Source organism: Myxococcus xanthus, assembly GCF_013116825.1.
Classification (GTDB): Bacteria; Myxococcota; Myxococcia; order Myxococcales; family Myxococcaceae; genus Myxococcus; species Myxococcus xanthus_B.
The window spans coordinates 1-47219 of the sequence record NZ_JABFNS010000066.1 but is presented as its reverse complement, the minus strand read 5'-3'; the positions used below and the strand labels follow the sequence as shown (position 1 = coordinate 47219).

The window sequence follows — 47219 nt, the reverse complement described above, 5'->3', positions numbered from 1 at the left end:
GGGCAAGGGTCAGTTGACCGCGGGACTGTCTCCCGACGCCCAGCGGAGGTTGGAGAGCTTCACCACGCCCTGGCAGCGGCCGCACACACGGCCTTCACCGTCGTACACCCGGGCGGTGGCGAAGAGGAGCGACACCGTCTGGCTGTCGATTTCGGACTCCACGCGCAGGCTGTCGCCGGTGACGGCGCGCTCGAAGCTCATGGACAACTGCACGGTGGCGCAGCGCCGGCCCGGGTCCACCAGGGCGCCGGTGCAGCCCACGGCGTAGTCGAAGAGGGCGGCGAGGATGCCTCCGTTGACGGCGCTGGCGCTGCCGGCGCCGCCCCGGTGTTCGGGCCGAAGTTCAGGGATGGTGACGACCACCTTCCGGCCCTCCGGGAAGCTGAGCTGCGCGCCGAAGAGGCGCAGGGTGAGGCTCTGGGAGAACTGCTCGGCGTAACGGTCCAGGTCAGCCTGGGAAGGGCTCGAAGGGGCGCCGGACGTGGAGTCGGACATGGAGTCGCACCATTATATAAGCGCACCGCATGCCTTGGGGGCCGAGCGGCCGGGCGGGACCGCGGAAGGGCGCCCATTGGTGGGGGAAAGACGTTAGAAGCATGGGTTCCCTCCCGAATGTCTCCCGCGAACCCACACGAATCCGCCCTCCTCGAAGACCTCAATGCGCCACAGCGTGAGGCCGTGTTGCATGGTGACGGCCCTCTGCTCGTCCTGTCAGGGGCGGGCAGCGGCAAGACGCGCGTCATCACCCGGCGCGTGGCGTATCTGGTGAAGGTCCACAACGTCTACCCGTGGCGCATCCTGGCCGTCACCTTCACCAACAAGGCGGCGCGGGAGATGCGCGAGCGCCTGGTGCAGTTGCTGGGGGCCCAGGCGAACGAGCTGGTGGTGAGCACCTTCCACTCGGCGGCGGCGCAGATTCTCCGCCGAGAGGCGGAGCACGTGGGGCTCACCCGCTCCTTCGTCATCTACGACGACTCGGACCAGCTCAACGTGGTGAAGCGCGCCATGCGCGAGGCGGGCATCGAGTCCATGCAGCCGCGCGAAATCCTCCACCGCATCGACCAGGAGAAGAACGCGGCCCGGCTCCCGGAGCACATGCAGGTCGCGCCCGGCGACGAGCGGGGCCAACTGGTGCGCAAGGTGTACGCGGCCTACCAGGAGCGGCTGCGCGCGGCCAACGCGGTGGACTTCGGAGACCTGCTGCTCCTGCTGGTGACGCTGTTCCGCACCCGGCCGGACGTGCTGGAGAACTACCGGCGCCGCTTCCACCACGTGCTGGTGGATGAGTTCCAGGACACCAACCCGGTGCAGTACGCGCTGCTGAAGCAGTTGGCGCCGCCCCCTTCCGCCAACCTGGTGGTGGTGGGCGACGACGACCAGTCCATCTACCGGTGGCGTGGCGCGGACGTGGACAACATCCTCGGCTTTCCGCGGCAGTACCCCGGCGCGAAGGTGGTGAAGCTGGAGCAGAACTACCGCTCCGACCAGAACATCCTGGACGCGGCGCATGAGGTCATCCGGAAGAACACGCGGCGCATGGAGAAGAAGCTCTGGTCCGAGCGCCAGCGGGGCCAGACGCTCAACCTGATGCTCAACCGCGATGAGCGGGCCGAGGGGCAGGAGGTGGCGCGGCAGATTCTGGCGCTGCAGCGGGAGGGCTTCATCAAGCTCTCCAGCATGGCGGTGTTCTACCGGGCCAATGCGCAGAGCCGCGTACTGGAAGAGGCGCTGCGCCTGGCGCGCGTCCCGTACACCCTGGTGAGCGGACGCAGCTTCTATGACCGGGCGGAAGTGCGGGATGCCTCCGCGTATCTGCGGCTGATGGTGAACCCGCGCTCGGACGCGGACCTGCTGCGCATCATCAACATTCCGGCGCGTGGCATTGGCGACACCACGGTGGAGCGGGTGACGGACTTCGCCAACGCGCGCGGCGTGAGCCTCTACGAGGCCTTGTCCCAGCCGGAGCAGATTCCCGCGCTCAATGGTGCCGCGGTGAAGCGGCTCAAGGGCTTCCGCAACCTGCTGGAGTCCCTGACGGCCTTCGCCCAGACGAACGAGGAAGCAGCGGGCGCGGTGGACCAGATGCTGCGCGAGACGAAGCTGGTGGAGACGCTTCAGTCCGAGGGCAGCGACGAGTCTCAGACGCGCGCGGAGAACCTCCGCGAGTTCCTGGGCGCGGCGCAGGAGTTCGACCTGAACCGGGCGGCCGCGGCGGTGGCGGCCGCGGCGAATCCCCCCAGCGACGTTCCTCCCGAAGTGGACGCGGCCCCGCTGACGGCGGACGTGCCGGCGCTGCAGGCCTTCCTGGAGCAGATTTCGCTGGTGGGCGAGGCGGACGCGGAGGTGGGCGAGGGCCGGGTGGCGCTGATGACGCTGCACGCGGCCAAGGGCCTGGAGTTCGACGCCGTCTTCCTCACCGGCATGGAGGAGAACGTCTTCCCGCACTCGCGCGCGGTGAAGTCCGAGTCCACGTTCCTGAACGAGGTCGCCTCGGCGGAGGGGGAGCCCTCGGAGGAGATGGCCGAGGAGCGGCGCCTCTGCTACGTGGGGTTCACGCGCGCGCGAAAGCGGCTCTTCGTGAGTCTGGCGCAGTGTCGCTCGCTGTTCGGTGAGCTGCGCTACAACGCGCCCAGCCGCTTCCTGCGGGATGTGCCGCCGGCGCTGTTCGGCATCAGCGAGCAGGAGGTCCCCGAAGCGCCCAGGCCCATGGTGCCCTCGACGCAGCGCAAGCGGACCTGGGACGAGGACGACGGGCCGCGCATCGACCGCTCGTACTCGCAGGCGTCGGACATGGACGGCGTGGGCGGGGACGTGCGCGGCATGCGCGTGCGCCACGAGCAGTTCGGCGTGGGCCGCGTGGTGTCCGCGGACGGCAACGGCCCCAACGCGAAGGTGACGGTGGAGTTCGGCGGAGGCGTGGGCCTCAAACGCATCATCGCCCGTTTCCTGATACCGGGCTGAGAAGGGGCACCCGAGTGGTCGGGCCGGTTTGGAGACGTGTGGGAGCGACAAAAGAAGACCCGCGCGCCTGACAGGGCGAATGCGCTGGTGGCAGAGTCTGGCGCGTGAGACTCGCCTCGCTGACCTGGTGCCTCCTGCTGGTGTGGTGTGGCTTCGGCTGTTCGCGGAGCTTCTCCTCGCAGGACCTCGGTGTGCAGTACGAGCCGCCCTCGGGCATGGACCTGCGCTCCGTGGAGGCCGGGCCCCCGGCGCTGGCCCGCTTTGACGGAGGATTGGAGCTGCGCTCGGTGCGCGGCGCGGCGCCCGCCCTGGATGCAGGCCCGGAGGCCGTGCTGACGGCGGCGGGGTTGAAGGCGCCCGGAAAGCTGCTTCAGGACACGGAGGGTACGCTCCCGGTGGGTCCCGTGGCGCGCTACGAATTCTCACAGACGGGCGGCGCGCGCACGCTGGTGTACTTCGTGCCCAGAAAGGATGGCTTCGTCCTGGTGACCTTCTCCGCGCCCGAGCGGGACTACGGCACGCTGTCCGCCCGCGTGGAGCGCTCACTGTCGACGCTGCGAGCGTGGTGAAGCCCGCGGCGGCGTCCTGATTGAAGGCTCAAGGGTCGGTCTTGCGCAGCCGCCACGACAGCACGCGGCCATCCAGTCCCAGGACGATGACCTGGTCGCCGAGTACCACGGGGCGGGTGCGCAGCGGCGTGTCCGCGCGGACCGAGAAGGCCTGCGCCCAGGTCGTCGTGTTCAACGCGATGAGCCGTCCCTGACGCCCGCTGGTGGGTACCAGCAGCAGGTCCTCTCTCACCGGCGTCACCTCCGAGACGAGCGGGTCGGGCAGCGTGACGCGCGCCACCTCCTTTCCGTCCGAAGGGGACAGGCCGACGAGCGCGGAGGGCTTCCCAGCCGTGCCGACCCACACCGTTCCCAGCGCCAGCGAGGGGGGACTGCTCAGGGCCTCCGCGGGGGCCTGCTCCCACAGAGACGTGCCGTCCCCGAGCCGCAGCGCCAGGACGTGGCCCTGGCGGGTGCTCACGTAAAGCGTGTCCCGCCACAACGTCATCCCCAGCACGTCCCGGAGGTCTCGCTGCCAGCGCTTCGCCCCATCCTGGGTGGCCAGGGCCATCAGCCCCGCGTCACCCAGCGCCACCACCAGCAGGCCGTCCTGGAGGACCGGCACGGGAAAGCCACGGGGCGCGGCCGCCGGCTCGGCCTTTCCTTCGGGTGGGGGCCGCTCCCAGTCCGTCTTCCCCGTGTCCGTGAAGAGGGAGCGGACGGACCCATCCGGCGCGACCAGGAAGACGAATTTCCCCTCCGCGTCCGCCACGGGTGCGGTAAGGACAGGGGGCTCTCCGGTGAGGCGCCATTGCACCGCGCCATCCGCGAGGCTCAGCCGGACCAGGTCACCGCCCACTGTCCCGGCGATGACGCTGTCTCCCAGCAGGGCCGGGCGTGTCGCCACCTCTCTGTCCAGGGCGGCCCGCCAGGAGACCTGGCCGGTCCGCTCCAGGCGGACGACGGTGCCCGCCTCATTGGCGGTGAGGACGCCGTCCGGCAGGGCCACCAGCCCCGCTCGAGACGAGGCGTCCGTGGAATGGCGGAAGTCGCTCGTCGCGGGCTCCCGGCACCCCATGGCGGCCACCAATGTCAGCGCCAGGGCGGGTAGCAAGGGCGTGCATGGACAGGCGCGAGACGACATGGTTTGGAGGATGACGCAAGGAAGGAACTTGGACCATGCCTACCATTCGTGATGACGAGATTCCCAGCGCCACCGGCATTCCTTCGTCCGCCCGCCGGACGGACTTCGTGCCGCCGCCCACGCTGGCGGTGACGGAAGAGCTGTTGCGCGCGCTGCCCAAGACGGACCTCCACTGCCACCTGGACGGGTCCATGCGCCTGAAGACCATCCTGGAGTTGGCCGAGCAGCAGAAAATCAAGCTGCTCGCCGACACCGAGGATGGGCTGGCCAAGGCCATCCACATGGGCGAGGTGTGCGAGAGCCTGGAGGAGTACCTCGTCGCCTTCGACGTGACGCTCTCCGTGCTCCAGACGGCCGAGGCGCTCTACCGCGCCGCGTACGAGCTGGCCGTGGACGCCGCCGCGGAGAACGTGCGCTGGCTGGAGGTCCGCTATTCGCCCGCGCTGCACCTGCAGAAGGGGCTGAAGATGACCACGGTCATCGACTCCGTGCTGGAGGGCCTGCGCGCCGCGAAGCGGGAGACGGGCATCAAGTGCGGCGTCATCGTTTGCGGCATCCGCCACATCAACCCGCAGACGTCCATGCGGCTGGCGGAGCTGGCGGTGGCCTACAAGAACCGCGGCGTCATCGGCTTCGACCTGGCCGGCGCGGAGGCGAGCTTCCCGGCGAAGGACCACCGGGACGCCTTCCAGCTCATCCTCAAGAACAACGTCAACTGCACCGCGCACGCGGGCGAGGCATATGGCCCCGAGTCCATCTCCCAGGCCATCCACAACCTGGGCGCGCACCGCATCGGCCACGGCACGCGGCTGCGCGAGGACGGGGACCTGCTCAACTACGTCAACGACCACCGCATCCCGCTGGAGGTGTGCCCCACCTCCAACGTGCAGACGGGCGCCGTGACGAGCCTGTCGGCGCACCCGCTGAAGTTCTACTTCGACTACGGCCTGCGGGTGACCATCAACACGGACAACCGCCTCATCACCGACACCACGGTGACCAAGGAGCTGTGGACGGCGCACTCCGCGCTGGGCCTGTCGCTGGAGGACCTGACCACCATCCTCGTCTCCGGCTTCAAGAGCGCCTTCCTCCCGTTCCGGGAGAAGCAGGACATGCTGCGGGCGGTGAACGAGGAGATCGCCCAGACGCTGGCGGCCTTCGACCAGAAGCGGCACCTGGTGAAGCAGCCCGCTTGATGACGTGACGTCCGACGTCCCGGCCCCGTGCGAGGTGCAGTCGCCTCGCACGGCCCGGCGCTGGCCGCGAGGAGGTGGCACGTGGACCTGGAACTGGGTGGCAAGGTGGTACTGGTGACGGGTGGCTCGGAGGGGCTGGGCGCCGCGGTGGCCCGGCGGCTCGTCCGGGAGGGCGCGAAGGTGGCGCTCTGTGCCCGTGGGGCGGAGCGGCTGGAGGCCACCGCCGCGGCCCTGCGCGCCGAGGGTGGGGACGTGCTCACCGTCCAGGCTGACGTGTCGCGTGCGTGGGAGGTGGAGCACTTCGTGGATGCCGCCCACGCGCGCTTCGGGCGCATTGACGGGCTGGTGAACAACGCGGGCACCGCGGCGGGCCGGCCCTTCGCCTCGGTGAGTGACGCGGAGTGGGAGGCCGACCTCCAGCTCAAGGTCTTCGCGGCGATTCGTGCCTCGCGGCAGGCGCTGCCCTTCCTGAAGGAGTCGGGGAGCGGCGCCATCGTCAACGTGCTGGCCATCGCGGCGAAGACACCCGGCGCAAACTCCACGCCGTCGTCGGTGTCTCGCGCGGCGGGGCTCGCCTTGACGAAGGCGCTGTCCAAGGAGTTGGGCCCCCACGCCATCCGGGTGAACGCGGTGCTGGTGGGCATCATCGAAAGTGGCCAGTGGGCGCGTCGTGCCAAGGAGGTGGGCAAGCCCGTGGAGTCCTTCCAGCAGGAGATGGCGCGTCACGCCGGGATTCCGCTGGGCCGGGTGGGGAAGGCGGAGGAGTTCGCGGACACCGTGGCCTTCCTGCTGTCGCCCCGTGGTGGCTACATCAGCGGCGCGGCCATCAACGTGGATGGCGGCCTGTCCGCGGCCGTCTGATGTCCCTTCGTCAGGAACGGGCCGGGTGCCCGTGTGTGGATGATGAAGACGGCTTCGCGCCGTCTGGCGACCGCGGCTGCTGACCCCAGGTCCCTCATCTCTCCGTCACGTCCCCCTGGGCGCGCCCGTCTTCGGGCCCCGGGGCATTCCTGAGTTGGGTCATGCAGCCGAAACTGAACCGGCTTCTCCGGGCGCTCGCCCGCGAGGGGCTCGAGGTCGCCTATGACGGCCGCCTCTATTCCGTCCGCCTCCTGGGAGACGCTCACGCGCCGCCCGCCGAAGTCCTCCTTCCGCCGGACCTGCCCGTGGAGGGCAAGGCCTTCCAACAACTCGCCCAGCTCGCGGCCCTGAGACACCCCGGTGGTGGCGAAGTGCTGCGGGTGCGTGCCACGCCCGACTTCCACCCGGGAGACTCCGGGGTGGCCATTGGCTCGGTGCTCCACACGCGCGGGCTGGTGGTGCCCGGCGCCATTGGCACCGACATCAACTGCGGCATGCGGCTGCACGTCGCGGACATCTCCGTGGAGGACTTCCTGGCGAAGCGGTCGCTCTTCGTCGAGCGGATGAAGGGCCACTACTTCTTCGGTACTCGCGACGTCACCATGGCCTCGCGGGCCTCCGAGGCGCTGCTGCGCGACGGCGTGCAGGGCTGGCTCCTGGAGACGCTGGAGCAGCCGCTGGGGTGCGCGGGCCGGGCCGACCTGGCGCAGCTCGACGCGGAGGTGTCGCGCATCCACCTGGGCGGCGGGCTGAAGGGCCATCCGCGCTGGGCGCCCGAGTCCTTCACGCGCGAAGGGCTGGTGCGCGACGCGGGCCTGGCCACCATTGGCGGTGGCAACCACTTCGTGGAGGTGCAGCGCGTGGAGGCCGTGGAGGACCGGGCGCGGGCGTGGGACTGGGGCGTGCGCGAGGGACAGCTCGCGTTCATGATTCACTCTGGCAGCCGGGACGTGGGCAAGCACGTGGGCGTGGCCTGGCAGGACCGTGCGCGTCAGGCGTGGCCCGCGGGAACGCCGCTTCCGGCCAGCGGCATCCTCCCCCTGGGAGATGCGCGGCTCGTCACCGAATACCTGGAGGCGGAGGCGACGGCGGCCAACTACGCCTTCCTCAACCGCCTGCTGCTGGCGGAGCTGCTGCGCCAGACGCTCCGGGAGCTCTTCGGGGACGTGGAGGCGCCGCTCGTCTACGACGTGCCCCACAACCTGACGCTGCCCTACGAGGGCGGCTGGCTGGCGCGCAAGGGCGCATGCCCGGCGGGGGCGGAGCAACCCGTCATCATCCCCGGCTCCATGGGGGCCACGTCCTTCCTCATGGTGGGGTGTGGGGATGCACGGGCGCTGGAGTCCGCGTCGCACGGCGCTGGCCGCGCGCGCTCCCGCTTCTCCCTGTCGCGGGGCGGCGCGGACCAGAGCGAGGCCGCCCTGGGGCTGACCGGCGTGGACTGCATCACCCTTCGCGCGGAGCGCCGCGTCGAGGAGGCGCCCGCGGCGTACAAGCCCATCCGTCCGGTGGTGGATGCCCAGGTGGAGGCCGGCATCGTCCGGGAGGTGGCCCGGCTCTCCCCCCTGCTCACCTTCAAGGCCTGAGCAGGGAGGAGGGGGGCACGTCATTTCACTTGGCGTGCTCCCCCGTCTGCGAGTGGAATGGCCGCGCGGCGGGCCCACTGCCCGCCCGGCATCTCACGCGGCATCGAGGGGAACTGGGGACCATGGAGAACACCTACGGAACGATGAACTCTCCCGGCGGAGCGGGCGCGAAGGAGGCCGTGTCGCTGCCGGCCATCCTGCTGATGGTCCTGTCCGCCATCACCGTGCTGCTGGGGCTCATCAACGTGCTCCAGGCCTTCGGTGGGGCGGACCCCGCCGTCGAGGAGGCGCTCAACAACCCCGACCTGCCCGAGGGGGCCCGGCAACTGCTCGCGGGCATGACGACCACGGGCGGCAAGCTGATGCTCGCGCTGCCCACGCTGCTGCTCAACGGCCTCGTCTTCTTCGGCGCGCTGAAGATGAAGAACCTGCAGAACTACGGGCTGGCGATGACCGCCGCCATCATCTCCGTCATCCCTTGCTGCGGCCCCTGCGCCTGTCTGGGCATCCCCGTGGGCATCTGGGCCCTGGTGGTGCTGAACAAGCCCGAGGTGAAGGCGGCCTTCACCTAGCCGCGGCGCCAGGCCGGCCATCGCCCCGTGGCCGTGGCCGGCCGCCACTTCTGCATCCGCACGCACGCCAACTGGACGTCGACCGTGAGTGGGCGCCGGGAGGCGTGGACGGAGGCATAGCCGTGCCGCTGATAGAAGTGTTCGGCGTTCAGGCTGGCATCCAGCCCCAGCAGCGGCGCGCTGCCCCGCCAGACGGCGGACTCCAGGGCCGACAGCAGGGCGGGGCCCACGCCCTGGCCCGCTTCGTCTGGCACCACGTAGAGCGCTTCCAACTCACCCAGCGCCGCGTCCACCTGGCCGAAGCCCACCGCGCGCCGGCCGCGTTCCGCCACCAGCACCGTGCGCGGACGCTCTGGCCGCAGGTAGCCCTCCGGTTTCAAGAGCCGCACCCAGGTGCTCACCTCGTGCGGCGCGTACGCGCGAAGGCACAGGGCCTCAACGGCCAGGGTGTGGATGCGCCACAGGGTGCGGCGGTCGGACTCCTTCGCGGGCCTCAGGAGGAGTCCTTCCGCGCCCATGGCCGCCTCAGGTCACCTTCATGCCCTTGGGAATCACCACGACGCCCCCGGGCGTGACGTGGAAGCGCCGCCGGTCCTCCACCGGGTCGAAGCCGATGGTCATCCCCGGCGGAATCTCCACGTTCTTGTCGATGATGGCCCGGCGGATGCGGCAGCGCCGGCCGATGGTGACGTTCTCGAACAGGAGGGAGTCCTCCACCTCCGAGTACGAGTTGACGCGCACCTTCGGCGACAGCACCGAGCGCCGCACGCTGCCGCCGGAGATGATGCAGCCCTCCGCCACCAGCGTGTCCATGGCGTGGCCCACGCGGTGGTTCTGCTCGTCCGCGAAGACGAACTTCGCCGGCGGGTAGTTGTTGGGCTGGGTGTGGATGGGCCAGCGGTCGTTGTAGAGGTTGAACGTCGGGTCCACCTCCACCAGGTCCATGTTGGACTGGTAGTAGACGTCGATGTTCCCCACGTCCCGCCAGTAGCCGCGCTCCTTCGCCTCCTGGCCGGGGACCTCGTTCTGGGCGAAGTCGTACACGTACACCGGCGCGCGCTTGTACAGCTCGCTGATGATGGACTTGCCGAAGTCGTGCGCGCTCGCCTCGTTCGCCGCGTCCCGCACCACCTCCTGCACCAGCACGTCGGTGGAGAAGAGGTAGTTGCCCATGGAGGCCAGGCACATCTTCGGGTTGCCCGGCATGGGCGGCGGGTCCTTGGGCTTCTCCAGGAACTGCCGCATCCGCCCGTCCGGCCCCACGTCGATGATGCCGAACTCGCGGCCCTGCTCGATGGGGACGGGAATCGCGGCCACCGTGCACGCCGCCTTCTTCGCGCAGTGGAAGTCCAGCATCTGGCGCGTGTCCATCCGGTACACGTGGTCCGCGCCGAAGACGAAGATGTAGTCCGGCTCCTCGTCGGTGATGATGTTGAGGTTCTGGTAGATGGCGTCCGCGCTGCCCTTGTACCAGTCCAACCCCGTCCGCATCTGAGCGGGGACGGCTTCCACGTAGTGGCCCAGGAACGCCGTCATCCGCCACGCGCGGGACAGGTGGTTGTTGAGCGAGTCGCTCTTGTACTGCGTCAAGACCTTCATCCGGTACACACCGGAGTTGGCGAAGTTCGACAGAACGAAATCGATGATGCGGTAGCGGCCGCCGAAGGGGACAGCGGGCTTCGCGCGCTCGCGCGTCAGGGGCTCAAGGCGCGTGCCAGCGCCTCCAGCCAGAATCATCGCCAGGACTTTGGACATAGGTGTTCCGGACGTTAGCCGTCCCTGGAGGGCCGGCAAGGGCACGTGTGCCCGCCTGCCAGCCATCGTTGAATCCCGAACCGCCTGTTCAGGTGTCCTGACCGGCGCTGGACGTCCCGACGCCTCGGGTTGCCGGCCCTCGTCCGGCGGCCGCTCCCGGGTGGCATGTGGGAGAAGCGCCGCAAAGGGCCGAAGAACCGGCCCCCGCTGCGTTGCATGGCGTCTGCCGAGGCTATCGTGCTAGCCTCGTTTCCGATGGCCGGCGACGAAACCCGCGTCACCAAGATCTCAACGCTCAACGTGCATGCCCACCGCAGCACGGAGTGTTGTCTCGTGCAGATTCATGGCCCCGAGCTCGGCAAGAAGTACCTCATCGAGGATGCCGAACTCACCATCGGGCGGGATCAGCACAACCACATCGTCGTGGACCTGGACAACGTGTCCCGCCGCCACGCCCGGATTCTGGGGCGTGGGGGGAAGATGCTCGTTGAAGACCTGGGCTCCACCAACGGTACCTTCCTCAATGACCAGGAAGTGCTTCAGGCCTCTCCGCTGCGCAGCGGAGACCTGGTCAAGGTCGGAGGCTCCATCTTCAAGTTCCTCGATGGCGACAACATCGAGACCCAGTACCACGAGACCATCTACACGCTGACCATCGCGGACGGCCTCACCGGCATCAACAACAAGAGGTACTTCCTGGAGTACCTCGAGAAGGAGATGGGCCGGTCGACCCGCTATCAGCGCACCCTCACGCTGATGATGTTCGACATCGACCACTTCAAGCAGATCAACGACGTCCACGGCCACCTCGCCGGGGACTACGTGCTGCGGGAGTTGGCCCAGTCCATCAAGCGCCTGGTGCGCCGCGAGCAGTGCTTCGCCCGCTACGGCGGCGAGGAGTTCGCCGTCGTCCTCCCGGAGGACGGCCCGGACAAGGCGCGCCTGTTCGCGGAGAAGATTCGCCGGCTCATCGAGGGCAAGTCCTTCGTCTACGACGACAAGGAAATCCCCGTCACCATCTCCATCGGTGTGGCCGAGCAGACGTCGGACATGCTGGAGCCCACGCACTTCATCAAGGTGGCGGACGCCAACCTGTACAAGGCGAAGAAGTCGGGCCGTAACCGCGTGGTGGGCTAGGCCGTGGCCGCCAGCGCAAGCGAAGCGGGCCCGTCCTTCCTCGCGCGGTTGGTGCTCGTGCTCCTGGGCTGCGCCTTCCTCGGCGCGGCCTGGGTGTGGAGCCACCGCGCGGAGCCCTGGGCCGCGCGCCTGGTGGACAACGCCCTGCGCACGGTAGGGGTGCCGCAGCGCTCGGAGTGAGGCGACGTGCCTGGCGCGGTGCCGCCGGCCGGCGTCGCCAAGGTGGCTCCGGTAGCAGCGCGTCGCCGGGCCGTGGTGCACTCCTCGCGGCCAGGTCAGTGGCGGGAGTCCGGTGCCCGGAATCTCCCGCCGCGAGCGTTGCTCAGGTGTTCTCGCGCAGCTCCGCCAGCCGGCCCTTGGTGCCCGGCAGGCTCTGAGGCGGCATCTTCCCGTAGATGTGCTGCACCGTCTCGGAGAGCGTCTCCTGGATGTCGCGCGCGCGGAAGCCGAGCTCGGCCTCCGCCTTGGATGCGTCCAGCCAGAACCAGTGCTCGCCGATGTCGATCTCCTGCGGGTCCAGCGTCGGCGTGGTGCCGCGCACCTTGGCCCAGCGCTCCAGCAGCTTCCCGCCGAGCACGTTGACCTTGGAGGGGAGCTTCAGCTTCGGCGCGGGCACGCCGGACAGGCGCTCCAGCCGCTGGAAGAAGTCCTTCATGGACAGATTCACCCCCATGAGGTGACGGCCGTACACCTCGCCCCGGGTGAGCGCCTGGACGAAGGCGTCCGCCGCGTCGCGCGCATCCACGAAGGAGATGCCGCCGCCCGGCATGGCCGGAAGCTCGCGGTTGAGGAACTTCACCACCGTCCACGTGGAGGACAGCCGGTCATCCCCGGGCCCCATCAGCAGGCTGGGGTTGAGCACCACCAGGGGAATCTCGTGCTTGCGGCAGTACGCGAGCGCCAGCTTCTCCTCGTAGATTTTCGACAGGTAGTAGGGCCACTGGCCCACCACCGTAATCGGGTAGTCGGCGCGCTCGTCGAGGACCTGCGCCTCCTTCGACACCGCGATGGTGCCGGAGGTGGAGGCCAGCACCACGCGCTTCACGCCGGCCTCGCGCACGTCCCGCAGCAGCTCGCGCGTGCTGTCCACGTGCAGCTCGAACATCTTCCGCGCGTCCTTCGGCTGGAAGGAGACGAGCCCCGCCAGGTGGTAGACAGCGTCCACGCCCTCCAGCGCGCGGCGCACCGCGTCCCGGTTCTTCAAGTCACCGGGGACGTACTCCGTGCCCGCGTAGGGGGCGCCCGAAGGCCGCGAGCGGCCGATGAGCCGCACCTCGTGGCCCGCCGCCACCAGCCTGGGCACCAGGTGCGTGCCCAGAAAGCCCGTGCCTCCCGTCACCAGCAGCTTCACGAGTCCTTCCCTTCCGTGGACGTGGGGGCGCGGGGACTGGCCGCGGCCGGAGGCAGGTCCACGCGCTCCAGGTTCAGCACCCGGCCGTCGCGCAGCGCTCGCATCGAGTCCTCGGCGATGCGCGTGACGTAGCGGTAGCCCTCCGAGCGCGCCATGCCCTGCACCCGCGTGCGCAGGTCCGCGTGGCCCAGCACCGGACCGATGTTCACCCGCAGGGGCGTCTTCGTCTTGGGCAGCACGCTGCCCTTGGGCAGCGCGTCGAAGGCGCCGTCGATGTACAGCGGCAGCACGTCCATGTTGAAGGTGAGCGCCAGGTAGCCCAGCGTGGACTTGAACTCCATCAGCTCGCCGGTGGTAGAGCGCGTGCCCTCCGGGAAGATGAGGACGTTGAAGCCCTGGCGCAGCGCCTCGCCCGCCATCCGCAGCGACTCGCGCAGCGAGCCCTGCCGTTCAATGGGGACCAGGTTGGTGAAGTTCTCGAACCAGGCGCGCTTGAGCGGCGTGTTGAAGAAGTAGTCACGCGCCGCCAGGGACACCAGCCGCTCGCCCTGGTCACCCAACGCCACGCGGACCAGGCCCGCGTCCAGGTGGCTGGAGTGGTTGGCGATGACGAGGAAGTTGCGGTTCTGCGGGATGAAGGGCTTGCCCGTCACCTTCACGTCGAACACGCCGCCGTAGAGCACCTTCTGCCCGAAGGACAAGAGCTGGCGGCCCACGTCCGCCACCACGTCGGGCACCGGAATCTCCACCTCTTCCGCGCGCTCGTTCTCCTTGGAGATTTCCTTCGCGCGCGTCTCCACCGCGGGGCGCTTGCCGGAGGACGCCACCACCTTGCGCAGGTCCTCCACCGTCTGCACCTGCGTCAGGTCCTCCACCGCGGGCAGCGGCACGCCGGCGGCCTCCAGCGCGGAGGACAGCTCGGTGAGCATCAGCGAGTCGAAGCCGAGGTCCCCGCTGAGCAGCGCGTCCGGACGCACGTCGGACACCGGCCGGTGGCTGACGTCCGCGATGAGCGGGAAGAGCCAGTCCGCGATGCCGCCCGTGGCGGGGTTGGCCGCCTTCTCGCGCGCCTTGCTGGCGCTGGCCGCCATGCGCTCCTGGCGCTTGAGCTCCTCCACCACCTGCTTGCGCTTCACGCTGCGCTTGGCGGTGCGAGGCAGCTCGCCGTCCCACAGGCGCAGCACCTTCACGCGCCGGTAGAAGGGCATGCCCGCGCTCACCTTGCGGAAGTGCTCCTCCAATTCGCGGCGCACTTCCTCACGCGGGCGGTCCGCGTAGTCGGGCACGCACAGGCACGCCACCTTCTCACCGCCCGCGTCATCGGGCAGGCCGACGATGGACAGCTCCTTGATGTGCGTGTGGTCCTGGTACAGCTCCTCCAACTCGTCCGGGTAGATGTTCTTCCCGTTGTGGTCGATGATGACGTCCTTCGCGCGGCCCACCAGGTACAGGTGGCCCTCCGCGTCCAGACGTCCCAGGTCGCCCGTGTGGAGCCAGCCGTCCTTGAGCACCGCCTCGGTGGCCTCGCGGTCGCCGAAGTAGCCGGGCATGACGTTGGGGCCCTTGGCCAGCACTTCACCCAACCCGCCGTTGTCCGGATTGAGGATGCGCAGCTCGATGCCGGGCAGCGCGCGGCCCACCGTGCCGGGCTGGCGCTTGTTGCCGGGCTTCGTCACCGACAGCACCGGCGCGGCCTCCGTCAGGCCGTAGCCCTCCGTGATGTTGAAGCCCAGCTCGTGGAAGGCCTTGTGCACGTCGTCCGGCAGCGCCGAGCCGCCCGACACGATGACCTTGATGCGCCCGCCGAACTTGCGGTGCACCGGCCAGAACAGCAGCTTGCCCAGGTTGATGTTGTTGCGGTTGCGCAGCTCGCCGTGGGTGGCCATCAGCGCCTTGAGCGCCTGTTCGATGAACGGCGGGCGGCTGGCGAACTCCTGCGTAATCTTGCGGTGCAGGAGCTGCCACAGCGCCGGCACGCCCACCATGGCGGTGATGCGGCCCGTCTCGAACACCTCGCCCAGCCGGTCCGACGTCAGCTCGTCGATGTAGGTGATTTCCGCCCCGCGCCAGAACGGGGTGAGGAAGCCAGCGGCGAACTCAAAGGTGTGGTGCAGCGGCAGGACGGACAGCACGCCGTCGCCCACGCCGATGTCGAAGGTCCCCGCCAGCTTCGCCACCAGCGCGGCGAAGTTCCGGTGGGTGAGCATGACGCCCTTGGGCGTGCCCGTGGTGCCGGAGGTGAAGATGATGCTGGCCAGGTCATCCGCCGCGGCGGACCTTCGCACCGGCCCGATGCGGTCCGGGTGCGCCGGGTCGCCCGTCATCGCCTCCGCGAGGCTGGCCACGGTGACGCCGTCACCCAGCGCGGCGAAGAGGCCGGGGAAGTCCCGGGCCGCGTCCTCGGAGACGAGGCACGCGCGCGCGTCCGCCCGGCGGGCGATGTTGACGAGCTCCGCCTCGCTCAAGCCCGGGTCCACCGGAACGACGGTGGCGCCCGCGCGCAGGATGCCGAAGTAGCTGACGCCCCACTCGGGCCGGTTCTCCGACACCAGCAGCACGCGGTCGCCGTGCTTGATGCCCGCGGCCAGCAGGAAGCTGCCCACGCGCGCGGCATAGCGGTGCACCTCGCCGTAGGTGAAGCGCTCTTCCTTCTCGCCCGCCACCATGCGGAAGGCCACGCGGTGCCGGTACGCGTGCACCGTGGCTTCCAGCAGCTCCAGCAGGTCGCGGTGCGCGGGGATGACGGTGCGCTTCTCACGCTCCGACTCCATGCCCGGGAACACCCACTTCTCCAGGCCAGGGAGGTGCGTCCCCAGGAAGTAGTCGCGCCAGTCGATGTGCTCCGGGTCCCAGGGCACCTTCAGCCGGTCCGCGTGCGCCATGCGCGCATACACGGAGCGGGTGTTGTCGCAGCGGAAGACGTAGCGGTTCTCGTAGAGGAAGGGGAGGAACAGCTCCGTCAGGGCGATGATGCCCTGGGCGTTGTCGTCCACCTCGTCCAGCGACACCTTCGCCTTGTCCAGCATGGCCTGGACGGCCGGGGCGCCCCACGCGGGACGCACCTCGTCGATGGCCTTCTTCAGGAAGCGCGCGCCGCGCGACAGCATGGGCGCGCTGAACAGCTCGAACTCCTTCTTGCTGACCGGCTGCGGCTCGACGCGCGAGCGCAGCTTGTTCATCAGCGCGTTGCCGGACTCGCGGTTGCGGTAGTAGCGCCGCCGGTACAGGCCCACCAGCTCCACGGAGCGGCCGGCGTAGAAGGGATTCTCATCGCCGGAGGCGAGCTGGTAGATGCGCCGCTCCTCCACGTCCATGGCATGCGCGGTGATGCCGATGGTGGCGCCCGCCACCTGGTCCACCGGGATGATGTCCAGGATGGTGTTCTCACCCGCGGGGATGCCGCCGGGGCCCTTGATGCCCGCGAAGGCCAGGGGCGCGGAGGTGGTGAAGCCCTCGTTCCAGCCAGGGAAGGGGAAGTGCCGCGCGCTCTCCACGATGGAGGGCCGGACGATGGAGTAGCGCAGGCCCGGCGTGGCCGCGAGCACCTGCTCGCCCAGGGACTTGGTGTACGTGTACGTGTTGGGCCAGCCCCAGTGGGCGGCGCGCTCCATGCCGGCGCGCACCAGCTCGCCGCTGAGCCACAGCTTGCGCTCACGGCCCACCGCCAACCGCAGCGTCTTCTCGTCGTTGGGGTCGCGGCCTTCCTCCTCCAGCCGGTCCAACGCCTTCTTGCGGAAGGTGGACGTGAGGGCCCGGTCCTCGGCCTGCTCGCGCAGCCGCGCGACGATGCGCGCCGCGTCCTGCAGCTCCTGCTCCAGGCTGAAGTCGCGGCCGTCCATCTCCTCCCGCTTGGGGAAGTAGCCGCGAATCTCCTCGTCCTCGAAGACGAGCCCGCTGCGGTTGCCGGCCACGAAGGCCGTGGACATGTGGATCAGCGGGACGGACCAGCGCAGCGCCAGCGCCGCGGCGAACTTCAGGCCGTGGGTGTTGACGTTGAGGCCCACCTCCAGCGACGGGTTGAAGGACACCAGACCCGCGCAGTTGATGAACGCGTGCACCTTGCCGGTGAGCGCCTCCACCTGGGGCTCTTCCAGGCCCATCCACGGGTCGGTGATGTCGCCGTCCAGCACCTCCACCTTCTGGCGGATGAAGGCCAGCGCGCCTTCTTCCCCCAGGCTGTCTCGCAGCGGCTGGAAGGGCTCGCTGGTGGCGACCTTGTCGAAGAAGCGGCGCTCGGCGGACGCGGCGCTGCCCTTGCGGACCAGCACGTACACCTTGTCCAGGTCCTGCCCGTAGCGGGTCAGCAGCATGGACAGCGTCACCTTGCCCACGAAGCCGGTGGCGCCCGCGAAGAGCAGGCGCTTGCCGGTGAAGGTCTGGGTGACGTTCAGCTCGGGAAGGGCGGCCATGGGCGTCCTCACTTCACATCCACCATCACCGTGGGCGCGATGCGCAGCAGGCTGATGGTGGCCGAACGGCCCATGAACCCGCGGGCCTCTTCAATGGCCTCGGTGAGCGTGTCGGTGCGGTCCCAGCCCATCAGGGCGGGGACGTGGTTGTTCTCCGCGCCCGCGACAATGACCTTGCCCACGTGCTGGCGGCCATTCTCGCCCCAGTACCACATGTAGAAGGGGTGCACGCCGTGGTAGGCGTTGCCCTTGCGGTACAGGTGCACGTAGCTGGGGTTCTCCGCGAACTCGCGCTCGTACTTGTGCTCCAGCTTCATGGAGTCGCGCGTCTCCGGCAGCAGCCGGTGGAAGAACTCGATGTAGCTGGGGTGGTGCTCCGGGTCGAACTCGTCGTAGGCCGGGTGCAGGAGGATGAGCACGCCGCCCTTCTTCACCAGCGGCACGCCGCGGTTCAGGTTGTAGAAGTAGCCCAGCCCCATCACCTGCACCAGCAGCGGGTTGAGGATGGAGTTGACGCTGTACGGGGAGATGAACGGGATGGGGAAGATGACGATGTCGCTCTGCCCCTCCACCGGGACCACGTACTGCTTGTAGCTCGTCTCCAGCGTCTTCGCGTGCGTGGGCTCCGTGGCGCCGGCGTAGACGCCCGTGACGTCATAGGGCGCGGGGACGGAGTTGAGCACCTTGCGCGCCGCCGCGCGCGGCAGCTTGGACAGCGCGAAGCGCATGGCCTGGAACTTCAGCCGGTCCGCCTCCGTGTAGTCCTCTTCCTTCTTCGCCAGGAAGTCGGTGGGGCCGCCGAACATGCGGTTGTTCAGCGCCGTCTCGATGTGGAAGACCTTCAGGTGCTTGTCGATGTTGCGCCCGATGCGCTCGTTGCTCTTGTAGAGCGCGCTCGTCTTCGGCTCCATGTAGCTGTCGGAGGCGCGGATGGTCTTCGGGTTGTGGTGGTGCCGCAGCGACGCGTAGTTGGACACGCCGGTGCCCATGGACTTGTGCCCGCCGTTCATGGGCACGAAGTTCACGTTCACGTAGACGATGAGGTCGCTCTCCGCCACGCGGCGGTTCACCGACACCTCTTCACCGTGGGACGTGCGCTCCAGCGCGACCATCCCGTCCGGGTCCTCGGCGTCGTGGTTGTAGTAGCGGTCCGGGTAGTAGGCGTCGAAGATCTTCTCGCCCACCATGCGCTTCATCTCGCCTTCCGTCATCCGGCGGTGCAGGGCGTTGGCGATGATGAGGTGCACGTCGTCCACGCCGCTGTCGGCGGCCAGCTCCAGGACGATTTCCAGGATGGTCTGCCGCACGTCCGGGGTGACCATGGGCGGCAGCGGCACGCTGATGTCGTCGATGACGCACGTCAGGCGCATGCCCGGCTTGAGGAGCGCGTGCAGCGGCTCCATGCCCTCCGGGTTGTTGATGGCGTAGCGGATGGCGGCCTTGACGTTGGGCACGCCGGCCAGGGGCGGGCGCGGGAAGATGACGCGCGTGCCGACCGGAAGGTCTTCCTGCAGGAAGTTCTCTCCGTGGAAGAGCACGCGCGGGGGGCTGCCCTTCTCGGTGATGACGACCTGGCTTTCCTCGTCGTACAGCTTCTGGAGCGTCTTGAACGGGCGCATGGCGTGGGGGCTCTTACTTGAGGTCGAGGATGGGCCAGTTGTAGGCGCGCGCGATGGAGCGCAGCCGCAGGTCCGGGTTCACCGCGGTGGGACGGCCCACCACCGCGAGCATCGCGTAGTCAGAGGCGCTGTCGGAGTAGCCGTGGCACTTGTCCAGCGACAGGCCTTCCTTGGTGCAGTAGGCGCGGATGGCGTTCGCCTTGTTCGCGCCTTCGATGATGGGCGGAATCACCTTGCCGGTCGCCTTGCCGCCCACGAACTGCATCTTGTTGGCGATCATGTCGTCGGCGCCCAGGTGGCGCGCCAGCGGGCGCATGGTGAAGTCCAGGGCGCCGGTGACGAGGACAATCTTGCAGCCGCTGCGGCGGGCCTGGTCGATGAGGTCCTGCGTCTGCTCGAAGAGGGCGGGCTGCAGCACGTCCTCGAACATGTCCTCGGCGATGGTGACCAGGCGGTCTTCGCTCAGGCCCGCATAGTAGCGGTAGAAGAACTCGTTGAACGTCTTGCGGTCCACCGCGTCCATGACACCGAAGAGCGGCACGCTGAGGGCGGTGCTCAGGGTCCGCCCCGCGATGCCCAGGACGGAGCCGCGGTTCATCGCGTAGTACGCGTAGACGTGGACGACGTTCGTCTTCACGAGCGTCCCGTCGACATCGAAGAAGGCAGCTTTCGAGGACATGGGGCTGCGGGCTTCCTGACACTTCGAGGGGGGGGAGGTCAATGATGCCGGGAGTTTGGCGTGCCTCCCGGCGGCTCGGGGGAGAAGGGGCTACAGCCAGCCCTGCTCCCGGTACCACTGCACGCTGCGACGGATGGAGTCCGCCAGGTCGCGCTGGGGGTGAAAGCCGAGCAGCCGCTCGGCCTTGGCCCCGGAGCACGTCCAGGCGGGCGCCAACAGTTGCTTCGCCATCTTCCGGCTCAGGGCCAGCTTGCGGCCCGTCAGCTGGGACACGCCGTCCGCCGCCGTGGCCATGGCCCGCAGCAGCGCGGGGGACACGCGCACCGTGCGGGGCGTCAGCCCCAGGGCCTGCGCGCCCAGGTCCTGCACCTTCTCCAAGGACAGGGGCTCGCCGGGGCCCGCGCAGAAGAAGGCCTCACCGACGGCCGCCGGGTGCGTGGCCTGCAACACGAGGATGTCCACCACGTCCTCCACATCCACCATGGTCAACGGCCGAGGGCCGCCGGACAGCTCCAGCCGGATGCCGCGCTGAGCCATCTTGAAGAAGGGAAGATTCTCCCTGTCCCCGGGGCCCAGGATGCGCGGCGGCCGGCACACCGTGACGGGCAGCCGGTCTCCATAGGAGAAGGCGATACGCTCCGCCTCCGCCTTGCTCTCCCCATACCATTCGTGGGGATGGAAGGCGTCTTCCTCCACGTGCGGCCGGGTAGGCGTGGACGGGCCGCAGGCGGCCAGCGAGCCCGTGAGCACCAGCCGGTGGCGGTGACCCGCGGCCACCATGGCCTCGCACAGGTGGCGGGTGCCCTCCGCGTTGACGCGCATGAAGTCGTCGCGTGTCGCGCCGCGGCGAGCGCCCGCCAGGTGGAAGACGACGTCCTGGCCCGCCACCGCGGCTGAGAGCGTGGAGGGCACCGTCACGTCGCCCTCCACCCGCGTGTAGGCCAACCCCGCGAGCCCCGAGGCATCTCCTCCCGGGCGCAACAGGCATGTGACGCTGTCTCCCCGCGCGGCCAGGGCCTTGGCCAACCACATTCCCAGGAAGCCGCCTGCGCCGGTGATGAGGGCTCTCATGTTGGGGTTTCATCCAAAAAAACACACCACGACCGCAAGGAGAATCCGGCGGTCGCTTCCGGGAGTGATCCACGCCGATAAGGGGTTTCCCGAGGGAAGATATCGTTCCGGAGGCTGATTTTCGGGCTCCGGCCGTGTCCCGAAGTGAAGGCCCGCGAGGGTGCCGAGCGCTCCGGAGGCTGATTCTCGGGCTCCAGCCGTGTTCGTAGAGGGGCGCTCAGAGGGAAAAACGCAGGAGAGGGCTGTTTTTCGGGCTTGGGCGTGCTACTTCTACGCCGCAACGGCTCTCGCTTCACGTAAGCAAAGCCGTACAACGTCCCCTTCGGAGGGGAGGAGACTCAAGACGAATGGCCGCCAAGAAAGCTGCTGCGAAGAAGGCTCCCGCCGCGAAGAAGGCTCCCGCTGCGAAGAAGCGCACGCCGAACGCGTCGTTCATGAAGGAGATGACGCCGTCTGACGCGCTCGCTCAGATCGTCGGCGCGAAGCCGCTGCCGCGCACCGAGGTTGTCAAGAAGCTCTGGGCCTACATCAAGAAGCAGGGCCTGCAGGACGCGAAGAACAAGCGGCAGATCAACGCCGACGACAAGCTCAAGCCCATCTTTGGTGGCAAGAAGAGCGTCACCATGTTCGAGATGACGGCGCTGGTGAACAAGCAGCTGAGCTGAGCATTGGCCGGGCTCTCCCGGTGGCCGTACTCGGGGCTCGCCGCGACAAGCGGCGGGCCCTTTGCATTTCCAGGGGTTGGCGTGTCGGCGTGGAGCGTTGGATAGAGGGCGGACGCGTTTCTGCGTGCTGGCGGTCGGCGCGCGGGCGGCCTACCTCTGCGCCGCATGCTGCTCGACGCCTTGGAAGAAGAGGGGGCCGCCTCGAATGGGGCGGGTGGCGCCACGATGACGGCGGAGGCCCTGGCCGAAGGGCTCTATGCACGCGTCCAGGCGGAGCTGGATGCGCGCCCGCACACGCCCCTGTCCACGTACCGAGTGCAGTTCCACCAGGGCTTCACCTTCGAGGACGCGCGGCAGGTGGTGCCGTACCTGGCCCGCCTGGGGGTGAGTGACCTTTATGCCTCGCCCTATCTGAAGGCCACGCCCGGAAGCACGCACGGCTACGACTGCGTGGACCACCAACAGTTGAATCCCGAAGTCGGGACGCCCGAATCGCACGCGGCGCTCTGCGCGGCGCTGCGTGAGCAGGGCATGGGGCAGGTGCTGGACGTGGTGCCCAACCACATGGGCATCGAGCGGGACAACCGTCTGTGGTTCGACGTTCTGGAGAACGGCCCGTCCTCCGTCTACGCGAAGTTCTTCGACATCGACTGGTCGCCGGTGAAGGAGGAGCTGCGGGACAGGGTGTTGCTGCCGATTCTGGGGGACCAGTACGGCATCGTCCTGGAGCGAGGGGAGCTGACGCTGTCCTTCCGCGACGGCGCCTTCTTCCTCCATTACTACGACCACCTGCTGCCGGTGGCGCCGCGTCAGTACTCCCGCATCCTCCGCCACGGCCTGGAGCGGCTGGAGTCGCGGCTGGGGGAGGAGCACCCCGGCATGCTGGAGTTCCTGTCCATCCTCACCGCCATCGACTACCTGCCCTCGCGCACGGAGGTGGAGCGGCCGAAGGTGGTGGAGCGCCACCGGGAGAAGGAGGTCATCAAGCGCCGGCTGGCCGCGGTGACGGCGGCGTTCCCGGAGATGCTGGCCTACATCGAGGACAACGTCCGCGTCTTCAATGGCGAGCCGGGCAACCCGCGCTCATATGACCTGCTGGACTCGGTGCTGGCGGCGTGCAGCTACCGGTTGGCGCACTGGCGGGTGGCGGGCGAGGAAATCAATTACCGGCGCTTCTTCGACATCAACGGCCTGGCCGCGCTGCGCGAGGAGGACCCGGACGTCTTCCAGGAGGTGCACGCGCTCATCTTCCGCTGGCTGCGCGAGGGGCTCGTCACGGGGCTTCGCATCGACCACCCGGACGGCCTCTTCGACCCGACCGCCTACTTCCTGGACCTGCAGGAGGCGTACTTCGTGGAGCGGGCCCACGCGCTGTTCCTCCAGACGCACGCGGAGGATGACACGCGCTGGCCGGCGGTGGAGTCCACGCTGCGCGAGCGCTGGCGCGCGGAGGTGACGCAGCAGCCGGACAGCCGGCTGCGCAAGGCGCTGTACGTGGTGGTGGAGAAGATTCAGGGAGGCCGCGAGCGCATGCCCGAATCCTGGGCCGTGCACGGCACCACGGGCTACCGCTACGCCAACGCGGTGAGCGGCGTGTTCGTCCAACCGGACGCGGAGAAGGCGCTGACGGAGACATACGAGCGCTTCGTGGGAGGGCAGGCGGACTTCGCCGAGCTCGTCTACCAGAAGAAGCTGCTCATCATGCGCGTGTCCATGGCCAGCGAAATCAACGTGCTGGCGCACGCGCTCAACGGCATCTCGGAGATGAACCGGCGCACGCGCGACTTCACGCTCAACTCGCTGCGGCGGGCGCTGGTGGAGTTCATCGCCCTGTTCCCCGTGTACCGCACCTACGTGGACGGCTGGCGCCCGGAGCTGGACGGGCGCGACGTGCAGTACATCGAGTGGACCATCCAGCGCGCCAAGGAGCGCAACGCCACCACCAACGCGTCCATCTTCGACTTCCTGCGCGACATCCTCCTGCGCCGCTACCCGGAGCACGCGGACGCGCGCGAGCGGGCGGACATGCTGCGCTTCGCCATGAAGCTGCAACAGGTGACGGGGCCCGTCATGGCCAAGGGCCTGGAGGACACCGTCTTCTACATCTACAACCGGCTGGTGAGCCTCAACGAGGTGGGCGGCGAGCCGGAGCGCTTCGGCGTCCACGCCAACACCTTCCACCTGCGCAACCAGGAACGCGCGGAGCGGTGGCCGTCCAGCCAGCTCACCTCCAGCACCCATGACACCAAGCGCAGCGAGGACGTGCGCGCGCGCATCAACGTGCTGACCGAGGCGCCGGAGGAGTGGCGCAAGCGGGTGAAGAGGTGGGCCCGTCAGACGGAGAAGGCGGTGTCCCAGCTGCCGTCCGGTCCGGCGCCCACGGCCAATGACATGTACCTCTTCTTCCAGACGGTGGTGGGGGCGTGGCCCATGGGTGACGCCCACTCCGCGGAGGTGCTGGCGGACTTCCAGCGCCGGGTGCGCGAGTACATGGGCAAGGCCATCAAGGAGGCCAAGGTCCGCACCTCGTGGACCAACCCCGACAGCGCCTATGACGACGCGGTGGCGCGCTACGTGGACGCCTGCTTCGACCCGAAGGTGACGGGCTCCTTCCTGGCGGACGTGCGGGACTTCAAGCGCTCCATCGAGCGCGCGGGCCAGTACAACGCACTGGGGCAGCTGCTGCTGAAGATGGCCTCACCCGGCGTGGTGGACACCTACCAGGGCTGCGAGCTGTGGGACTTGTCGCTGGTGGACCCGGACAACCGGCGGCCGGTGGACTTCGCGCTGCGCGCGCGGCTGCTGGAGACGCTGGACGCCGAGGCGGAGAAGGACCGGGCCGCGCTGAGCGCACGGCTGGCGGCGAACCTCGATGACGGCCAGGTGAAGCTCTACGTCCTGACGGAGTCCCTGCGGCTGCGCCAGCGGCAGGCGGCGCTCTTCCGGAAGGGCGGCTATCGGGCGCTCGAGCTGACCGGCGCCCGGGCGAAAGCGGCGGTGGCCTTCACCCGCGAGCACGGCGACACGGTGTTGGTGGCCTGCGCGCCGCGTTACACCCTGTCCGCCCTTCAGTCCCCCGAAGGGCTGGCGGGCGCTTACGGCAGCACGTTCCTGGACCTTCCGGAGGCATATGCGGGCATGATGTTCCGCGATGTGTTCACCGGCCGTCAGGTGCGGCCCGAGCGTGGACCGGGTGGCGCGGTGTTGCCCCTGGGGCCGCTCCTGGCGGAGTTTCCGGTGATTCTGCTGGAGAGGAGCGCCGGATGAGGAGGGCCGAGGTGCTTCCAGGGAAGCCGTATCCCCTGGGCGCCACGTTCGATGGGCACGGTGTCAACTTCGCCGTTTTCAGCGAGCACGCGAAGAAGGTCGAGGTCTGTCTCTTCGACCCCGAGGACCCCGCGAAGGAGACGCGCCGCTTTCCCCTGCTGGAGACGACGCACCAGGTGTGGCACGGCTACGTGCCGGGGCTGGCCGCGGGCGTCCTCTACGGACTGCGCGTGCACGGGCCCTACGAGCCGAAGAAGGGGCTGCGCTTCAACCCCCACAAGCTGCTGGTGGACCCCTATGCCCGGGCCATCCACGGCCAGGTGGACTACCAGGCACCCATCTACGCCTATACGCCGGGCGCCAAGGAGGACGACCTCGCGTTCGACACGCGCGATGACGCGGCCGCCGTGCCCAAGGGCGTGGTGATGGGCGCGGACACCTTCGACTGGGAGGGAGATGCGCCGCCTGCCGTGCCGTGGCACGACACGCTCATCTACGAAGTCCACGTGAAGGGCTTCACCAAGCTGCACCCGCGCGTCCCGGAGGCGCTGCGGGGCACCTACGCGGGGCTGGCGCACCCGGCCAGCATCGAGCACCTGAAGAAGGTGGGCGTCACCGCGGTGGAGCTGCTGCCCATCCAGCACATCGTCGACGAGCCCTTCCTCATCCAGCGCGAGAAGGTCAATTACTGGGGCTACAACACGCTGGGGTTCTTCGCGCCGGACGCGCGCTACAGCGGCTCGGGTTCGCTGGGCGGGCAGGTGGACGAGTTCAAGCGCATGGTGAAGCAGCTGCACCGCGCTGGCATCGAGGTGCTGCTCGACGTCGTCTACAACCACACCTGCGAAGGCAACCAGCTGGGCCCCACGCTGTCCTTCAAGGGCGTGGACAACGTGGCGTACTACCGGCTCACGGAGAAGGACCCGCGCTACTACCTGGACGTCACCGGGTGCGGAAACTCGTGGAACGCCACGCACCCGTATGCGCTGAAGCTCGTCGCGGACTCCCTGCGCTATTGGGTGGAGGAGATGCACGTGGACGGGTTCCGCTTCGACCTGGCCACCACGCTGGGAAGAGACAGGCACGGCTACGACACCCGCGCCGCCTTCTTCCAAATCATCCACCAGGACCCGGTGCTCAGCCGGGTGAAGCTCATCTCCGAGCCCTGGGACGTGGGCGACTTCGGCTACCAGGTGGGCAACTTCCCGGTGCTGTGGAGCGAGTGGAACGGCAAGTATCGCGACACCATCCGCCGCTACTGGAAGGGTGATGACCGGCAGGCGGCGGAGATTGGCTACCGCCTCACCGGCAGCTCGGACCTGTTCTCACTGTCCGGCCGCAAGCCCGCCGCGAGCGTGAACTTCGTCACCGCGCACGACGGCTTCACGCTGCACGACCTCGTCACGTACAACGACAAGCACAACGAGGCGAACGGCGAGGAGAACCGCGACGGCGCCAACGACAACCACTCCTGGAACTGCGGGGTGGAGGGCGAGACGACCGACGCCGAGATCAACGCCCTGCGCGAACAGCAGAAGCGCAACTTCCTGGCCACGCTCTTCCTGTCCCAGGGGGTGCCCATGCTGGTGGCCGGCGACGAGATGGGCCGCACGCAGAAGGGCAACAACAACGCCTACTGCCAGGACAACGAGCTGTCGTGGGTGGACTGGGCGCTGAACGACACGCAGCGCGCGCTGCTGGACTTCACCTGCGCCCTGACCAAGCTGCGGCGGGAGCAGCCGGTGCTGCACAAGCGGCGCTTCTTCCGCGGCGCCCACATGTGGGACAGCGAGATGAAGGACCTGGCGTGGTTCCGGCCCGACGGCCAGGAGATGCGCAAGGACGACTGGGAGAAGCCCTACGTGCGCTCCCTGGGATTCCTGCTGGGCGGTGACGCCATCACCGCGCCGGACGATGAAGGGAACCGGATTGTGGGGGACACCGTCCTGGTGCTGATGAACGCCCACCACGAGCCCATCACCTTCAGGCTGCCCGCCGTCGAATGGGGCGCGGACTGGGAGCTGGTGGTGGACACGGCGTTGGCGGGGGAGTCGCCTCGCACGCATACGCCGGCGGGAGGCACCGTGCAGGTGGTGGGCCGCTCCCTGGCGGTGCTGCGCCGCCCGGCGACGGAGTAGCCCCGCGAGGCCGGAAGGGGCCCGCTGGACGAAGGCAGGAGGTCCGGCGGGTTTCACGCGAGGGGTCGACGCACAGGCAGCCCGCCGGTAGGGTGCGCCCCGTCATACCCTGCAACAGGATTGCTACGTGAACACGCAAGTCGCGCTCTGGGTGGGTTTCAACGTCTTCGTCCTCGCGATGCTCGCGCTGGACCTGGGGCTGTTCCACCGCAAGGCGCATGCGGTGACGCCGAAGGAGGCGGGCCTCTGGACGCTGGTGTGGATTACCCTCAGCCTGATTTTCTGCGCGGGCATCTGGCACTACCAGGGGCCCACCGTGGGGCTCCAGTGGTTGACGGCGTACGTGGTGGAGTACGCGCTCTCCGTCGACAACCTCTTCGTCTTCCTGATGGTGTTCAGCTACTTCCGGGTGGCGCCCGAGCACCAGCACCGGGTGCTCTTCTGGGGCATCCTGGGCGCGTTCGTCATGCGCGCTGGCCTCATCATCGCCGGCACGGCGCTGGTGAAGCAGTTCCACTGGCTCATCTACCTGTTCGGCGCGTTCCTCGTCTTCACCGCGGTGAAGATGCTGGTGTCCAAGGACGAGGAGATGGACCCGGAGCAGAAGGGCATCGTGAAGTTCGCGCGCCGGGTGCTGCCGGTGGCCCGGCTGGGTGAAGGCAGCCGCTTCATGGTGCAGGAGGACGGCCGCAGCAAGTTCACGCCGCTGTTCATCGTGCTGCTGGTGGTGGAGGCCACGGACCTGCTCTTCGCGCTGGACTCCATCCCCGCGGTGCTGGGCATCAGCCAGGACGCCTTCATCATCTACACGTCCAACGTGTGCGCCATCCTGGGCCTGCGCTCGCTGTTCTTCGTCGTGGCCAGCCTGATGGAGAAGTTCCACTTCCTGAAGGTGGGCCTGAGCGCGATTCTGGGCTTCGTGGGCGTGAAGATGCTCATCACCTTCTTCGACATCCACGTCCCCATTGGCATCTCGCTGGGCGTGATCGCCGGCGTGCTGGTGGCCGCCATCATCGCCTCGCTGGTCTGGCCGAAGCAGCCCGAGCCCGGACAGGACCGGGAAAGCGCCAAGCTCTAGGCAGGGCGCTGGGGCTTCCAACCCGGCGTTTTCCTTGCAAGTGGCCGCCGTTACCGCCAAATCTGGGGGCATGTCCTCCAGCGCCATCACCGACGGCATCCGCATCACCGTGAAGCCCGCCTACTGGCCGGAGCGCAGTGCTCCGGAGTCCGGGCAGTTCGCCTTCATGTACACGGTGGAGATTGCCAACGAGGGCGACGCGCCGGCGCAGCTCAACGCGCGCCATTGGGTCATCACCGATGCCACGGGCAAGGTGGAAGAGGTGAGGGGCGAGGGCGTGGTGGGCCGCCAGCCCCACCTGGGGCCCGGAGAGCGGTTCGAGTACACGAGCTGGGCCATGCTGCGCACGCCCTTCGGCACCATGCGCGGCACCTATGACATGGTGCGGCCGGACGGCACGCACTTCGAGGCGCGCATCGCCGAGTTCGCGCTCACCCTTCCCAACTCCCTGCACTGATGCCAACGCCCACTTCGAAGCGAGGGCTGCTGCTCGTCAACCTGGGGACGCCGGATGCCCCGCAGACGGGGCCCGTGCGCCGCTACCTGCGCGAGTTCCTCAATGACCCGCGCGTCATCGACATCCACCCGCTGGGCCGCTGGGCGCTGCTCAACTTCATCATCCTGCCGATGCGTCCGGCGAAGAGCGCGGAGGCGTACCGCCAAATCTGGATGAAGGAGGGCTCGCCGCTGCTCGTGTACAGCCAGGCCCTGGCGGCCCAGGTCTCCGAGCGGCTGGCGGGGGAATACGAGGTGGCGCTGGCCATGCGGTATGGCTCGCCCTCCATCCCGGACGGCATCGCGGCGCTCAAGGCGCGCGGCGTGTCGGAGTTCACCGTGCTGCCGCTGTACCCGCAGGAGGCGGCGTCCTCCACCGCGTCCTCGCTGGCGCGCACCTATGAGGTGCTGGCCCAGTCGTGGGATGTGCCCTTCGTGCGCGCGGTGCCCGCCTTCTTCGAGCACCCAGGCTTCCTGGATGCCTTCACCGCCGTGGCGCGGCCGGTGATTGACGACGCGCGCGCCGACTACGTGCTCTTCAGCTTCCATGGCCTGCCGGAGCGGCACATGCGCAAGAGCGACCCCACGGGGACGCACTGCCTGTCCACCGCCTCGTGCTGCGACGCCATGACGGACGCCAACCGTCACTGCTACCGCGCGCAGAGCTACGCGACGGCGCGGGGGCTGGCCCAGCGGTTGGGCCTGCCGGCGGATGGGTGGAGCGTGTCCTTCCAGTCGCGGCTGGGCCGCACGCCGTGGGTGAAGCCGTACACGGACGTGGTGTTGCCGGAGCTGGCGAAGAAGGGCGTGAAGCGCCTGGCGGTGATGTGCCCGGCCTTCGTGGCGGACTGCCTGGAGACGCTGGAGGAGATTGGCCTCCGCGCGCGAGAGCAGTTCCTGGAGGCGGGAGGGGAGTCGCTGACGCTGGTCCCCTCCCTCAACGCCCACCCGGCCTGGGTGGACGCCGTGGTGCGCATGGTGCGCGAGTCGGACGGGCCGCCTACTGCTGTGGTTGGGCCGTCGGCGCCGGCGCGGGAGCCGATTCCACCGCGGTGAGGCGCAGCTTCAGCGCGCCCGTGGGCACCTGGAGCGCGGCGGTGGGAAAGGCGCCCTTCGTCACCGAGGTGACGGTGCCCTCCCAGGAGCGCCACCGCCCGGCCTTCACCAGGAACTCGCCGCGGCCGGTGATGCTCACCTCGGCGCTGGCGCTGGTTTCGGGCGTGGCCCGGGGCCGGGGGCGGCCCGATTCGTCCGCCTCCGCGTCTTCCTCTTCGGCGCGCGCGGGCGAGGTGGGGGGCTCCTCCTTCCCGCGGACCTTGCCGGCCAGCTTCTCGGAGATGTTGTACTCCAGCGTGGCCACCTGCTCGCCCCCGTCGGCGGGCGTCAGGCTGGCGAGCTTCACGCGGTTGCTCCGCTCGGGCTGGCCAGCCTGGAACTGGGGCCCCAGCGCCTCCATGAGGATCAGCTCGGTGCCGAGCGACCACGCGTCACCGGTGCCCACCGGATCTCTCGGCAGCTCCAGCACCAGGGTGGCGGTGTTGCGGGTGGCGCCCTGCAGGCCGTCGAGCACGAAGCCGCGCTCGCTCAGCGTGGCCGTGTCCGCGTCGACGTTGCCGCCCACGGGGACGACGCGGAGGCGGTAGTCACCCGAGTCGGTCCGCTCCATGAAGTAGGTGACGGGCCCGGGCAGGGCCGCGGTGGCCGCGGCGACGGGGGCGGGCTTCTCCTTGCCCTTGGCGCTCTTGGGGGGCGCGGCTTCCTCGGTGCTGGCGGGCGCGCCGCCGCTGCGCTCGATGTCGAGCCGGTACGACGTGGGGGCGCCCTGGGCAATCTTCCACCGGAGGACCACCTTCGAGGGGTCCACGGGCGGCTCCGCGGCAGCCGCGGGGGCGGCCTCCGCGGGAGGCGGAGCGTCCTTCATCCCCGGCGGGCGGGGAATGGGCTCCATCTTCCCACGGGGCTCTTCCTTGCAGGCGGTCAGTGAAAGGGCGACGACCAGACCAAACACGCTTTGCTTCACGCGGGGACGCTCCTTGGCAGCCCTCGCGGGATATCGAAGCAGGCGAGGTCATTCAAGTACGTCACCCGGCCGCTTCGAGGCCGACTGGGCGAGATACACGTCGACCTGCGTCTTGACGCGTCCGGCGAAGTCTGGGCGGGCTCCGCGTGGCGGCGCCGTGCTGGGCGACCCGCCGTCTTGCGTCCTCGCGTCACGGGTCTGCTTGCGTTTCGTGCGTGCTTTGCGAAGAAGCGGGTGCATGTCCGAGCCGCCCGAGAAGCCCGTGACTCCCTTGTTCGATACGACCCGTGACGCGCTGGCGTGGCTACGGGCGCAGGGGCTCGAGCACTTGTCGCGGCTGAGCCTGGCGGTGCTGATGCCGCTGGTGGACGCGGCCTGGCTGCCCCAGGCGCGTCCCGTGCTCGCCCGCCGCAGGCTCGTGGAGCTGCTGAGCACGGACTCGCTGTCGCGTTGGATGACAGAGGCGATGCCGTCTCCCCGGATGAAGGAGCTGCTGCCCACGCTCGCCTGGCGCTTCGTGGAGGCGGAGCGGCTGGGGGCGGAGTCGTCGCGGGCTTCGCTCGAGGAGCGGCTCGCTCCGCCCGCCGAGTCCCGCACGCACCGCGTCCATGGCCTGCTGCTGGCGCTGCGTGCGCGCGTTCCCGAGTCCGTCGCTCCCCGGCCCCTGCACGCGCTGGTGCCGGACCTGATGCAGTATGACGCGCCGCTCCCAGGCTTCCGTCTCCGCGAGACGCGCATCTCCGAGCTGCCTGTGGGGGCGCATGCGGGCTTCATCCTTCCCGAGGCCCGGCTGATTTTCGCTCCCACCGAGGTGACGGGGGACTGCTCCTGTGGCGCGACGTTCTGCGTCCACCTGCTGGCGGCCATTGACACGGCGCTGCTGTGGTTGCGCCAGCCCTGGTCCGAGTCCTTTGGAGAGGAGCTCGAGGAGCTGGTCCGTCCCGGTTGGGAGCGCTCGCTGCGGGCGCTGGAGCGGGCCGTTGACGACAGTCCCGGTGGACCTGGAGGTGGCGAGGTCTCCTGGCGGCTGGACGTCATCAACGGGTACGGCGTGGAGCTCGCGGCCTACGTGCACAAGCGCAACAAGAAGGGCCAGCGCAGCACGGGCGCGAAGGTGAGCCGGCGCAAGCTGCTGCAGGACCATGGCTCGCAATTGTCGGCGGCGGACGCGCGCCTGGCGGCGTTGCTGCCGGAGTCGGAGGCCCCCGCGTCGCGCGCGCTGCTCTTCGAACTGGTGGGGCATCCCCGCATCCACCTGGATGAGAACCCGGACCTGCTGGTGCGCATCGAGCGCGCGAAGGTCGGGCTCGTCGCCGAGGACCGGGACGGCGTGGTCATCGTGAGCGCGGGGGTGGATGGCGCGATGCTGCCCACGGCGATGCTGGAGCGGGTGCGCAAGTCTCAGCCGGATGAGGGGCTCTACGTCTGGGATGAAAGCCAGCGGGTACTCACGGTGCTGGACGCGGGCCCCGAGGTCCGCGCGCTGCTGACGGCGCTGAACCGCCACGGCAATGCGTTTCCGCCGGAGAGCCACGTCGCGTTGCTGGACCAGTTGTCGAAGCTCTCCCTGCGCGTGCCGGTGGCGCTGCCTCGGAGCGTCTTGGGGGAGTCGGTGCCGCTGCGCTACGCCCCCGTGGTGCGCATGGAGGCGCATGCGAGCGGGGCGGTCCGTGTGGAGCTGCGCACGCGCCCGTTGCCGGACAGTCCCACGTTCATTCCGGGCGAGGGGGCACGCGACGTCCACGTCCGGAGAGGGACGGGGGCCGTGCACGCGGTGCGTGACTTCGTTCAGGAGCGCGACGCGGCGGAGTTGCTTCAGGCCCGGTTGCCGCTCGACACGGCGGAGCCCGAGGAGCTGCCCTTCACCTTCCGCTTCACCAGCGCGCAGGGGGGCCTCGCGGTGCTCGCGGCCTGTGTGGAGCTGGAGCCGAAGCCGGAGCTGGAGTGGGTGGGGGCGCCGGTGCGGCTGTTCCATGCCGCCGCGCCTTCGGCGCTGAAGGTCATCCTGGAGCGGAAGCGGGACTGGTTTGGCGTGCTGGGTGGGCTCTCCGTGGAAGGCGAGCGAGTGGAGTTGGCGCGGCTGCTCGATGCGGCGCGGCGGAAGGAACGTTTCGTCCAGGTGGACTCGACGTCCTACGTGGAGATTGAAGGCGCGCTGCGGGAGCACCTGGAGCGGCTGGCGGACCATGCGCATGCCACGCGCCATGGCCTGGAGGTGGGGCCCTCCTCGGTGGAGACGCTCACGGCGCTCGAGGACGCGGGCGCCGAGGTGGAGGCGGACAAGACGTGGCAGTCCCTGGTGGAGCGCATCTTCGCGGCGAAGGAGCTGAAGCCGCGGGTTCCCTCGGGACTGAAGACGGCGCTGCGCGATTACCAGTTGGAGGGCTTCCGCTGGCTGACGCGGCTGGCTTCATGGGGCGCGGGTGGGGTGCTCGCGGACGACATGGGCTTGGGCAAGACGGTGCAGGCGCTGACGGTGCTCCTGGACCGGAGCAAGCTGGGGCCCGCGCTGGTGCTGGCGCCGACGTCGGTGGCCTTCAACTGGATGGACGAGGCGAAGCGCTTCGCGCCGTCGCTGCGGATGACGCTGTTCTCGGATGCTACGGACCGGGGCCGGACGTTGGAGCAACTGGGGCCCAAGGACGTGCTGGTGTTGAGCTATGGCCTGCTCACGCGGGACATCGAGCGGCTGTCGAAGCTGCGCTTCTCCACCATCATCTTCGATGAAGCGCAGACGTTGAAGAACGCGACGACGCACCGCTTCCGGGCTGCGCGGGCGCTCCAGGGGGACTTCAAGTTCGCGCTGTCGGGCACGCCGCTGGAGAACCACCTGGGCGAGCTGTGGAGTCTCTTCGCCGTCGTCTTCTCGGGGCTGCTCGGGAGCTGGGAGGCGTTCCGTTCGCGCTTCGCCGCGCCGATTGAGCGGGGCGTGGACCCGACGGCCGCGCCCGCGCTGGCCCGGGTGCTCCAGCCCTTCCTGCTGCGCCGGACGAAGGCGCAGGTGGAGGCGCAGCTTCCTCCTCGGACGGACATCCGGGTGCCCATTGTCCTCTCGTCGGAGGAGTGGGCGCTCTACGAGGACGCTCGGCTGGCGGCGCTCTCTGATTTGGAGACGCGCAAGCCGAAGATGAAGGAGCAGGAGCGGCGCATCGAGATTCTGGCGGCGCTCACACGGCTGCGGCTCCTGGCGTCACATCCGCGGCTATATGACGCCGGGTCGAAGCTGGAGTCGGCCAAGCTGGAGCGGTTCATGGAGCTGGTGCGGGAGCTCCGCGCGGAGGGGCATCGCGCGCTCGTGTTCAGCCAGTTCACCTCCCACCTGGCGCTGGTGCGCGAGGTGCTGGACGCGGAGGGGATTGATTACGAGTACCTGGATGGGCAGACGCCCGCGGGGGCTCGTGCGGAGCGGGTGCGCGCGTTCCAGGAGGGAGACGTGCCGCTGTTCCTGATTTCGCTCAAGGCCGGTGGCTTCGGGCTGAATCTCACGGCGGCGACCACGGTGATTCACCTGGACCCGTGGTGGAACCCCGCCGTGGAGGACCAGGCCTCCGACCGCGCGCACCGGATTGGGCAGGACCGGCCGGTGACGGTGTACCGCCTGGTGACGCGGGGGACCATCGAGGAGCAGATGCTGTCGCTGCACGAGCACAAGCGCGCGCTGGTGGCGGGGGTGCTGGAAGGGAAGGACGCGGCGGGACGGCTGTCGACCCAGGAGTTGCTGGGGCTGTTGTCCCAGCGGCTGGCTCCTCCTGGGGAAGAGGAGGGGCCCCGGACGAGGCACTGATTCAGACTGTTGGGTTGTGCGTGCTGCTACCAGAACCCAAGCACGAATCGAGGTGCGAACCTCGGGGACGAGGTGGATGACATTGCCAGGAAGATTGCTGTTCGGCACAAAGACGTGATTCCCCTGTGGTCCATGCAAGGGCAGAGCATTGCCCCTGATGTGGTATGTGCCTTGAGTTGGGAGCATTGCTGGAAGAGTTCACTAGCGTGCGGGTGGCTGACTCCAGCTGCCAGCTTCTGCGGCGACTGGCGGCTGACGAGGCCCCTCCACTAGCCAGTCACGGCCAGCGGCCGTCAAATGGCACGCGCTGGTGTCACTGCGAGACGAGTTGCGGGTGGCCGACGGGGTGAGACCCCAGCGATCGACTTCGAGCGCGTGAAATCGACCGCGAAGGGCTGGGCGGGAGAGAGGCATTGTTCGCTACGTCGCCGAATGATCATCGGCCAAGCGAACGCTCGCCGAAACGACGTGCAACCGTTCGAGCTATTTCCCGCACGGAGCGCGCGTCGACTGGCCCGAGTCGAACGCTCAGGGCGTGTCTCGGACCGTCTTTCGGATCGGGTAGCCGCGCGCGGACGTGGGTTGCACGCGCAGCGCGACGTCGCCGTCGGTGGTCACACCGTGCGCGAGCGCGTCCACCATCGCCTCGAGGTAGGTCGCCAGATCCGGCGCGCGGACCACTCGGTCGTTGTCCTTCATCCAGACGTCGATCACTTGTCCCGCCGGACCACGCCAGCTCCCCGAGAGGTCCACCACGAGATGCCAGCCGTTGTCCCAGCGGAGCACCGGGAACCACCGCTCGGCCCACACCGCCGGCGGCTGCACGCCACCCTCCTTCCACTCGCCCGCGCGCGCCATCGCGCCGAGCTCCGCCCCGCGCGCGAGCGCGTCAGTGAGCGACGCGAACGATCGCCAGAAAACGAAGCGTCCGTCGTCGCGCCGATCGCCGTCGCGCCAAGCGTAGAGCGCGCGCAGCTCGCGGGGAAGCGGACGACCGAGCGTGACCTCCGCGTCGACGAAGTCGGTGCGACCGGGCGCGAGGCCCGCGAGGTAGTGGGGCACGTGCTCGGCGAGCCAGGCCTCGAAGCGCGCGAGCGCGCGCGTGACCCGTCGCGCTCGACGGGCCTCCTCGAAAGGCGCGAGCCCCGCACGCAGCGGCGCCGGCACCACGACCTCCTCGAGGCTCGGCGCCTCCGGCAGATCGGCGGGCAGCGCGTCGAGCCCCTTCGAACGTACGTGGAACTCGCGGAGACGAGGCAGCCGCGACAGGCCGTCGAGCACACCGCCCGCAGAGCCCTCGAGCGAGAGCACCTCAATCGCCTCGAGCGCGAGCACGCTCGACCACTCGCGAAGCTCGGGGGACTTCACGCGCAGGTAGCGCACGCTCGGCAGAGGCACGTCGGTCGGCCACGCCGAGAGTTCGCTGCCCGCGTCGAGGAACACCCGCGTGATCGCGGCGAGCCGCCCTGAGTCGCGGAGGTGTCGCAGCACGTCCGCTTGGCTCGTGCCCGTCCAGCGCGCGCCGAGCTTGCTCCGCGCGCCGACCGTGAGCGCGTCGTCCGCTAGCTCCACGCCGAGCTCGGCCCGCGACGCGATCAGGAATGAAGGCATCGCCTCCGTCGCCGTGACGAGCGCGTCCACCAGCGGCGCCGCCACGTTCGCGCGCTCGAGCGCGAGCGACGCGAAGTCGTTCGGCAGCCCGACCAGTTTCTTCGCGCGGTCCGACTCGAACCTGCGCAGTCCACGCATCGCGGCGATGCCGTCGCCGAGCGCGCTCACGTCCTTGTCCACGATCAGGCGCTCGACGCGCTTGAGCCGATAGAGGCTCGACCAGTCGACGAAGGCGGACGACGCGATACACACGCGCGTGAGCGCCGAGAGCCGGTCGGCGTTCGCCGGCAAGGCGGGCAACGCGCACTTCGCCTCGATCGTGAGATCCGTGACGCCGTCAAGCAGCTCCGACGCGATGGCGGCCTCGAGCGCCGCCACCGTTGCCGCCCCTCTCACTTTCAGCGCGCCGTTGGCATGATGCTCGAAGAATATCGTGCCCGCTCCCTGCTCGTCTGGCGCACCAGGCGTTCGGAACAGCGTGTGGTCGGGAAGGCTCATCGGCGGAAATCTACGAGCACGGTAACCGTCCGGCAAATGCAGCCTCGACGCGGGGGCGGAGCGCCTGGTCCGCCCCCCGATTTTCGGACCAGTTGAAGCGTGAGCGAGTCCTCGCGGCCAGGAGGTAGGTCGGTCGTGAGGAAGAGCGGGTTTACCGAGGTGCAGATGGTCCGCGTCCTGCGGGAGGCGGAGGTGCCTGGGGCCATCGTAGTGGAGGTGGCCCGGAAGCACGGCGTCGCCGAGCAGACGCTCTACCGGTGGCGGCAGCAGTTCGGCGGCATGGAGGCAGGCGACGCGACGCGGCTCAAGGAGTTGGAGAAGGAGTGGATACTGGATGTAGGCACTGCCACGTAATCGCTACCCGCGCGGAGCGGCGGCACGCGACAGCCTGTCGCGGACAGCGATGCCCAGGCCGCTCTCAGCCGGGAGGCACGCCACCAGCACGTCGTGCCCCTGTGCATCCGCCTCACGCAGCCGGGCGTACAGCACGCGCGCGGCACCCGCGGGCTCATCCGGCACATCGAAGCGCGGCACGTCGGGTGGCAACGCAAGGCTCGCCGGTCCGAGGACACCCACGCGCAATCCCTGTTCACGCAGCTCCTGGACGCGCATCACGGCCTGTCCGGGCTCGGTCAGCACCACGCCGGCACGCGGCGCGTAGTGTGACTCCAGCGAGCCTGACACGCGCACCTTGGACGAAGTCCTCACCGGCACCTTGCGCCCCAGCACCCGCTCCACGTCCTCCGCAGCCAGTCCTCCCGGCCGCAGAATCGCGGGCTCATCCGAGCTCAAGTCCACGATGGTTGACTCCACCCCCACCGTGCACGGGCCACCATCCAGGATGAGGTCCACGTCTCCGCCCAGGTCCTCCCGCACGTGCTCCGCCGTGGTGGGGCTCACCTTCCCGAACCGGTTCGCGCTCGGCGCGGCCAGCCCTCCACCCAGCTTCTGGAGCACCGCGAGCGCCACCGGGTGATTCGGCACGCGCAGCGCCACCGTGTCCTGCCCACCCGTGACGGCATCCGTGGCCCGCGCCGTGCGCGGCAGCACCAGCGTCAACGGCCCGGGCCAGAAGGCTTCGGCCAGCTTCCGTGCGGCCTCCGGGACCTCACGTGCCCACGTGTTCAGGTGCTCGACGCCTGGGATGTGGACGATGAGCGGGTGGGTGGCGGGGCGGCCCTTGATGGCGAAGACGCGGCGCACGGCCAGCTCGTCCTCCGCGTTGGCGGACAGACCGTAGACGGTTTCCGTCGGCAGGGCGACGACACCGCCGTGCCGTAGCAATTCCACCGCGCGTTCAAGGGACTCTGGAGCAATCATGCGCCGCCGCACTGTCGCCCCAGGAGGGAACATGGGCAAGTCGCACGTCTTCGATGCTCGAACTCGGATGCCCGTCTCGGCCAAGGACCTCTTCGCCTGGCATGCCCGGGAAGGGGCGCTCGAACGCTTGACGCCCCCCTGGGAGCGGATGGAGGTCCTGGAGCGCACCGGCGATGGCATCCGCACCGGCGCCCGCGTCGTCGTCCGCATGCGCGTGGGCCCCATCCCCCAACGCCTGGTGGCCGAGCACACCGCCTACGTCGAAGATGCCATGTTCCAGGACACACAGATGTCCGGCCCCTTCGCGAAGTGGGTCCACACCCACCGGATGTGGCCCGAGCCCGCCACGGGCACCTCCATCCTGGAGGACGAAGTGGAGTACGTCCTCCCCGTGGGCCCCCTGGGCGGCCTCTTCGGCGGAGGCTTCGCCCGGCGCACCCTGGAGCGGCTGTTCGCCTACCGCCACCGCGTCACACTCGAGGACCTGAAGCGCCACGCTGCCTTCGCGGGGCAGGGGCCGCTCACCATCGCCGTCACTGGAGCCTCGGGGCTGGTGGGCTCGTCGCTGGTGCCTTTTCTCACCACGGGCGGCCACACGGTGAAGCGCATGGTGCGCGGCAAGGCGGACTCCTCGCGGAACGAGGTCGCCTGGGCGCCTGACAAGGGCGAGGTGGACACCGACGCACTCGAAGGTGTGGACGCCGTGGTGCACCTCGCGGGCGTCAACGTGGCCGGCCAGCGTTGGACCCCCGAGTACAAGGACGCCATCCTGAAGAGTCGCACCCAGGGCACTCGCACCCTGGCCGAAGCCCTGGCGCGGATGAAGCGCAAGCCGAAGGTGCTCGTCTCCGCGGGCGGCAGCAGCATCTACGGGGACCGGGGCGACGAAGTCCTCACCGAGGAGAGCAGCACGGACGGAAAGGGCTTTCTCTCCCAGGTATCACGCGAGTGGGAAGCCGCCGCCGCGCCCGCCGAGGCCGCGGGCATCCGCGTGGTGCACCTGCGCATCGGCCCCGTCCTGGATGCGCGCGAGGGCGCCCTGGCGAAGATGCTGCCAGCGTTCCTCGCGGGAGGAGGCGGGCCCATCGGCTCCGGGCAGCAGTGGATGAGCTGGGTGTCGCTGGAGGACGTGATCGGGCTCATCCACTTCTCTGTCTTCACTGACGCCGCGCGCGGAGCCATCAACGCCGTGGCGCCGGGGGCGGTGCGGCAGGCGGACTTCGCCCGGACGCTGGGCAAGGTGCTGCGGCGGCCGGCCGTCTTCCCGGTCCCCGCGCCCGTCGTGCGGACCCTCTTCGGACAGATGGGGCAAGAGGCGCTGCTGGATGGCGCGCGAATCGTGCCTCAGGCAGCCCAGCGGCTGGGGTTCGCCTTCCTCCTTCCCGACCTGGAAAGCGCGCTGCGCTTCACGCTGGGGCGCACGACGAAAGGCCCTGAATACCGCCATTCTTAGCGAGTCCGGCGCTTGACAATCCCCTCCGCTGCGCCAGAAGAAACGACGCATTCGAAGGGGAGAGGACTCCTGATGATTCAGGTCGAAGGGCTGACCAAATACTACGGTGAGCACGCGGCGATCCGGGACCTGGCCTTCACCATCAGCCAGGGGGAAGTCATTGGCTTCCTGGGCCTCAATGGCGCTGGAAAATCGACGACGCTGAAGGTCCTGGGGTGCGTGCTGCTGCCGACCTCGGGGCGTGTCGTCATCGACGGCCATGACGTGGTGAGCAATGCCCACGAGGTCCGTCAGCGCATCGGCTACCTGCCGGACGTGCCTCCGCTCTACGACGAGATGACGGTGGGCGAATACCTGACCTACGTCGCGCAGCTTCGCGGCGTCACGTCCCGGGACACCGCCAGCCGCGTGGGCGAGGCCGAGGAGAAGACGGGCCTGCGTGACGTCCACGGCGAGCTCATCTCCACGCTCAGTCACGGCTACCGCCAGCGCGTAGGCGTGGCCCAGGCACTGGTGCACAAGCCCGCCCTGCTCATCCTCGACGAGCCCACCAGCGGGCTCGACCCCCGGCAGATTGTCGAGATGCGCGACGTCATCCGCGGGTTGAAGGGCGCGCACACGGTGCTCGTCTCCAGCCACATCCTCCCGGAAATCTCCCAGACGTGTGACCGGCTGCTCATCATCCACAAGGGGATGTTGGTGGCGCAGGGCACGGAGGAGGAGCTGGCGGCGAAGATGGGCGGCCAGGGCGCCATCGAGCTGGAGGTGCGTGGCGACAAGGCGCGCGCGGTGGAGGTGCTCCAGCGCTTTGGCGTGGTGGTGGTGGACCGCGCATCGGACGGCCTGGTGGCGCTGACGGTGCGAGCCTCGCCCGACCGGCGGCCCCAGGTGGCGCAGGCGGTGGTGGGCGCGGGTCTGGAGTTGTTGAGGCTGGACCAGGGCGCCGGTCAGCTCGAATCCATCTTCCTGCGGCTGACACACGGCCAGGAGGTGCGCGCGTGAAAGCGCTGCTCATCGCCCGCCGCGAGCTGTCCGCCTATCTGCGCACGCTCAGCGGCTACGTCATCATCGCGGTCATCCTCGCGTTGAACGGCTTGTTCTTCAACGCGTATGCCCTGGGCGGCGCCAGCAAGCGCTCCGCCGAGGTCCTGTCGCAGTTCTTCTATTACTCGAGCGGCTTCACCGTCGTCGCCTCGGTATTCATCTCGATGCGCCTGCTGGCCGAGGAGCGTCAGACGGGCACGCTGTCGCTGCTGTACTCGTCACCGCTGCGCGACCGCGACATCGTCGTGGGCAAGTTCCTCGCGGGACTGGCCTTCCTCGCGCTGTACCTCCTGTGCACCGTCTACATGCCGCTGCTGGTGATGGTGAACGGCAAGGTGTCCTTCGGTCACGTGGCGGCGGGGTACCTCGGTCTGCTGCTGCTGGGCAGCGCGTCGCTGGCGGTGGGGACCTTCGGCTCCTCGCTGGCGCGCAACCAGTTGCTCGCGGCGATTACGTCCGCGGTGATGCTGGTGGCCCTCATCCTGTGCTGGCTCCTGGCGCGCATCACCGAGCAGCCACTGGCGGATGTCTTCAGCGCGATGTCGCTGTGGAATCAGCACTTCCCGCCGTTCCAGGCGGGGCTCATCCACGTGCGTGACGTCGTCTACTACCTCGTGGTCACCTACGTGGCGCTGTTCGCGGCCACGCGGGTGCTCGAGGCGCGGAGGTGGCGATGAGCGCGCGTCCTTCGAGCGGGGGGCTCCCCGTGACGCTGGCCTTCGTGTCGGGCCTGCTGGCGGTCTTCCTCGGTGAGCGGCTCTTCGGCATCGGCACGGGCCGCACCGTCCTGTCGGGCCTGGGCGTGGCGGTGGCGGCGGGCGCGTTGGGCTGGCGCTTCGCGCGCATGCGGTCGGCCAGCGCGGACCGGCGCGCCGTCGAGGCGTGGGTGTCGGGCCTGTACGGCGTGGGTCTTGTGGCCCTGGGGCTCTACTTCGTCCAGTCGGACGTGGGCACCGGGCTCTTCGGCGGTCCCTTGTCCCAGAAGGCGCCTCGGCTGACGGTGTCGCTGGCGGCGCTCTTCCCGGCGTTGCTCGCGTGCTGCTTGCTGCCGCTGGCGATGGTGGAGGTCGCCGCCGCGGCGATGACGCGCGCACCCGTGCTGGAGACGGGCCGTGTCCGCAGCGCGCTGTACTCCGGGCTGGGGCTGGCCTTCGTGCTCGTCTTCGCCTTCGCGTCCATGTTCGTCGCCACCCAGGCCGACGTGACGTGGGACCTGTCCTACTTCCGCACGGCGAAGCCCGGCGACGGCACGCGCAAGGTCATTCGCGGGCTAAATGAACCGCTCCAGGTGACGCTCTTCTTCCCGCCCGCGAACGAGGTGGGCGAAGCGGTGGGGCAGTACTTCCGCGACCTGTCGGTGGAGAGTCCGGGCCTGCTCAACGTGGTGCGGCTGGACCAGGCGGTGGAGCCGGCTCGGGCGAGGTCGCTGGGCGTCCACAACAACGGCACCATCGTCCTGGCGCGCGGCGACCGGAAGGAGCCGCTCACGGTGGGCCTGGAAGTCGAGCGGGCGCGCGGCCAACTCCAGCGGTTGGACCAGGAGGTCCAGCGCCGCCTGCTAACGGTGGCCCGGCCTCGCCGGGTCGTCTACTTCACGTCCGGCCACGGTGAGCGCGCCGAGTCGCGAGCGGTGCCGGGCGAGACGACCCGCCCGTCCGTGGAGAAGCTGAAGGAGTTGCTGCGCGCACAGAACGTGGACGTGCGGCCGCTCGGGGTCTCCGAGGGACTGGGCACCGAGGTGCCGCGTGACGCCTCCGTGGTGGTGGTGGCGGGCCCGACGCAGGCGTTCCTCTCCGAGGAGTTGAATTCCCTGCGCGAGTACTCCGCGCGCGGTGGCCGGCTGTGGCTGGCGCTGGAGCCAGAGGGACCGGACTTCCAGCCGCTGCTGGAGCCCCTGGGCCTGAAGTACCTCAAGACGCCGCTGGCCAATGACCAGGTGTACTTCCGCACGTCGCGGCAGCAGAGCGACCGCGGCAACCTGGGCACGGCGACGTTCTCCTCGCACCCGTCCGTCACGTCGCTGTCGTCGTTGGCGGGACAGGCGCCGGCCGTCTTCCTGAGCGCGGGTGCCCTGGAGCAGATTCAGCCGTTGCCAGGGGGCCTTGCGCAGGACGTGTCGGTGCGCGCGCACGGCGCCACCTTCGCGGACGCCAATGGCAACTTCGCGTTGGACGCGGGCGAGATGCGGCGGCCCTGGCCCCTGGTCATCGCGGTGGAGAAGCCCGCGCCGGCCGGCCAGGAGGCGATGCGCGCCGTGGTGATGGCGGACGCGGACGCGGTGAGTGACTTGTTGATGGGCAACATGGGCAACGCGTACCTGGCGGTGGACACGCTGCGGTGGCTCACCGGTGAGGAGTCCATCTCCGGCGCCGTGTCCTCGGAGGAAGACACGCCCATCCAGCACACGCGGGAGCAGGACGTCCTCTGGTTCTACGCGACGGTGTTCCTGGGGCCGGCCCTGGTGCTGGCGGTGGGCTTCGTGACGACGCGCCGGCGGGGACGACGCGCGCCGCGCCCCGCGGTGGCGGGAGGTGAGCGATGAAGGTTCGGGACCTGGCCCTCCAAGGGGCCCTGGCGGCGGCCGCGTTGATCGCGGCGTTCGTCGTGTGGCAGCGAGAGCCCTCCGCGGGCCCGGGTGAAGTCACGGTGGTGGATGTCCCGGCGCGCGCGCTGGACAGCATTCGCTACGAGGATGACTCCCGCTTCGTGGACGTGTTCCGGGATGCCAGTGAGCGTGACCGGCTCTGGGTACGGCTGGGCTACAAAGCCTCCGGGGCGGCCTCCGGCGGTGCGAATGCCGGCGCCACCGACGCGGGCGTGGCCACCGCGGCGGTGGGCACGGACGCGGGCACCGGCGCCGCCGCGGGACAGCCGCCCGTGACCGCGCGCGAGGAACCGCCACCGCCGCGCGAGCTGCGCGCCAACGAGGTGGCGGACAAGTTGTTCTCCCGCTTCGCGCCCATGCGCGCCATGCGGGCGCTGGGTGAGCTGGACGCGAAGAAGCTGGAGGAGGTCGGCCTGGCCACGTCTCCGCGCAAGCTGACGCTGACAGTGGCCGGCAAGGCGCGTGTGTTCGCCCTGGCGTCGCCTCCGGGAGGCTGGGGGACGCCGTACCTGCGCAGCGAGGAGGACGGCCGCGTGTACCTGCTGGGCCCGGCGATGCTGCCGGACCTGGAGAACGCGAACAGCCGTCTGGTGGACCGCCGGCTGCACACCTTCGACCTGGGAGACTTCGACGCGGTGACCATCCGCGCGGGTGGCGCCACCCGTGCCTTCCGGGCCACGGGCAAGGCGCCCGGCCCGGTGGTCCTGGCGCCGGAGGACGCGCCGGAGCGGCCGGACGACTTCGCGCGCAACTGGCATGACCGCGTGTGGCGGATGATGCCGGTGGACCTGCTCGGCCGCGACGAGCCGCTGCCCGGGGGCGAGCCGCAGGAGTCCTTCCGCGTGGACTACCTGCGCGCGGGCCGGGCCGTTGGCCACGTCATGGTGGTGAAGGCCGAGGGGGGCTTCTACGCCCGGACCGAGCACACCACGGGCTGGGCCCGGCTCCACGCTGGGATGGACGCGCTGGCGGAAGAGGCGGCGCGGGTGACGGCGCCCGTGACCTCCGCGTCAGGGAAGTGAGGCGTCCTCGTCACGCAGCCCCAGGTGCAAGTCCACGAAGCTGTACGGCGCCCAGGGACCGGTGAAGCGGAACGAGTACGTGTCCGCGCGCGCGGCCAGGGAGCGGACCTTCTCCTCGAAGGACTCCTGCCGGGCCCGCTCGACGAGGAAGGCCGCGTTGAGCAGCATCCGCTCACCCACGGGGGGATGCTCGCGCATGGCGGCGGCGCGGGGGCGCAGGCCCTCCAGCAGCGCTCGCATGTCACGCCCGGCGCGGTCCTCCACGGCGGCCTCCAAGCGGCGCTCGTGCTCGGCCTCCGGCTCATCATCGCGCCGGTGAAGCTGGGCGTCTTCCAGCACCAACCGCTGGGCGAGGTGCTCGCGGTGCCAGAGCACCTTCAGGCCCAGCTCCACCTTGCCCTCCAGCGCGTCCAGCGCGCTGGACAGTTCGCCCTGGGCCGTGCGCAGCACCGCGCGTACCTGGGCCTCGGACGCCATGACGGTGCCGAAGGCCACGGGGAGCACGGTGTGCTCACGGAGCAGGGTTTCGGTGACGCGCTGGTGCCCGAGCAGGTGCGCTCGCGTCGGGTCCACCACGCGGCCAGGCGCCACGGACACCAGGGCCGTGAGGCCCGCCTCGCTCACCGCGTACACCTGCGCGGGAACAGCGCCCAATCCGATGAGCCCGACGTCCAGGGGGGCGGTGGCACGGACGATTCCGTAGAGATACCGGGGCCCGTCGGGCGTCACCGTCTCCGCCGTGGGGGGCGAAGGCCGGGCGGCCTGGGCCGTGCGGCTGTCGCCACGAGCTGCCCCCTTCCGGGGCCGTGTCGTCCGGGACATGGTGCGCTTCACCTCGCCGATGCGCCTCCGTGGGTGGCGAGCACGCGGCGGACTTCATCCACCAGCGCGTCCGGCAGGCAGGGCTTGGTGACGAAGGAGTCGCAGCCCGCGCCCTTGGCTTCGTCGGACTGCCCCGTCATCGCATGGCCGGTAAGCGCCACCACGGGGATGGCGCGTGTGCGGTCGTCGCCCTTCAGCCGCCGTGTCGCCTCCCAGCCGTCCATGATGGGCAGCGACAGGTCCATGAGGATGATGTCGGGCCGCAGCTCGAAGGCCTTGTCCAGCGCCTCCTGGCCGTTCTTCGCCTCGGCGACGCGGAAGCCCGAGAACTCCAGGTACTCGGCGTACATCTCCCGGGCATCTTGATAGTCGTCAACGACCAGCACGAGGGGCTTCGGGGTCTCAGATGGGTTCATCATGCGCGCCTCGCGCGTCGGGGAAAGTGCAGGGTGAATGTCGAACCCTCGCCCTGGGTGCTCTGGAGGGTGACGCGGCCCCCCAGCATGGCAGCCAGGCGACGGCAGATGGAGAGCCCCAGACCCGTGCCTCCATAGGCTCGGGTCGGAGAGCTGTCCACCTGCTGGAAGTCCTCGAAGATTTTTTCCTGGTTCGCTGGGTCGATGCCAATGCCCGTATCCGTCACGGAGATGGTGAGCGTGGACGTAGCAGCCACGTACTCCGCCTGCACCTGCACTGAGCCTTCGTGCGTGAACTTCAACGCATTCGACAGGAGGTTGAGGACGATTTGTTTCACCTTCTGCCGGTCACTGTACACCGCCGGCACGCGCGGGCCGAGGTGGGCGCTCACCGTCAGCTTGCTGCGCGCGATGATGGGGTCCATCTCCGCCATCACCTCCTGGAGCAGCTCCGGGATGCCGAAGTCCGACAGGTTCAAGGGCATGCGGCCCGCTTCGATGCGGGTGATGTCCAGAATCTCGTTGATGACCTCCAGCAGGTGTCTGCCGTTGGAGTCGATGCGCGTGAGGTTCCGCTTCTGCGCCGGGTTCAGTTCGCCGGACACGCCCTGCAGCAGCATGTTCGTGTAGCCGAGGATGGCGTTGAGCGGCGTGCGGAACTCGTGGGACATGTTGGCCAGGAACTGGGACTTGGCCGCGCTGGCCTGCTCCACCTGGATGGCCTGCCGGCGCAGCATCTCGTTCTGTTCGGCCAGCTCCGCGGTGGCGGCCTGCACGCGCGCCTCCAGGTGGACGGAACCTTCCTTCACCCGCTCCAACAGCCGCGCCTTCTCCAGCGCCTCGCTGCGGTCGTGGAAGAGGGTGACGATGCCCGTCAGCTCACCGGAGTCACCCAGGACCTTGCTGGCCACGGCCTCCATGGGGAGCGTGGCGCCCGTGGCCGGGTCCACCAGCCCGAGCTGTCCGCGCCAGCGGGGCCGGCCTTCCGCGTCCAGCAGGTTGGCGAGGAACGACGAGAAGCTCGCGTTGTTGGAGCGCAGCCGCCGCAGCGCCGCCTCCCCGCTGTCGGGGTGCGTGGCGAAGAGCTTCTCCGCCGGGCCGTTCATCATCACCATGCCGCCCGCCGGGTCGGACAGGATGAGGGGGTCCGGCACGGAGTCCAGCACCCGGTCCAGTCGGTGACGCTCGCTGCGGGCCTCCCGCTCCGTGTCGCGCAGGCGCCGGTAGCTCTCACCCAGCGCCTGGGTGGCGCGGCCCAGGTCCGTCACGTTGCGCAGCACGCTCACCAGCGACTCGCGGCCATCCGGCCCGAGAACGGGGGTGCTGAGGACCTCGAAGAGCAGGTCGATTCCCTCCACCGGGTCCACCAGCGGGACTTCCCGGCGGCGCACGGTGGACGTGTCACCGCTGGCGAAGCTGGCCAGCGCGGAGGAGAACACCTGCCGGTTGAGCTCCGTCGCCCGGCGGCGGCCTTCGCTCGCATCCGGACCGGCCACCAGCAGCACCTCCGCGCGGGTGTTGGCGATGTGGGGCCGTCCCTCCAGGTCCGTCAGCAGCACGGGGTCCGCCACGGTGTCGATGATGCGACGGAGCAGCGCTCCGCCCGCGACTTCGCGGCCCTCCGTGGGCAGCATGGCGGCCAGCCGGGGGCCGACGTGCGCGCTCACCCAGGCTGCGTCCGGCGTCAGCGTGGGGCCGTCCGCGGACAGCAGCAGCAGGCCCGCGGCGGGCGCTCCAGGACGGCTCAGGGGCACCGCGATGCACCCCACGGCTGGAAGTGGGGCGCAGGGGGCGGCGAAGAAGCGAGGCGCACCCTGCGTCAGCGCCTCCGCCAGGGGATGGGAGGCCTCACCGGGCTGGAACGCCAGGGCGTCACGCTGGGCCTCGGAGAGGTTCTGGGCCGCGAGGCAGACCCACCTTTCCGTGCCGCTGTCGCGCGCGAGGCAGGCCGCGACGTCCGACGGCCGCTCGCGGGTGAGCCACGCCACCACGTGCTGCGCGCACAGACGTGGCTCGTCACAGGCGAGCAGGTGCTCGGCCAGGGCGAGCCGTGCTTCGACGTCTGGCTCGGGGGTTGGGGTGGGCCTGTCTC

At 69.4% G+C, this 47219-nt stretch carries 35 protein-coding genes and 1 pseudogene; 21 read left to right on the top strand and 15 right to left on the bottom strand.

Features of this window, described 5'->3' with window-relative positions; translation table 11 throughout:
- Positions 1-9: 9 nt before the first annotated feature.
- A complete protein-coding gene (locus HNV26_RS20175) occupies positions 10-495 on the bottom strand; it encodes a PaaI family thioesterase (protein ID WP_171441843.1) in 486 nt (161 codons plus the stop codon).
- 117 nt (positions 496-612) lie between these two features.
- Here HNV26_RS20175 and HNV26_RS20170 point away from each other — a divergent pair, with 117 nt between their 5' ends.
- Together HNV26_RS20170 and HNV26_RS20165 are read left to right on the top strand one after the other, a co-directional pair.
- Positions 613-2961, top strand: a complete 2349-nt coding sequence (locus tag HNV26_RS20170) for an ATP-dependent helicase (RefSeq protein WP_171441844.1) — start codon at positions 613-615, stop codon at positions 2959-2961.
- 104 nt (positions 2962-3065) lie between these two features.
- On the top strand, positions 3066-3530 hold the full coding sequence (locus HNV26_RS20165) for a hypothetical protein (protein ID WP_171441845.1): 465 nt from the start codon (positions 3066-3068) through the stop codon (positions 3528-3530).
- A gap of 28 nt (positions 3531-3558) precedes the next feature.
- On the opposite strand, the gene HNV26_RS20160 is transcribed toward HNV26_RS20165, so the two are convergent.
- Positions 3559-4653: an outer membrane protein assembly factor BamB family protein gene (locus tag HNV26_RS20160; RefSeq protein WP_171441846.1), complete on the bottom strand. Its 1095-nt coding sequence runs from the start codon at positions 4651-4653 to the stop codon at positions 3559-3561.
- Positions 4654-4688: 35 nt separating this feature from the next.
- On the opposite strand from HNV26_RS20160, the gene add reads away from it, so the two are divergent.
- The 4 genes from add to HNV26_RS20140 all read left to right on the top strand — a co-directional run bounded on the left by add (position 4689) and on the right by HNV26_RS20140 (position 8868).
- A complete protein-coding gene (gene add / locus HNV26_RS20155; RefSeq protein ID WP_140861241.1) occupies positions 4689-5849 on the top strand; it encodes an adenosine deaminase in 1161 nt (386 codons plus the stop codon).
- 81 nt (positions 5850-5930) lie between these two features.
- Positions 5931-6710, top strand: a complete 780-nt coding sequence (locus HNV26_RS20150) for an SDR family oxidoreductase (protein ID WP_140788604.1) — start codon at positions 5931-5933, stop codon at positions 6708-6710.
- Between the two features lie 161 nt (positions 6711-6871).
- Entirely contained in the window at positions 6872-8296 is a 1425-nt protein-coding gene (locus HNV26_RS20145) for an RtcB family protein (protein WP_171441847.1), read from the top strand.
- 29 nt (positions 8297-8325) lie between these two features.
- Entirely contained in the window at positions 8326-8868 is a 543-nt protein-coding gene (locus HNV26_RS20140) for a hypothetical protein (RefSeq protein ID WP_171441848.1), read from the top strand.
- Here HNV26_RS20140 and HNV26_RS20135 read toward each other — a convergent pair.
- Both HNV26_RS20135 and glgC read right to left on the bottom strand, forming a co-directional pair.
- Positions 8865-9386, bottom strand: coding sequence for a GNAT family N-acetyltransferase (locus HNV26_RS20135; protein WP_171441849.1), 522 nt, complete (start codon positions 9384-9386; stop codon positions 8865-8867). The two genes, HNV26_RS20140 and HNV26_RS20135, sit on opposite strands and share 4 nt — an antisense overlap.
- A 7-nt stretch (positions 9387-9393) precedes the next feature.
- Positions 9394-10623: a glucose-1-phosphate adenylyltransferase gene (gene glgC / locus HNV26_RS20130; protein WP_090484336.1), complete on the bottom strand. Its 1230-nt coding sequence runs from the start codon at positions 10621-10623 to the stop codon at positions 9394-9396.
- Between the two features lie 255 nt (positions 10624-10878).
- On the opposite strand from glgC, the gene HNV26_RS20125 reads away from it, so the two are divergent.
- Both HNV26_RS20125 and HNV26_RS20120 read left to right on the top strand, forming a co-directional pair.
- The gene (locus HNV26_RS20125; RefSeq protein WP_026113815.1) at positions 10879-11760 is read left to right on the top strand and encodes a GGDEF domain-containing protein; all 882 of its coding nucleotides are present in this window, start codon (positions 10879-10881) and stop codon (positions 11758-11760) included.
- A 3-nt stretch (positions 11761-11763) separates the two neighbouring features.
- Complete coding sequence (locus HNV26_RS20120; protein WP_171441850.1) at positions 11764-11940, top strand: hypothetical protein; 177 nt, start codon at positions 11764-11766, stop codon at positions 11938-11940.
- Between the two features lie 142 nt (positions 11941-12082).
- Here the strand turns inward: HNV26_RS20120 and HNV26_RS20115 are convergent, their stop codons facing one another.
- The 5 genes from HNV26_RS20115 to HNV26_RS20095 form a co-directional block, all read right to left on the bottom strand.
- The gene (locus HNV26_RS20115; RefSeq protein WP_171441851.1) at positions 12083-13111 is read right to left on the bottom strand and encodes an NAD-dependent epimerase/dehydratase family protein; all 1029 of its coding nucleotides are present in this window, start codon (positions 13109-13111) and stop codon (positions 12083-12085) included.
- The gene (locus HNV26_RS20110) at positions 13108-17520 is read right to left on the bottom strand and encodes an AMP-binding protein (protein WP_171441852.1); all 4413 of its coding nucleotides are present in this window, start codon (positions 17518-17520) and stop codon (positions 13108-13110) included. The genes HNV26_RS20115 and HNV26_RS20110 overlap by 4 nt, the downstream gene beginning before the upstream one ends.
- 8 nt (positions 17521-17528) lie before the next feature.
- Entirely contained in the window at positions 17529-19139 is a 1611-nt protein-coding gene (larAH, locus tag HNV26_RS20105) for an NPN-dependent hydroxyacid isomerase, LarAH14/15/16 family (protein ID WP_011551640.1), read from the bottom strand.
- Positions 19140-19152: 13 nt separating this feature from the next.
- A complete protein-coding gene (locus HNV26_RS20100; protein ID WP_011551641.1) occupies positions 19153-19818 on the bottom strand; it encodes an HAD family hydrolase in 666 nt (221 codons plus the stop codon).
- A 90-nt stretch (positions 19819-19908) separates the two neighbouring features.
- A complete protein-coding gene (locus HNV26_RS20095; RefSeq protein ID WP_171441853.1) occupies positions 19909-20889 on the bottom strand; it encodes an NAD-dependent epimerase/dehydratase family protein in 981 nt (326 codons plus the stop codon).
- A 347-nt stretch (positions 20890-21236) separates the two neighbouring features.
- Between HNV26_RS20095 and HNV26_RS20090 the strand changes: the two genes are divergently transcribed.
- The 6 genes from HNV26_RS20090 (at position 21237) to hemH (ending at position 29588) form a co-directional block, all read left to right on the top strand.
- On the top strand, positions 21237-21554 hold the full coding sequence (locus tag HNV26_RS20090; RefSeq protein ID WP_171441854.1) for an SWIB/MDM2 domain-containing protein: 318 nt from the start codon (positions 21237-21239) through the stop codon (positions 21552-21554).
- 165 nt (positions 21555-21719) lie between these two features.
- Positions 21720-24821, top strand: coding sequence for a malto-oligosyltrehalose synthase (gene treY, locus HNV26_RS20085; RefSeq protein WP_171441855.1), 3102 nt, complete (start codon positions 21720-21722; stop codon positions 24819-24821).
- A complete protein-coding gene (glgX, locus tag HNV26_RS20080; RefSeq protein WP_171441856.1) occupies positions 24818-26959 on the top strand; it encodes a glycogen debranching protein GlgX in 2142 nt (713 codons plus the stop codon). Before treY ends, glgX begins: the two co-directional genes overlap by 4 nt.
- Before the next feature lie 127 nt (positions 26960-27086).
- Positions 27087-28037: a TerC family protein gene (locus HNV26_RS20075; RefSeq protein ID WP_171441857.1), complete on the top strand. Its 951-nt coding sequence runs from the start codon at positions 27087-27089 to the stop codon at positions 28035-28037.
- Positions 28038-28107: 70 nt separating this feature from the next.
- Positions 28108-28494, top strand: coding sequence for a Co2+/Mg2+ efflux facilitator ApaG/CorD (apaG, locus tag HNV26_RS20070; RefSeq protein WP_171441858.1), 387 nt, complete (start codon positions 28108-28110; stop codon positions 28492-28494).
- Positions 28494-29588 (top strand): ferrochelatase, encoded by a 1095-nt coding sequence (gene hemH / locus HNV26_RS20065; RefSeq protein WP_171441859.1) that lies wholly within the window; start codon positions 28494-28496, stop codon positions 29586-29588. Before apaG ends, hemH begins: the two co-directional genes overlap by 1 nt.
- Here hemH and HNV26_RS20060 read toward each other — a convergent pair.
- A complete protein-coding gene (locus tag HNV26_RS20060; RefSeq protein WP_171441860.1) occupies positions 29533-30552 on the bottom strand; it encodes a hypothetical protein in 1020 nt (339 codons plus the stop codon). The two genes, hemH and HNV26_RS20060, sit on opposite strands and share 56 nt — an antisense overlap.
- 238 nt (positions 30553-30790) lie before the next feature.
- Here HNV26_RS20060 and HNV26_RS20055 point away from each other — a divergent pair, with 238 nt between their 5' ends.
- Positions 30791-34336 carry a DEAD/DEAH box helicase gene (locus HNV26_RS20055; RefSeq protein WP_216612532.1) on the top strand — a complete coding sequence of 1182 codons (3546 nt, stop codon included), beginning with the start codon at positions 30791-30793 and terminating at the stop codon, positions 34334-34336.
- A gap of 528 nt (positions 34337-34864) precedes the next feature.
- Here HNV26_RS20055 and HNV26_RS20050 read toward each other — a convergent pair.
- Positions 34865-36445 carry an SMI1/KNR4 family protein gene (locus HNV26_RS20050; RefSeq protein WP_171441861.1) on the bottom strand — a complete coding sequence of 527 codons (1581 nt, stop codon included), beginning with the start codon at positions 36443-36445 and terminating at the stop codon, positions 34865-34867.
- 135 nt (positions 36446-36580) lie between these two features.
- On the opposite strand from HNV26_RS20050, the pseudogene HNV26_RS20045 reads away from it, so the two are divergent.
- Positions 36581-36769 (top strand): annotated as a pseudogene (locus tag HNV26_RS20045) (transposase); the annotation flags it as partial.
- 33 nt (positions 36770-36802) lie between these two features.
- Here HNV26_RS20045 and HNV26_RS20040 read toward each other — a convergent pair.
- Entirely contained in the window at positions 36803-37765 is a 963-nt protein-coding gene (locus HNV26_RS20040) for an L-threonylcarbamoyladenylate synthase (protein WP_171441862.1), read from the bottom strand.
- A 31-nt stretch (positions 37766-37796) separates the two neighbouring features.
- On the opposite strand from HNV26_RS20040, the gene HNV26_RS20035 reads away from it, so the two are divergent.
- From HNV26_RS20035 to HNV26_RS20015, 5 genes are all read left to right on the top strand, one after another.
- Positions 37797-39218: a TIGR01777 family oxidoreductase gene (locus HNV26_RS20035; RefSeq protein WP_171441863.1), complete on the top strand. Its 1422-nt coding sequence runs from the start codon at positions 37797-37799 to the stop codon at positions 39216-39218.
- 72 nt (positions 39219-39290) lie between these two features.
- Entirely contained in the window at positions 39291-40220 is a 930-nt protein-coding gene (locus HNV26_RS20030; protein ID WP_171441864.1) for an ABC transporter ATP-binding protein, read from the top strand.
- Positions 40217-40939, top strand: a complete 723-nt coding sequence (locus HNV26_RS20025) for an ABC transporter permease (RefSeq protein WP_171441865.1) — start codon at positions 40217-40219, stop codon at positions 40937-40939. Before HNV26_RS20030 ends, HNV26_RS20025 begins: the two co-directional genes overlap by 4 nt.
- Positions 40936-42804 (top strand): motility-associated ABC transporter substrate-binding family protein, encoded by a 1869-nt coding sequence (locus HNV26_RS20020; RefSeq protein ID WP_171441866.1) that lies wholly within the window; start codon positions 40936-40938, stop codon positions 42802-42804. The genes HNV26_RS20025 and HNV26_RS20020 overlap by 4 nt, the downstream gene beginning before the upstream one ends.
- A complete protein-coding gene (locus HNV26_RS20015) occupies positions 42801-43889 on the top strand; it encodes a hypothetical protein (protein WP_171441867.1) in 1089 nt (362 codons plus the stop codon). The genes HNV26_RS20020 and HNV26_RS20015 overlap by 4 nt, the downstream gene beginning before the upstream one ends.
- Here the strand turns inward: HNV26_RS20015 and HNV26_RS20010 are convergent.
- The 3 genes from HNV26_RS20010 to HNV26_RS20000 form a co-directional block, all read right to left on the bottom strand.
- Entirely contained in the window at positions 43878-44711 is an 834-nt protein-coding gene (locus HNV26_RS20010) for a GvpL/GvpF family gas vesicle protein (protein WP_171441868.1), read from the bottom strand. The two genes, HNV26_RS20015 and HNV26_RS20010, sit on opposite strands and share 12 nt — an antisense overlap.
- 8 nt (positions 44712-44719) lie before the next feature.
- Positions 44720-45130 carry a response regulator gene (locus tag HNV26_RS20005; protein ID WP_011551663.1) on the bottom strand — a complete coding sequence of 137 codons (411 nt, stop codon included), beginning with the start codon at positions 45128-45130 and terminating at the stop codon, positions 44720-44722.
- On the bottom strand, positions 45127-47219 hold a 2093-nt coding region (locus HNV26_RS20000; RefSeq protein WP_253816825.1), incomplete at its 5' end, for a PAS domain-containing sensor histidine kinase. The genes HNV26_RS20000 and HNV26_RS20005, both read right to left, overlap by 4 nt.

Excerpts from the sequence above, each read along its gene's own strand:
- HNV26_RS20135 (WP_171441849.1), bottom strand. The coding sequence starts at position 9,386 with ATGGGCGCGGAAGGACTCCTCCTGAGGCCCGCGAAGGAGTCCGACCGC.
- HNV26_RS20145 (WP_171441847.1), top strand. The coding sequence starts at position 6,872 with ATGCAGCCGAAACTGAACCGGCTTCTCCGGGCGCTCGCCCGCGAGGGG.
- HNV26_RS20015 (WP_171441867.1), top strand. The coding sequence starts at position 42,801 with ATGAAGGTTCGGGACCTGGCCCTCCAAGGGGCCCTGGCGGCGGCCGCG.
- HNV26_RS20110 (WP_171441852.1), bottom strand. The coding sequence starts at position 17,520 with ATGGCCGCCCTTCCCGAGCTGAACGTCACCCAGACCTTCACCGGCAAG.
- HNV26_RS20160 (WP_171441846.1), bottom strand. The coding sequence starts at position 4,653 with ATGTCGTCTCGCGCCTGTCCATGCACGCCCTTGCTACCCGCCCTGGCG.
- HNV26_RS20035 (WP_171441863.1), top strand. The coding sequence starts at position 37,797 with ATGGGCAAGTCGCACGTCTTCGATGCTCGAACTCGGATGCCCGTCTCG.
- treY (WP_171441855.1), top strand. The coding sequence starts at position 21,720 with ATGCTGCTCGACGCCTTGGAAGAAGAGGGGGCCGCCTCGAATGGGGCG.
- add (WP_140861241.1), top strand. The coding sequence starts at position 4,689 with ATGCCTACCATTCGTGATGACGAGATTCCCAGCGCCACCGGCATTCCT.
- larAH (WP_011551640.1), bottom strand. The coding sequence starts at position 19,139 with ATGCGCCCGTTCAAGACGCTCCAGAAGCTGTACGACGAGGAAAGCCAG.
- HNV26_RS20095 (WP_171441853.1), bottom strand. The coding sequence starts at position 20,889 with ATGAGAGCCCTCATCACCGGCGCAGGCGGCTTCCTGGGAATGTGGTTG.
- HNV26_RS20055 (WP_216612532.1), top strand. The coding sequence starts at position 30,791 with ATGTCCGAGCCGCCCGAGAAGCCCGTGACTCCCTTGTTCGATACGACC.
- glgX (WP_171441856.1), top strand. The coding sequence starts at position 24,818 with ATGAGGAGGGCCGAGGTGCTTCCAGGGAAGCCGTATCCCCTGGGCGCC.
- HNV26_RS20100 (WP_011551641.1), bottom strand. The coding sequence starts at position 19,818 with ATGTCCTCGAAAGCTGCCTTCTTCGATGTCGACGGGACGCTCGTGAAG.
- HNV26_RS20005 (WP_011551663.1), bottom strand. The coding sequence starts at position 45,130 with ATGATGAACCCATCTGAGACCCCGAAGCCCCTCGTGCTGGTCGTTGAC.
- HNV26_RS20125 (WP_026113815.1), top strand. The coding sequence starts at position 10,879 with ATGGCCGGCGACGAAACCCGCGTCACCAAGATCTCAACGCTCAACGTG.
- HNV26_RS20090 (WP_171441854.1), top strand. The coding sequence starts at position 21,237 with ATGGCCGCCAAGAAAGCTGCTGCGAAGAAGGCTCCCGCCGCGAAGAAG.
- HNV26_RS20010 (WP_171441868.1), bottom strand. The coding sequence starts at position 44,711 with ATGTCCCGGACGACACGGCCCCGGAAGGGGGCAGCTCGTGGCGACAGC.
- HNV26_RS20175 (WP_171441843.1), bottom strand. The coding sequence starts at position 495 with ATGTCCGACTCCACGTCCGGCGCCCCTTCGAGCCCTTCCCAGGCTGAC.
- glgC (WP_090484336.1), bottom strand. The coding sequence starts at position 10,623 with ATGTCCAAAGTCCTGGCGATGATTCTGGCTGGAGGCGCTGGCACGCGC.
- HNV26_RS20020 (WP_171441866.1), top strand. The coding sequence starts at position 40,936 with ATGAGCGCGCGTCCTTCGAGCGGGGGGCTCCCCGTGACGCTGGCCTTC.
- HNV26_RS20030 (WP_171441864.1), top strand. The coding sequence starts at position 39,291 with ATGATTCAGGTCGAAGGGCTGACCAAATACTACGGTGAGCACGCGGCG.
- HNV26_RS20040 (WP_171441862.1), bottom strand. The coding sequence starts at position 37,765 with ATGATTGCTCCAGAGTCCCTTGAACGCGCGGTGGAATTGCTACGGCAC.
- apaG (WP_171441858.1), top strand. The coding sequence starts at position 28,108 with ATGTCCTCCAGCGCCATCACCGACGGCATCCGCATCACCGTGAAGCCC.
- hemH (WP_171441859.1), top strand. The coding sequence starts at position 28,494 with ATGCCAACGCCCACTTCGAAGCGAGGGCTGCTGCTCGTCAACCTGGGG.
- HNV26_RS20050 (WP_171441861.1), bottom strand. The coding sequence starts at position 36,445 with ATGAGCCTTCCCGACCACACGCTGTTCCGAACGCCTGGTGCGCCAGAC.
- HNV26_RS20170 (WP_171441844.1), top strand. The coding sequence starts at position 613 with ATGTCTCCCGCGAACCCACACGAATCCGCCCTCCTCGAAGACCTCAAT.